This is a genomic window from Pseudomonas sp. HP_12 (genome assembly GCF_055283955.1).
Map to the genome: position 1 here is coordinate 346030 of NZ_JBTOQG010000012.1, position 56716 is coordinate 402745.

General features: G+C 59.4%; 55 protein-coding genes and 4 pseudogenes (2 of these 59 running past the window's edge). 30 read left to right on the plus strand and 29 right to left on the minus strand.

Features of this window, described 5'->3' with window-relative positions; all coding sequences use genetic code 11:
- The 4 genes from purM to ACYASU_RS11605 all read left to right on the plus strand — a co-directional run.
- Nucleotides 1–469, plus strand: partial view of a phosphoribosylformylglycinamidine cyclo-ligase gene (gene purM / locus ACYASU_RS11590; protein ID WP_463582874.1) — the end only. Its footprint begins 590 nt before the window's first position; 469 of the gene's 1059 nt are visible here — the last part of the coding sequence; the start codon falls outside the window, past its left edge; the stop codon is at nt 467–469.
- 8 nt (nt 470–477) lie between these two features.
- Nucleotides 478–1128, plus strand: a complete 651-nt coding sequence (gene purN, locus ACYASU_RS11595) for a phosphoribosylglycinamide formyltransferase (RefSeq protein WP_463582924.1) — start codon at nt 478–480, stop codon at nt 1126–1128.
- A gap of 8 nt (nt 1129–1136) precedes the next feature.
- A complete protein-coding gene (locus ACYASU_RS11600; protein ID WP_192172860.1) occupies nt 1137–1853 on the plus strand; it encodes a DUF3108 domain-containing protein in 717 nt (238 codons plus the stop codon).
- A gap of 282 nt (nt 1854–2135) precedes the next feature.
- Nucleotides 2136–2324: a hypothetical protein gene (locus ACYASU_RS11605; RefSeq protein WP_122535701.1), complete on the plus strand. Its 189-nt coding sequence runs from the start codon at nt 2136–2138 to the stop codon at nt 2322–2324.
- 73 nt (nt 2325–2397) lie between these two features.
- Here the strand turns inward: ACYASU_RS11605 and ACYASU_RS11610 are convergent, their stop codons facing one another.
- From ACYASU_RS11610 to ACYASU_RS11640, 7 genes are all read right to left on the minus strand, one after another.
- Nucleotides 2398–2940: a DUF2058 domain-containing protein gene (locus ACYASU_RS11610; protein WP_463582875.1), complete on the minus strand. Its 543-nt coding sequence runs from the start codon at nt 2938–2940 to the stop codon at nt 2398–2400.
- Nucleotides 2941–2966: 26 nt separating this feature from the next.
- On the minus strand, nt 2967–3800 hold the full coding sequence (gene mazG, locus ACYASU_RS11615) for a nucleoside triphosphate pyrophosphohydrolase (protein WP_463582876.1): 834 nt from the start codon (nt 3798–3800) through the stop codon (nt 2967–2969).
- A gap of 182 nt (nt 3801–3982) precedes the next feature.
- On the minus strand, nt 3983–6226 hold the full coding sequence (gene relA, locus ACYASU_RS11620; RefSeq protein ID WP_192172862.1) for a GTP diphosphokinase: 2244 nt from the start codon (nt 6224–6226) through the stop codon (nt 3983–3985).
- A gap of 156 nt (nt 6227–6382) precedes the next feature.
- A complete protein-coding gene (rlmD, locus tag ACYASU_RS11625) occupies nt 6383–7738 on the minus strand; it encodes a 23S rRNA (uracil(1939)-C(5))-methyltransferase RlmD (RefSeq protein ID WP_463582877.1) in 1356 nt (451 codons plus the stop codon).
- Nucleotides 7738–8640: a cysteine synthase CysM gene (cysM, locus tag ACYASU_RS11630; RefSeq protein ID WP_192172864.1), complete on the minus strand. Its 903-nt coding sequence runs from the start codon at nt 8638–8640 to the stop codon at nt 7738–7740. The genes rlmD and cysM overlap by 1 nt, the downstream gene beginning before the upstream one ends.
- A 227-nt stretch (nt 8641–8867) precedes the next feature.
- A complete protein-coding gene (locus ACYASU_RS11635) occupies nt 8868–10244 on the minus strand; it encodes a histidine kinase sensor domain-containing protein (RefSeq protein ID WP_463582878.1) in 1377 nt (458 codons plus the stop codon).
- Between the two features lie 8 nt (nt 10245–10252).
- Nucleotides 10253–10999 (minus strand): response regulator transcription factor, encoded by a 747-nt coding sequence (locus ACYASU_RS11640; protein WP_192172866.1) that lies wholly within the window; start codon nt 10997–10999, stop codon nt 10253–10255.
- 329 nt (nt 11000–11328) lie between these two features.
- Between ACYASU_RS11640 and ACYASU_RS11645 the strand changes: the two genes are divergently transcribed.
- The 5 genes from ACYASU_RS11645 (at nt 11329) to ACYASU_RS11665 (ending at nt 16983) form a co-directional block, all read left to right on the plus strand.
- Complete coding sequence (locus ACYASU_RS11645) at nt 11329–14082, plus strand: response regulator (RefSeq protein ID WP_192172955.1); 2754 nt, start codon at nt 11329–11331, stop codon at nt 14080–14082.
- A 179-nt stretch (nt 14083–14261) separates the two neighbouring features.
- Nucleotides 14262–15248: a 2-hydroxyacid dehydrogenase gene (locus ACYASU_RS11650; protein WP_463582879.1), complete on the plus strand. Its 987-nt coding sequence runs from the start codon at nt 14262–14264 to the stop codon at nt 15246–15248.
- An 85-nt stretch (nt 15249–15333) separates the two neighbouring features.
- Nucleotides 15334–15771, plus strand: a complete 438-nt coding sequence (locus tag ACYASU_RS11655; protein ID WP_065992852.1) for a hypothetical protein — start codon at nt 15334–15336, stop codon at nt 15769–15771.
- Nucleotides 15768–16172 (plus strand): META domain-containing protein, encoded by a 405-nt coding sequence (locus ACYASU_RS11660; RefSeq protein WP_463582880.1) that lies wholly within the window; start codon nt 15768–15770, stop codon nt 16170–16172. Before ACYASU_RS11655 ends, ACYASU_RS11660 begins: the two co-directional genes overlap by 4 nt.
- A gap of 289 nt (nt 16173–16461) precedes the next feature.
- The gene (locus ACYASU_RS11665) at nt 16462–16983 is read left to right on the plus strand and encodes a cysteine hydrolase family protein (RefSeq protein ID WP_463582881.1); all 522 of its coding nucleotides are present in this window, start codon (nt 16462–16464) and stop codon (nt 16981–16983) included.
- Between the two features lie 353 nt (nt 16984–17336).
- On the opposite strand, the gene ACYASU_RS11670 is transcribed toward ACYASU_RS11665, so the two are convergent.
- From ACYASU_RS11670 to ACYASU_RS11685, 4 genes are all read right to left on the minus strand, one after another.
- Complete coding sequence (locus ACYASU_RS11670) at nt 17337–17903, minus strand: ankyrin repeat domain-containing protein (RefSeq protein WP_463582882.1); 567 nt, start codon at nt 17901–17903, stop codon at nt 17337–17339.
- A gap of 53 nt (nt 17904–17956) precedes the next feature.
- Nucleotides 17957–19432, minus strand: a complete 1476-nt coding sequence (gene katB / locus ACYASU_RS11675; protein ID WP_463582925.1) for a catalase KatB — start codon at nt 19430–19432, stop codon at nt 17957–17959.
- 160 nt (nt 19433–19592) lie between these two features.
- A complete protein-coding gene (locus ACYASU_RS11680) occupies nt 19593–20720 on the minus strand; it encodes an acyltransferase family protein (protein ID WP_423572896.1) in 1128 nt (375 codons plus the stop codon).
- A 208-nt stretch (nt 20721–20928) separates the two neighbouring features.
- Nucleotides 20929–22179 (minus strand): MFS transporter, encoded by a 1251-nt coding sequence (locus ACYASU_RS11685; protein WP_463582883.1) that lies wholly within the window; start codon nt 22177–22179, stop codon nt 20929–20931.
- A 103-nt stretch (nt 22180–22282) separates the two neighbouring features.
- Here ACYASU_RS11685 and ACYASU_RS11690 point away from each other — a divergent pair, with 103 nt between their 5' ends.
- A complete protein-coding gene (locus ACYASU_RS11690) occupies nt 22283–23251 on the plus strand; it encodes an AraC family transcriptional regulator (RefSeq protein ID WP_463582884.1) in 969 nt (322 codons plus the stop codon).
- Between the two features lie 143 nt (nt 23252–23394).
- On the opposite strand, the gene ACYASU_RS11695 is transcribed toward ACYASU_RS11690, so the two are convergent.
- Together ACYASU_RS11695 and ACYASU_RS11700 are read right to left on the minus strand one after the other, a co-directional pair.
- Nucleotides 23395–24516: an alkene reductase gene (locus ACYASU_RS11695; RefSeq protein ID WP_463582885.1), complete on the minus strand. Its 1122-nt coding sequence runs from the start codon at nt 24514–24516 to the stop codon at nt 23395–23397.
- Between the two features lie 2 nt (nt 24517–24518).
- Nucleotides 24519–25562, minus strand: coding sequence for an MsnO8 family LLM class oxidoreductase (locus ACYASU_RS11700; protein WP_463582886.1), 1044 nt, complete (start codon nt 25560–25562; stop codon nt 24519–24521).
- A gap of 270 nt (nt 25563–25832) precedes the next feature.
- Between ACYASU_RS11700 and ACYASU_RS11705 the strand changes: the two genes are divergently transcribed.
- Nucleotides 25833–26219 (plus strand): tautomerase family protein, encoded by a 387-nt coding sequence (locus ACYASU_RS11705; RefSeq protein WP_423572927.1) that lies wholly within the window; start codon nt 25833–25835, stop codon nt 26217–26219.
- A gap of 100 nt (nt 26220–26319) precedes the next feature.
- On the opposite strand, the gene ACYASU_RS11710 is transcribed toward ACYASU_RS11705, so the two are convergent.
- Nucleotides 26320–28131 (minus strand): ABC transporter ATP-binding protein, encoded by a 1812-nt coding sequence (locus ACYASU_RS11710; protein ID WP_463582887.1) that lies wholly within the window; start codon nt 28129–28131, stop codon nt 26320–26322.
- Nucleotides 28132–28804: 673 nt separating this feature from the next.
- On the opposite strand from ACYASU_RS11710, the gene ACYASU_RS11715 reads away from it, so the two are divergent.
- On the plus strand, nt 28805–29953 hold the full coding sequence (locus ACYASU_RS11715; RefSeq protein WP_463582888.1) for a GmrSD restriction endonuclease domain-containing protein: 1149 nt from the start codon (nt 28805–28807) through the stop codon (nt 29951–29953).
- A gap of 2 nt (nt 29954–29955) precedes the next feature.
- Nucleotides 29956–30567, plus strand: coding sequence for a hypothetical protein (locus tag ACYASU_RS11720; protein WP_463582889.1), 612 nt, complete (start codon nt 29956–29958; stop codon nt 30565–30567).
- Between the two features lie 284 nt (nt 30568–30851).
- On the opposite strand, the pseudogene ACYASU_RS11725 reads toward ACYASU_RS11720, so the two are convergent.
- A pseudogene (locus ACYASU_RS11725) lies at nt 30852–31346 on the minus strand (ABC transporter ATP-binding protein); the annotation flags it as partial.
- Between the two features lie 241 nt (nt 31347–31587).
- Between ACYASU_RS11725 and ACYASU_RS11730 the strand changes: the two are divergent.
- On the plus strand, nt 31588–31971 hold the full coding sequence (locus ACYASU_RS11730) for a response regulator (protein ID WP_192172880.1): 384 nt from the start codon (nt 31588–31590) through the stop codon (nt 31969–31971).
- Nucleotides 31972–32083: 112 nt separating this feature from the next.
- Here ACYASU_RS11730 and ACYASU_RS11735 read toward each other — a convergent pair.
- From ACYASU_RS11735 to ACYASU_RS11770, 8 genes and pseudogenes are all read right to left on the minus strand, one after another.
- A pseudogene (locus tag ACYASU_RS11735) lies at nt 32084–32353 on the minus strand (methyl-accepting chemotaxis protein); the annotation flags it as partial.
- A 15-nt stretch (nt 32354–32368) separates the two neighbouring features.
- Nucleotides 32369–33430, minus strand: a pseudogene (locus ACYASU_RS11740) (PAS domain-containing protein); the annotation flags it as partial.
- Nucleotides 33431–33658: 228 nt separating this feature from the next.
- On the minus strand, nt 33659–34099 hold the full coding sequence (locus tag ACYASU_RS11745) for a DUF421 domain-containing protein (protein WP_346630636.1): 441 nt from the start codon (nt 34097–34099) through the stop codon (nt 33659–33661).
- A gap of 7 nt (nt 34100–34106) precedes the next feature.
- Nucleotides 34107–34619 carry a hypothetical protein gene (locus tag ACYASU_RS11750; RefSeq protein WP_463582890.1) on the minus strand — a complete coding sequence of 171 codons (513 nt, stop codon included), beginning with the start codon at nt 34617–34619 and terminating at the stop codon, nt 34107–34109.
- A 153-nt stretch (nt 34620–34772) separates the two neighbouring features.
- A pseudogene (locus ACYASU_RS11755) lies at nt 34773–35003 on the minus strand (hypothetical protein); the annotation flags it as partial.
- Entirely contained in the window at nt 34951–35562 is a 612-nt protein-coding gene (locus ACYASU_RS11760) for a glutathione S-transferase (RefSeq protein ID WP_463582891.1), read from the minus strand. The gene ACYASU_RS11760 and the pseudogene ACYASU_RS11755, both read right to left, overlap by 53 nt.
- Nucleotides 35563–35879: 317 nt before the next feature.
- Complete coding sequence (locus ACYASU_RS11765; protein WP_463582892.1) at nt 35880–36878, minus strand: NAD(P)H-quinone oxidoreductase; 999 nt, start codon at nt 36876–36878, stop codon at nt 35880–35882.
- 96 nt (nt 36879–36974) lie between these two features.
- On the minus strand, nt 36975–38150 hold the full coding sequence (locus tag ACYASU_RS11770; protein WP_463582893.1) for a saccharopine dehydrogenase family protein: 1176 nt from the start codon (nt 38148–38150) through the stop codon (nt 36975–36977).
- A 110-nt stretch (nt 38151–38260) separates the two neighbouring features.
- Between ACYASU_RS11770 and ACYASU_RS11775 the strand changes: the two genes are divergently transcribed.
- Nucleotides 38261–39160, plus strand: a complete 900-nt coding sequence (locus ACYASU_RS11775) for a LysR family transcriptional regulator (protein WP_463582926.1) — start codon at nt 38261–38263, stop codon at nt 39158–39160.
- Between the two features lie 81 nt (nt 39161–39241).
- Nucleotides 39242–39385 carry a type II toxin-antitoxin system prevent-host-death family antitoxin gene (locus tag ACYASU_RS11780; RefSeq protein ID WP_463582894.1) on the plus strand — a complete coding sequence of 48 codons (144 nt, stop codon included), beginning with the start codon at nt 39242–39244 and terminating at the stop codon, nt 39383–39385.
- A gap of 114 nt (nt 39386–39499) precedes the next feature.
- On the opposite strand, the gene ACYASU_RS11785 is transcribed toward ACYASU_RS11780, so the two are convergent.
- From ACYASU_RS11785 to ACYASU_RS11805, 5 genes are all read right to left on the minus strand, one after another.
- Complete coding sequence (locus tag ACYASU_RS11785) at nt 39500–40117, minus strand: C39 family peptidase (protein ID WP_463582895.1); 618 nt, start codon at nt 40115–40117, stop codon at nt 39500–39502.
- 144 nt (nt 40118–40261) lie between these two features.
- Nucleotides 40262–41383: a hypothetical protein gene (locus ACYASU_RS11790; protein WP_463582896.1), complete on the minus strand. Its 1122-nt coding sequence runs from the start codon at nt 41381–41383 to the stop codon at nt 40262–40264.
- Nucleotides 41380–42561 carry a hypothetical protein gene (locus ACYASU_RS11795; RefSeq protein ID WP_463582897.1) on the minus strand — a complete coding sequence of 394 codons (1182 nt, stop codon included), beginning with the start codon at nt 42559–42561 and terminating at the stop codon, nt 41380–41382. The genes ACYASU_RS11790 and ACYASU_RS11795 overlap by 4 nt, the downstream gene beginning before the upstream one ends.
- Before the next feature lie 325 nt (nt 42562–42886).
- Complete coding sequence (locus ACYASU_RS11800) at nt 42887–43201, minus strand: abortive infection family protein (RefSeq protein WP_463582927.1); 315 nt, start codon at nt 43199–43201, stop codon at nt 42887–42889.
- A gap of 39 nt (nt 43202–43240) precedes the next feature.
- The gene (locus ACYASU_RS11805; protein ID WP_463582898.1) at nt 43241–43594 is read right to left on the minus strand and encodes a hypothetical protein; all 354 of its coding nucleotides are present in this window, start codon (nt 43592–43594) and stop codon (nt 43241–43243) included.
- Between the two features lie 250 nt (nt 43595–43844).
- Between ACYASU_RS11805 and ACYASU_RS11810 the strand changes: the two genes are divergently transcribed.
- Nucleotides 43845–44357, plus strand: coding sequence for a GNAT family N-acetyltransferase (locus ACYASU_RS11810; RefSeq protein ID WP_463582899.1), 513 nt, complete (start codon nt 43845–43847; stop codon nt 44355–44357).
- Between the two features lie 50 nt (nt 44358–44407).
- On the opposite strand, the gene ACYASU_RS11815 is transcribed toward ACYASU_RS11810, so the two are convergent.
- On the minus strand, nt 44408–44875 hold the full coding sequence (locus ACYASU_RS11815) for a TlpA family protein disulfide reductase (protein ID WP_463582900.1): 468 nt from the start codon (nt 44873–44875) through the stop codon (nt 44408–44410).
- A 134-nt stretch (nt 44876–45009) separates the two neighbouring features.
- Here ACYASU_RS11815 and arsC point away from each other — a divergent pair, with 134 nt between their 5' ends.
- The 13 genes from arsC to ACYASU_RS11880 all read left to right on the plus strand — a co-directional run.
- A complete protein-coding gene (gene arsC / locus ACYASU_RS11820; RefSeq protein ID WP_463582901.1) occupies nt 45010–45363 on the plus strand; it encodes an arsenate reductase (glutaredoxin) in 354 nt (117 codons plus the stop codon).
- Nucleotides 45360–45965: an NAD(P)H:quinone oxidoreductase gene (gene wrbA / locus ACYASU_RS11825; protein WP_463582902.1), complete on the plus strand. Its 606-nt coding sequence runs from the start codon at nt 45360–45362 to the stop codon at nt 45963–45965. Before arsC ends, wrbA begins: the two co-directional genes overlap by 4 nt.
- Before the next feature lie 146 nt (nt 45966–46111).
- A complete protein-coding gene (locus tag ACYASU_RS11830) occupies nt 46112–46783 on the plus strand; it encodes a DNA-3-methyladenine glycosylase I (RefSeq protein ID WP_205487018.1) in 672 nt (223 codons plus the stop codon).
- 90 nt (nt 46784–46873) lie between these two features.
- Nucleotides 46874–47557 carry a GntR family transcriptional regulator gene (locus tag ACYASU_RS11835; protein WP_463582903.1) on the plus strand — a complete coding sequence of 228 codons (684 nt, stop codon included), beginning with the start codon at nt 46874–46876 and terminating at the stop codon, nt 47555–47557.
- Nucleotides 47558–48134: 577 nt separating this feature from the next.
- Nucleotides 48135–49085, plus strand: a complete 951-nt coding sequence (locus tag ACYASU_RS11840) for a 4-hydroxyproline epimerase (protein WP_463582904.1) — start codon at nt 48135–48137, stop codon at nt 49083–49085.
- Complete coding sequence (locus tag ACYASU_RS11845; RefSeq protein WP_463582905.1) at nt 49082–50218, plus strand: NAD(P)/FAD-dependent oxidoreductase; 1137 nt, start codon at nt 49082–49084, stop codon at nt 50216–50218. The genes ACYASU_RS11840 and ACYASU_RS11845 overlap by 4 nt, the downstream gene beginning before the upstream one ends.
- The gene (locus ACYASU_RS11850; protein WP_282371243.1) at nt 50211–50447 is read left to right on the plus strand and encodes a (2Fe-2S)-binding protein; all 237 of its coding nucleotides are present in this window, start codon (nt 50211–50213) and stop codon (nt 50445–50447) included. The genes ACYASU_RS11845 and ACYASU_RS11850 overlap by 8 nt, the downstream gene beginning before the upstream one ends.
- Nucleotides 50444–51700: an FAD-dependent oxidoreductase gene (locus tag ACYASU_RS11855; RefSeq protein ID WP_463582906.1), complete on the plus strand. Its 1257-nt coding sequence runs from the start codon at nt 50444–50446 to the stop codon at nt 51698–51700. Before ACYASU_RS11850 ends, ACYASU_RS11855 begins: the two co-directional genes overlap by 4 nt.
- Nucleotides 51701–51979: 279 nt before the next feature.
- On the plus strand, nt 51980–52732 hold the full coding sequence (locus ACYASU_RS11860) for a PAS domain-containing protein (protein ID WP_463582907.1): 753 nt from the start codon (nt 51980–51982) through the stop codon (nt 52730–52732).
- 378 nt (nt 52733–53110) lie between these two features.
- On the plus strand, nt 53111–53923 hold the full coding sequence (locus tag ACYASU_RS11865) for an ABC transporter substrate-binding protein (RefSeq protein WP_192172921.1): 813 nt from the start codon (nt 53111–53113) through the stop codon (nt 53921–53923).
- Between the two features lie 234 nt (nt 53924–54157).
- Entirely contained in the window at nt 54158–55930 is a 1773-nt protein-coding gene (gene lhpI / locus ACYASU_RS11870) for a cis-3-hydroxy-L-proline dehydratase (RefSeq protein ID WP_463582908.1), read from the plus strand.
- Entirely contained in the window at nt 55923–56588 is a 666-nt protein-coding gene (locus tag ACYASU_RS11875; protein WP_065992814.1) for an amino acid ABC transporter permease, read from the plus strand. The genes lhpI and ACYASU_RS11875 overlap by 8 nt, the downstream gene beginning before the upstream one ends.
- Before the next feature lie 10 nt (nt 56589–56598).
- On the plus strand, nt 56599–56716 hold the 5' portion of the coding sequence (locus tag ACYASU_RS11880; RefSeq protein ID WP_282371234.1) for an amino acid ABC transporter permease. The gene runs 533 nt beyond the window's last position; 118 of the gene's 651 nt are visible here — the first part of the coding sequence; it begins with the start codon at nt 56599–56601; its stop codon lies beyond the right edge, outside the window.

Sequence of the window (56716 nt, forward strand, 5' to 3'; positions counted from 1 at the left end):
CCGCAAGATCATCGAAGTGGCAGGTGCCGATATCGAAAACATCCAGCTCGACGGCAAGCCGCTGACCGAACTGCTGATGGCACCGACCCGCATTTACGTCAAGCAGCTGCTCAAGCTGATCAAAGACACCGGCGCGGTAAAAGCCATGGCCCACATCACCGGCGGCGGCCTGCTGGACAACATTCCGCGCGTGCTGCCCGAAGGCGCACAGGCCATCGTCGACGTGGCGAGCTGGACCCGTCCGGCAGTCTTCGACTGGCTGCAGGAAAAAGGCAACGTGGATGAGCACGAGATGCACCGCGTGCTGAACTGCGGCGTCGGCATGGTCATCTGCGTCGCCCAGGAACACGTTGAAGTCTCGCTGAACGCCCTGCGTGAAGCCGGCGAGCAGCCTTGGGTGATCGGCCAGATCGGCACGGCTGCCGAAGGCGCTGCGCAAGTCGAGCTGAAGAACGTCAAGGCTCATTAATGCCTGACGTGCCCCAATCCTGTGATGTGGTGGTGCTGCTGTCCGGCACTGGCGGTAACCTGCAGGCGATGATTGACAGCTTTCAGGACAGCGCGAGCCCTGCCCGCATCCGCGCGGTGATCTCCAACCGCGCCGATGCGTTTGGGCTCGAGCGGGCCGCCCGCGCAGGGATCGACACCCTGGTGCTCGATCACACCGGCTACGAAGGTCGCGAGGCCTTCGATGGGGCGCTGATCGAGGCCATTGATTCGTTTCAGCCGTCGCTGGTGGTGCTCGCCGGCTTCATGCGCATTCTCACGCCCGGGTTCGTCCGGCACTATCACGGGCGCCTGCTGAATATCCACCCTTCCCTGCTTCCGCTGTATAAAGGCCTGCACACCCATCAACGGGTGCTCGACGCCGGCGATGCCGAGCATGGCTGCAGCGTGCACTTTGTCACGGAGGAACTCGATGGGGGGCCTCTGGTCGTACAGGCAGTTGTTTCTGTAGAGTTGCACGACACGCCCGCCACGCTGGCACAGAGGGTTCACGCCCAGGAACACCTGATTTATCCCCTGGCCATTCGCTGGTTCGCCGAAGGACGTTTGACCCTCGACGAACATGGCGCCTCACTGGACGGCCAGCCCTTAGGGCCCAGCGGCCACTTGATCCGACCTTAGGAGATATTATGCGTCGCGCTTTGCTCTTCGCTTTCGCCCTTTTTGCACTTCCCGCAGTCAACGCGGCAGACCTTCAACCTTTCTCCGCCAGCTACACCGCTGACTGGAAACAGCTGCCCATGAGCGGTGGCAGCGCCAGCCGCAGCCTCGAGAAGAACGCCAACGGCACCTGGACCCTGAGTTTCAAGGCGTCGATGATGATCGCCAGCCTGACCGAAGTCAGTACCCTCAAGGTCGACAAGGATCAACTGCTGCCACAGACCTACCACTTCGAACGTGGCGGACTGGGTAAGAGCAAGACGGTCGATCTGGTGTTCGACTGGCCCACCAAATTCATCACCGGTTCGGACCGTGGCAACGCGGTGAAAATCCCGCTGAATGCCGGCATCCTCGACAAGTCCACCTACCAGCTCGCGCTGCAGCATGACGTGGCGGCGGGCAAAAAGAGCATGTCGTATCAGGTCGTCGACGGTGACGAAATCGACACCTATGACTTCCGCGTGCTGGGCACTGAAAAGGTCGACACCAAGGTCGGCTCGGTTGACGCCATCAAGGTCGAGCGCGTGCGTGATCCAACGCAGAACAAGCGCATCACCGTGATGTGGTTCGCCAAGGACTACGACTACCTGCTGGTTCGCCTGCAACAGGTCGAAACCGACGGCAAGGAATACAACATCATGCTGCAGGACGGCACGGTGAACGGTAAGTCAGTCAAAGGCAGCTAATGCACGCCTGACATCGAGCGTCATACGAAAAACCCCGCCTTCATGGCGGGGTTTTTTTTGGCGTCGGAAAGTGAGTCAGGCCTACATGAAAGATTCTTCATGGCCTTCAACCGGGTGTGACAAAACGCCACACACCCTTCGAATACAAGCGTTTAGCGCACTGTTACGAATTCGGTAAATAACTGTTGCCAGATGTGCACATTTACTTAGCCGGCTATCAAAAACTATAAAGAAGGCCTGCGACGTCCTGCCGCAGATATCCAAGAGTCAGGAGCTTGCACTATGACCGTAACTGTTACTGAACGCGACGACGCCCATATCTCCCACGAGACCATCGCCGATGGCATCCAGATCTGGGATGTACGCCAACAAGACCAGCTGGTAGGGATGTTTCATCACGAATCGGACGCACAGCGTTACGCAGCAGAGCTTGCCGAGCAAGAAGCCAAGCTACAGGCCAGTCACTCGTAATTTCGGAATCGCAGCAAAACAAAACCCGCCTGTTGGCGGGTTTTGTTGTTTTAGCGGAGTGCGCGACAGACGCTTACCACATCAGATCATCCGGGATCTTGTACGCGGCGTACGGATCGTCGCCTTCCGGCTCCTCGGTTGGGGCGCTGAGCATGACGATGCGGCGCGGGTCGCGCTCCTGCACCTTGAGGGCGGCTTCGCGGGGGATCACCTCGTAGGTGCCGCCGTGGTGCACGATGGCCAGCGCGCCGCTGCTCAGCTTGCTGCGCATCAGGGCGTTGACCGACAGGCGCTTGACCTTCTTGTCGTCGACGAAGTTGTAGTAATCCTCGGTGGTCAGCTTCGGCAGGCGCGTGGCTTCGATCAACTGCTTGACCTGGGCGGCACGGGCTTTCTGCTCGATCTTTTCCTGCTGCTGACGATTCAACTCCTGGTCGCGTTTGGCTTTCTCGGCCATCGCTTCCTGAGCCGCGCGCTGGCTGGTGTCGTCCGCCACTGCCTGGCCCTTGTGCACCAGACGCTGTTCCTTCTGCTTGTTCTTGCTGGCCTGCTTCGCCTGTTTTTCATTGACCAGGCCGGCTTTCAGCAACTGGTCACGAAGGGAAATACCCGCCATCTGTCATCTCTCTCTAAATAGTCAACTCAACCGCAGTTGGGCGTGATCTTTTCCTGACGCTTGGCTTCGCCCCAGAGCGCATCCATCTCTTCGAGGCTGCAATCTTCGATGGGGCGCCGGGTGTCGCGCAAGGCCTGTTCGATAAATCTAAAGCGCCGCTCGAATTTTGCGTTGGCGGCGCGCAGGGCATTTTCCGGATCGACCTTGAGGTGCCGGGCCAGATTGACGGCGGCAAACAGCAGATCGCCGACCTCTTCGGTGATGGCCGCGCTGTCGTTGTCGGCCATGGCTTCGAGGACTTCGTAGAGTTCCTCGCGCACGTTATCGACCACCGGCAATGTGTCCGGCCAATCGAACCCGACCTGGGCGGCGCGCTTCTGCAACTTCGCTGCCCGCGACAATGCCGGGAGTACACCCGGCACGTCGTCGAGCAGGGAAAGCTGCTCGGGGGCACTGGCCTTTTCGGCACGCTCCTCGGCCTTGATCTGTTCCCAGCGATGCTTGACCTGCTCTTCGCTGAGGCGCGGTGTTTCCAGCGGCGCGTACAGATCGCCGGTCGGGAACACGTGGGGATGACGGCGAATCAGTTTGCGGGTGATGCCGTCGACCACGCCGTCGAACTCGAAGCGCCCTTCTTCCCGCGCCAGCTGGCAGTAATACACCACTTGAAACAGCAGATCGCCGAGCTCACCGCGCAGGTCATCGAAGTCGCCACGCTCGATGGCGTCGGCCACTTCGTAGGCTTCTTCAAGGGTGTGCGGCACGATGCTCGCGTAATTCTGCTTCACGTCCCACGGGCAACCGAACTGCGGATCGCGCAAGCGGGCCATGAGCGTGAGCAGGTCTTGGAGGCTATACATGGGGGTCTCTCTTCGTTCGCAGCGGTAAGCGACAAGCCACAAGCTTCAAGTTATCCGCGTACGGCTTGAAGCTGATCGTTCCCACGCTCTGCGTGGGAATGCCCGCCTGGACGCTCTGCATCCCACGAGCGTCACGGACTGCGTTCCCACGCAGAGCGTGGGAACGATCAACCGCCGTAAAATCACGGCGTTCTATTACGCCGCGTTTCGATGATGTTCGGCAGTTGCGAGATGCGCCCCAGCAGTCGGCCCAGTGCGTCCAGGCCCGGGATCTCGATGGTCAGCGACATCAGCGCGGTGTTGTCTTCCTTGTTCGAGCGGGTGTTGACCGCCAGCACGTTGATGCGCTCGTTGAGCAGGATCTGCGAGACGTCGCGCAGCAGGCCGGACCGGTCGTAGGCGCGGATGATGATGTCCACCGGGTAGGTGAGCACCGGCACCGGGCCCCAGCTGACCTGGATGATCCGCTCGGGTTCGCGCCCGCCCAGTTGCAGCACCGAGGCGCAGTCCTGACGGTGAATGCTCACGCCGCGGCCCTGGGTGATGTAACCGACGATCGCATCGCCCGGCAGCGGCTGGCAGCAGCCGGCCATCTGCGTCATCAGGTTGCCGACGCCCTGGATCTGAATATCCCCGCGCTTGCCCGGCTTGTAACCCGTGGCCTTGCGCGGAATCAGCTCCAGTTGCTCGTTGCCGCGTTCCGGTTCGACCAACTGCTGGGCCAGATTGACCAACTGAGCAATGCGCAGGTCGCCAGCACCAAGGGCCGCGAACATGTCTTCGGCCATCTTCATGTTGGCCTTCTCGGCCAGCTTGTCGAAGTCCACCTGAGGCAGTGCCAGACGCGCCAGTTCACGCTCCAGCAATACCTTGCCGGCGGCGACGTTCTGGTCGCGCGCCTGCAGCTTGAACCAGTGCACGATCTTCGCCCGCGCCCGAGACGTGGTGATGTAACCCAGGTTCGAGTTCAGCCAGTCGCGGCTCGGCGTACCGTGCTTGCTGGTGATGATCTCCACCTGCTCGCCGGTCTGCAGGCTGTAGTTGAGCGGGACGATGCGGCCGTTGATCTTCGCGCCACGGCAGTTGTGGCCGATCTCGGTGTGCACGCGATAGGCAAAGTCCAGCGGCGTCGCACCCTTGGGCAGGTCGATGGCGTGACCGTCCGGGGTGAACACGTAGACGCGGTCGGGCTCGATGTCGACGCGCAGCTGTTCGGCCAGCCCGCCGATGTCGCCCAGCTCTTCATGCCACTCGAGCACCTGACGCAGCCAGGAGATTTTCTCTTCGTAGTGATTGGAACCGGATTTGACGTCGGTGCCCTTGTACTTCCAGTGCGCGCAGACGCCCAGTTCGGCCTCTTCGTGCATGGCGTGGGTGCGGATCTGCACTTCCAGCACCTTGCCTTCCGGGCCGATCACCGCCGTGTGCAGCGAGCGATAGCCGTTTTCCTTGGGGTTGGCGATGTAGTCGTCGAATTCCTTGGGAATGTGCCGCCACAGGGTGTGGACGATGCCGAGCGCGGTGTAGCAATCACGCATCTCCGGCACCAGCACGCGAACGGCGCGAACGTCGTAGATCTGGCTGAATTCCAGGCCTTTGCGCTGCATTTTTCGCCAGATCGAGTAGATGTGCTTGGCACGGCCGCTGATGTCGGCCTTGACGCCGGTGGCCAGCAATTCGTTCGACAGCTGCGACATCACGTCGGTGATGAAGCGCTCGCGATCGAGCCGACGCTCGTGCAGCAGCTTGGCGATCTGCTTGTACTGCTCGGGCTCCAGGTAGCGGAAGGACAGGTCCTCCAGCTCCCACTTGATGTGACCGATGCCCAAGCGGTGGGCCAGTGGCGCGTAGATGTCGAAGACTTCCCGGGCCACGCGATTGCGCTTTTCATCGTCGGTGTTCTTCACCGCGCGGATGGCGCAGGTGCGTTCAGCCAGCTTGATCAGCGCCACGCGCACGTCATCGACCATGGCCACCAGCATCTTGCGCAGGTTTTCGACCTGGGCCTGAGTGCCGAGCACCAGGGACTGGCGCGGGCTGAGACTGGCGCTGATCGCCGCCATGCGCAGCACGCCGTCGATGAGTTTGGCGACCGTGGGGCCGAAGCGCTGGTTGACGTCGGGCAGCGAGATTTTGCCTTCGCGCACGCCGCGGTAAATCACGGCGGCGACGAGTGAATCCTGATCGAGCTTGAGATCGGCCAGGATTTCAGCGATTTCCAGGCCCGTCTGAAAACTCGACGTGCCCTCCGCCCAGAGGTTCTTGGCGGCGTTGTCCTGTTGCTCGGCGTGCCGGGCAAATTCACAGGCCTCTTTCAAGGCCTGTCGGTCCACTGCGAGGTCGACGCTGACCACGTGATCCAGCCACGCGTCGAGGTTGATACTGCCGTCTGTGTTGATCGGCTGGTGGGGTCTCACCTGTACCATGTTGCTTACCTTCCCTACGGCGCGATGAAATGCGCCTTCAGTCGCCGGCCTTCTTGAGCGCGTGCGCCTTGCGGGCCATGCAAGGTCGCGTACGCGCGGGCCAGTCGGATTAAACGAGACTCCGTGTAAGGCATCGGCATTTCCTGAGCCGCCGCCTCACTTGCTCGCTTCAAATAACGCCATCGCCTCGACATGCGCTGTCTGCGGGAACATATCGAGGATTCCGGCACGTTTTAAACGGTAGCCCTGCTTGATCAATTCAACGGTGTCGCGGGCCAGCGTAGCCGGGTTGCACGACACATAAAGGACGCGCCGAGCGCCCAGTGACTTGAGCTTGCCCACTGCTTCGAACGCACCGTCACGCGGCGGATCGAGCAGCACTGCGGCGAAACCTTCCGCCACCCAGGCCGCCTTGTCCAGTGGCTGCGACAGATCGGCCTGATAAAACTTCACGTTGTTCAAACCGTTGCTGGCGGCATTGGCCGTCGCCCGCTGAACCATGGCGTCGACGCCCTCCACGGCCACCACGTCGCGCGTCATTTGCGCCAGCGGTAGAGCGAAGTTACCAAGCCCGCAGAACAAGTCCAGCACTCGTTCGTCCTTGCCGGGAGCGAGCCAGTCCAGGGCCTGTTCGATCATCGCGGTATTGACCTGAGCGTTGACCTGCACGAAGTCGCCGGGGCGATAGGCCAGGGACAGATTCCACGGTTCCAGGCGGTAGCCCAGTTGCGCCGAAGGGTCGACCGGGTGCGGCTCGCCTTCGCCGTGCAACCACAGCTGCGCGTCATGGGTTTCGCAAAATGCCGTGAGGATTGCCAGATCGCTTTCAGGCAGCGGCGCGGTGTGGCGCAGCAGCACGGCGTTGGCCGACCCGCTGAACAGCTCGACATGCCCCAGCGCCTGAGGTTTGCTCAGGCTGCGAAGCATGGGCGCCAGCGCCGTCATGATCGGTTGCAAGGCCTGTACCAGCACCGGGCATTGCTCGATGGCGATGATGTCCTGACTTGCCGCGGCGCGGAATCCGACGTCCAGGCGTTTGGCGCGGACGTCCCAGCGCACGGCGACGCGGGCACGGCGACGGTAGGCATATTCATCGCCCGTCAGCGGCGCGGCCCATTGCTCCGGCTCGACCCCGGCGATGCGGCTCAATTGCTCGGCGAGCATGCTCTGTTTCAGGGCGAGCTGTTCGGCGTGGGGCATGTGCTGGGTGCTGCAACCGCCGCAACGGCCGAAATGCGGACACGCTGCGGGGCGCCGTATCGGGCTGGCCTGGAACACCCGCTCAGTGCGGGCTTCGACGACTTTGCCGTGGGCATTGAGCACGCGGGCCTCGACCTCTTCGCCGGCCAGACTACCCATGACAAACCAGGTGCGACCTTCGACGAAACCGATGCCGCGACCGTCGTTGGCCAGCCGCTCGATGGTCAGGCGTTGTTTTTTACCGGCAGGAACCTGCGTGGTCCGGGTGCCGCCGCTGGGCTGGAAACGCAGGCCTGCATCACGCTTGGCCATCAGTTGGGCGCATCGTAGACGCCGGTCGACAGGTAACGGTCGCCGCGGTCACAAATAATCGCGACCATCACCGCGTTCTCGACTTCCTGGGACAGCCGGAGCATCCCGGCCACCGAGCCGCCCGACGACACGCCGCAGAAAATACCTTCTTCCCGCGCCAGACGACGCATGACGTCCTCGGCTTCGGCCTGGCCCATGTCCATGATCCGGTCGACACGGTCGGCCTGATAAATGCTCGGCAGGTATTCGGTCGGCCAGCGGCGAATGCCCGGAATCGACGCGCCGTCCATAGGCTGGAGGCCGACGATCTGGATGTTCGGGTTCTGTTCCTTGAGGAAACGCGAGGTGCCCATGATGGTGCCGGTGGTGCCCATGGAGCTGACGAAATGGGTGACGGTGCCGCCGGTCTGCTGCCAGATTTCCGGGCCGGTGCCGACGTAATGCGCCTGCGGGTTGTCGCCATTGGCGAACTGGTCGAGCACCTTGCCGCGGCCTTCCGCCTGCATGCGCTCAGCCAAGTCGCGGGCGCCTTCCATGCCCTCTTCCTTGCTGACCAGAATCAGTTCGGCGCCATAGGCGGTCATGGCGGCCTTGCGCTCGGCGCTGGAGTTGTCGGGCATGATCAGAATCATGCGATAGCCCTTGATCGCCGCGGCCATGGCCAGGGCGATGCCGGTGTTGCCGGAGGTGGCTTCGATCAGGGTATCGCCGGGGTGGATCTGCCCGCGCAATTCGGCACGGGTAATCATCGATAGCGCCGGGCGGTCCTTCACGGAACCGGCCGGGTTATTGCCTTCGAGCTTGAGCAGCAACGTGTTGCTGGTGTTCCCGGCCATGCGTTGCAGACGCACCAGCGGGGTGTTGCCGACGCAATCGGCGATGGTTGGATACTGCAGGGTCATGGCGTTTTCGCGATCCAGACGTGCGGGGGTCGCCTATCATACCGGCAATCGTTGCCAGCCCATATCACGCAAAGTGAGGGGGTTATCGCTGAATGGAATAAGGCAGAGGATTTCTGCACAGGCGAACCGGAGATATCCGGGATAACACGCCATCGCCCTGCCGCTGCAAAACCTGTGGGACCGCGTTATTCGCCCGATACAGCGGCGCCTGGACCTCGAGGCGCTTCCTAAAAAGGTCGCGTCCCTCGGGCCGGCAAACGCATGATCATTCTCAAGCCCTGCCCCGTGTTTTCGGCCCACAAATCCCCGCCCTGCAGGCGCAGCGAATTGCGCGCGATGCTCAGCCCCAGCCCGAATCCACCGTCGCCGGGGCGAGCGCCGTCCAGACGGATGAACGGCGCAAAAATACGCTCGAGATCGCCCTCGTCGATCCCGCCGCCCTGATCTTCCAGCCACAATAGCCAGTCATCCCCATCGCGGCGGCCGTCGAGGCGCACGATGCCCTCGGGCGGAGAATGGCGGATGGCGTTGCGCAGAATGTTTTCCAGGGCCTGGGCCAGGGTGTTGAGATGGCCACTGACCCAGCACTCGCTGTCCAGATCGCAGCGCAACTGACGGGACGGCCAGCAGGTTTCGAAACAGGCGTCGTCCACCAGCATCTCCCACAGCGCCACGACCTGAATGTCTTCGCCGGGAAGTTTTTCGCGCTCGGTGTCGAGCCACGCCAGTTGCAGGGTGTCGTCGACCAAGCGGCGCATGCCATCCACTTCCCGGCTAAGGCGCTCGCGCAATTCGGGCAGGGTTTGCTCGCTGTCGCAGGCCACGCGCAGGCGGCTCAGGGGCGTGCGCAGTTCGTGGGAGAGGTCACGCAATAACTGCTGCTGAACCTGCACCGTCGAGTGCAGGCGCGCGGCCATGTGATCGAAGGCGCGGTTCAGCTCGCCCAACTCGTCGCGTCGCTCGGTCATTTGCGGCGACAGTCGGCTCGACAATCGGTCGGCGCGCCACGCGTTGGCCTGTTCGCGCAGTTGGTTTAGCGGACGAATCAGCAGGCGATACAACCCGATGCACAGCAGCAAGGTGAACAGCGCGGGAATCAGCACATTGGTCAGGATTTGCCCGACCCACGCATACCGACCCGGTTTGAAGCGCTCGGGCAGTTCGATCACCAGACTCCCCGCGCCCGGGTTGCCGGGAAACGCGATCTTCAGCCAGGGCACGGTCTTCTGCCGCGTGCTCATGGGCCAGTCGATGCCGCGCATGAACGTCAGCCGTTGCGACTGCTCGCGGGTCAGTGGCGTGCTGGCCAGTGACTGCAAGTCGCTGCCGATGACCCCGACCCAGCCGGCTTCCTGCAGACGGACCTGTTTCAGCCATTCGTCGATGCCGGGCTGACCGCCGCTGTTCCACGCCCTTTCGGCCTGCGCCGCATAGTCGTTGAGCACCTGATGGGCCTCGGCATTCAGATACGCGTTGCGGGTCTCGATGTAGCGGCCCCAATACCAGCTGAGCCAGATCATCAGCAGGCAGAAGCCGACCAGCAGAACCGCCAGTTTCCAGAACAGCGAATGCCGGCCGGGCATCCGTTTGCGCGGCTCAATCATTCGACACCTCAGGCATCCTGCACCGCCGCCGTCAGCACGTAGCCCTTGCCCCACACGGTGCGCAGTTGCCGCGCTTGATAGCCGACGGCCTTGAGCTTGCGACGAATCTGGCTGATGTGCATGTCCAGGCTGCGGTCGTGCTGTGAATAGCCGCGCTGCAGGACGTGCTGATAAAGGAAGGCTTTGCTGAGGACGTCTTCCTGATTGCGCCAAAGGGTATCAAGCAGGCGGTACTCGCTGCCCGTCAATTGCGCGGGGCTACCGGCGAAGAAGACATCGCAGCGCCCGTCGTCGAAGGTCAGGCCGTCTTCTTCAGGTTTCTCCACGCCGGCGTCGGGCTCGTGGGCGGTCAGGGCATGGAAACGTCGTTCCAGCTCGACCCGGCGCAGGATCGCCTCGATACGCACGCGCAATTCATCGACGCTGAAAGGTTTGGGCAGGTAATCGTCGGCGCCGTTCTGGAAGCCGGTGATGCGGTCGGCCTCGGCGCCGAGGGCGGACATGAGGATGATCGGCACGGTGTGGCGGCGGCGTAGATGGGTGAGGATGTCGAGGCCGTTCATGCCTGGCAGCAGGATGTCCATCAGCACCACATCAAAGGGTTCGCGTTGCGCACAGGCCAGTCCTTCGGCGCCGTTCTGGCACCAGGTCACCTGAAACCCGCAGCGATCCAGCTGGTCGTGGACAAAAGCACCGAGCACGACATCGTCCTCGATGGCGAGTATGTGGGGGCGGTGGATGCTGGCGGGAGTCATTGGCGTCTGCGACTGATTCTCAAGACGCGGATTATTCAAGATTGCGCGCGACGGGGCAATGCTGGCCTGCCGGTGATCCGTTCTTTAGTAGGACGGGCTTCAGCCGGGAAAGGCCAGTTTGGGCGCCATCAAATCTGCGGCGTGATGACTGCCGCTTTCCCGGCTAAAGCCGGTCCTACAAGGGAAGTGTCCACTTCCATGAGGTGCGCGCGCGCCAGTCCCACTGTGTGCATGAAGCGCAAATGACTACACTGCGCAGTGATTGTGCGTCACACGCTGCATTGGCGCAGCAATTGCCTGAATTCGTGCCGGGTTGGTGGAGAAGAAGTGTGCTGAGAAAAGTGGGCATCAAAGGCCGCGTCATGCTGCTGACCCTGCTCCCGGCCTGCCTGATGGCGGCGTTGTTGGGGGGTTATTTCACCTGGATGCAACTGACCGAGTTGCAGACCCAGTTGCTCAAGCGTGGCGAAATGATTGCCAACGAGCTGGCGCCGCTGTCCGCCGGCGCGCTGGCCAGCGGCGATCAGGCCATGCTCGAACGCATCGCCGGGCAGGTGCTGGAACAGGCCGACGTGCGCGCGGTGTCGTTCCTTGACGCCGACCGCGCGATGCTGGCCCATGCCGGCCCGAGCATGATCAACCAGGCCCCCATCGGTAACAGCACGCACATGCTGCAGCGCTCGGAAAATGATGCCACCCGCTACCTGATGCCGGTGTTCGGGCGCAGCCGTCATCTGACCGGCGATGTCGTGCCCGCCGAAGCCGACCGTCTGCTGGGCTGGGTCGAGCTGGAACTGTCCCACAACGGCACCCTGCTGCGCGGTTATCGCAGCCTGTTTGCCAGCCTGATCCTGATTGTCATCGGCCTCGGCCTGACCGCCATGCTCTCCCTGCGCATGAGCCGCACCATCAACGGCCCGATCACTCAGATCAAACACGTCGTCGCTCAACTGAAGGATGGCAATCTGGAAGCGCGATTGCCGCCCATGGGCAGTTACGAGCTGGACGAACTCGGTTCGGGCATCAATCGCATGGCGGCGACGTTGCAGAACGCCCAGGAAGAATTGCAGCACAGCATCGAGCAGGCCACCGAAGACGTGCGCCAGAACCTGGAAACCATCGAGATTCAGAACATCGAGCTGGACCTGGCGCGCAAGGAAGCCCTGGAAGCCAGCCGGATCAAGTCCGAGTTTCTGGCGAACATGAGTCATGAAATCCGCACGCCGCTCAACGGCATTCTCGGTTTCACCCACCTGTTGCAGAAAAGCGAACTGACGCCGCGCCAGTACGATTACCTGGGCACCATTGAAAAATCCGCCGACAACCTGCTGAGCATCATCAACGAGATTCTGGATTTCTCGAAGATCGAGGCCGGCAAGCTGGTCCTCGACGCGATTCCGTTCAACCTGCGCGACCTGTTGCAGGACACCCTGACCATCCTCGCCCCCGCCGCCCACGCCAAACAGCTGGAGCTGGTGAGTCTGGTTTATCGCGACACACCGCTGTCGCTAGTGGGCGATCCGCTGCGCCTGCGGCAGATCCTGACCAACCTCGTCAGCAACGCGATCAAGTTCACCCGCGAGGGCACTATCGTGGCGCGGGCGATGCTGGAGGAGGAGCACGACACCACCGTGCAACTGCGCATCAGCGTGCAGGACACCGGCATCGGCCTCTCCAGTCAGGACGTGCGCGCACTGTTTCAGGCGTTCAGTCAGGCGGACAATTCGCTGTCGCGGCACTCCGGCGGCACTGGGCTGGGGCTGGTGATTTCCAAGCGGCTGGTCGAGCAGATGGGCGGCGAGATTGGCGTCGAGAGCACGCCCGGCGAAGGTTCGGAATTCTGGATCAGCCTGACGCTGCCGAAAACCCGCGACGACCTCGAAGACCTGCCCGCCCCGCCGCTGCTGGGCCGGCGCGTGGCGGTGCTGGAGCATCACGACCTGTCGCGGCAGGCCCTTGAACATCAACTGGAAGACTGCGGCCTGCAGCCGATGGTCTTCAACAATCTGGAGAACCTCATCAATGGCGTGACCGTGGTGCACCAGACGCCCCACGCCATCGACATGGCCGTGCTCGGCGTGACTGCCCACGAGCTGCCGCCCGAGCGCCTGCGCCAGCAGATCTGGGACCTGGAAAACCTCAATTGCAAAGTGCTGGTGCTGTGCCCCACCACCGAACAGGCGCTGTATCAATTTTCCGTGCCTGACGCCTACAACCAGTTGCAGGCCAAGCCGGCGTGTACGCGCAAGTTGCGCCGCGCGCTGTCGGAATTGATTCAGCCCAAGCAACTGCGCAACGAGGTGCCGGAGCCGCTGTCGAGCCGGCCGCCGCGCATTCTCTGTGTGGACGACAACCCGGCGAACCTGTTGCTGGTGCAGACCTTGCTCGAAGACATGGGCGCCAGAGTCAAGGCCGTCGACAGTGGTTATGCGGCGGTGCAAGCGGTGCAGGATGAACCCTTCGATCTGGTGCTGATGGACGTGCAGATGCCGGGCATGGACGGGCGTCAGGCCACCGAAGAAATCCGCAGCTGGGAGAGCGAACGTCAGGCCTCGTCGCTGCCGATCGTCGCCCTTACCGCCCACGCCATGGCCAACGAAAAGCGCGCGCTGTTGCAGAGCGGCATGGACGACTACCTGACCAAGCCGATCAGCGAGCGTCAACTGGCGCAGGTGGTGCTGAAGTGGACCGGGCTGGCGCTGCGCAATCAGGCGCCGGAGCGGCACGTCGAAATCGCCCAGGGCGGTATTAATTTGCAGGTGCTCGATCACGAGGAGGGGCTTCGGCTGGCGGCGGGGAAAGCCGACCTGGCGGCGGACATGCTGGCGATGCTGCTGGCCTCCCTCGCCACCGACCGCGAAGCCATCCTCACTGCCCGCGAGGCCAGGGACAACGTCGCACTGATCGAACGCGTCCACCGCCTTCACGGCGCGACCCGTTACTGCGGCGTCCCGCAATTGCGCGCGGCCTGTCAACGCAGCGAGACCCTGCTGAAGCAGGAATCGGCGGACAGCGACAAGGCACTGGATGAATTGGAGAAGGCCATCAACCGCCTGGAAACCGAGGCCCGTGTGAGTGCTTGATCTGGGTCACTGGTTTTTTGTTCTGTGAGGGATAGGCTGCAGGGTTCGGGGTGGGTCAGGTCAAATGAGGGCACTGACAGAACGCCTTCGCGAGCAAGCTCACTCCTACAGTGGATATGCGGGGTGCCTAAATCCTACGTTCGACGCGACATTGCAGGCCCATCTATAAAGGAACAACCATGCGCACGCTTGTTTACAGCAGCCAGACTTACGACCGCGAGAGCTTTCTCGGCGCGCAGATCGCGCCGGACATCGAACTGCATTTCCAGCCCGCGCGGTTGACCCTGGACACCGTGGCGCTGGCCGATCAATACGAAGTGGTTTGTGCCTTCATCAACGACGACCTGAGCGCGCCGGTTCTTGAGCAACTGGCCGCAGGCGGCACCAAGCTGATCGCCCTGCGCTCGGCCGGTTTCAATCACGTCGACCTGGTCGTGGCCAAGCGCCTGGGCCTGAGCGTCGTGCGGGTTCCGGCCTACTCGCCCCATGCCGTGGCCGAACATGCCGTTGCGTTGATTCTTTCGCTGAACCGCCATCTGCACCGTGCTTACAACCGCACCCGAGACGGCGATTTCAGCCTGCACGGCCTGACCGGGTTCGATCTGGTGGGCAAGACCGTCGGCGTGGTCGGCACCGGGCAGATCGGGGCGACGTTCGCGCGGATCATGGCCGGCTTCGGCTGCCAACTGCTGGCCTACGATCCGTACCCGAACCCGCTGGTCGAGGCACTGGGCGCCCGCTATCTGCCCCTCGACGAATTGCTCGCCGAAGCGCAGATCATCAGCCTGCACTGCCCGCTCAACGAGCACACCCGGCACCTGATCAACCCGGATTCGTTGTCGCGCATGCAGCACGGCGCGATGCTGATCAATACTGGGCGCGGCGCGCTGGTGAACACGCCGGCGCTGATCGACGCGCTCAAAAGCGGTCAGCTGGGTTACCTCGGGCTGGACGTCTATGAAGAGGAAGCGCAGCTGTTTTTCGAAGACCGCTCGGACCTGCCGCTGCAGGACGATGTGCTGGCGCGCCTGCTGACATTCCCCAACGTGGTGATCACCGCCCATCAGGCGTTTCTGACCAAAGAAGCCCTCGGCGCCATCGCCCAGACTACGCTGGATAACGTCACCGGTTGGGCGGCGGGCAGCCCGCAGAATCTGGTGCAGTGAACGCGTTCTCTTCCGATCCCGGGCCGGTCGGCAGCGAGAATCCCCTCTCTAAAGTGTTAGCATGCGCGCCTATTTGGAGACCCCCATGGCCGAACACGATTTCCGTTACAGCATGCTCACCCCGCAACACACCCTGATCGAATGCCGCAGCCTGGCGGTCGGTCGCTACCAGGTCACCGGCAACGGCGGCTCGATCAAGCCCGACGACGTGCTGCTGGTCACCGTCAAAGGCAGCAAAGAGCTGTTCATGCGCTTGAACGTGGAAAAAGTCCGCCACCTGATCAACCCGACCGGTCAGTGGGTGGCCGTTGCCAATGGCCCGGCGTTCACCGAGTTGGCGATCCATCAGTGGAAAGTCAACTGCAACGACTGCGGCAAAGAGCGCGACATCGAATTCATGGTCGACGGCAAAGACGGCAAAAAAGCCCTCAAGCCTGCCGCCACCGCACGCATCGAGGAACTGGGCTGGAAGGTCGTCGGCGAGAACCACCTCTGCCCTGCCTGCGCGAAGAAAGCCGCATGAAACCGCTTTTGCTGACACTGCTGGCGGCCACGCTGCTGGCAGGATGCGCCACCAAACCCCCTGCCCTCAAGCAGGACCACGGTTACGTGCTGGAATGGATCGGTGAACGGCCGTTGATCGACAACAGCCACCTGACCATGACCCTGGGCAACGACGGCCGCGCCTACGGCAACGCCGGCTGCAACCACTGGTTCGCGTCGTACCAGTTGCAGGGTGATGCGATCAGCTTCGGCCCGGTCGGCAGCACCCGCAAACTGTGTGCGCCAGCGTTGATGGAGCAGGAACACCGATTCCTTGAAGCGATGGGTAAGGTGCAGCGGTGGGATATTTCGCCCGTTGAGCAATTGCGGTTGTGGCCGGCGCAGGGCAAACCTTTGCGGTTTTGGCTGGAAGAGGACTGAGGCTGACTGGCATTTGCGGGAGCGTGGCTTGCCCCGCGACATGGCGTGAAACGGCAGTAGAAATGGCATTCATCCTGACCATGTTCACTTGCAACACCGTCCCGACAACGTCAACTTCGGGCTCATGACTACGCCACGCTTCGAATCGACCACAACCTTCACGACCGCCACTGGCGGGTCGTGGGAGGTTGTGTGAATTAAACCAGCACACAATCCCAAAGACCCGCCAGCAATGGATCGGGTCTTTTTTTTGCCCCGGTTTTGCTGGCACCCACGTAAGGAAACGCACATGTATGCACTTCTGATTCTCGACATGCAGGTAGGGCTTGTTCATGGCCCGGACAAACCTAGGGAAGTCCGGGCGCTTATCAATACATTGAATGAACTCATGAGGAGTGCCCGAGCAACAGGAGCCCCCATCTTTCTTGCCCGCCATATAGGTCCAGCAGGGTCTCCAATTGAGCCGGGCAGCCCGCTCACCGAGCTTGTCCAGGAGTTGCAGCTAATAGGTAACGAAGTCATTTTCGAGAAAAAACGCCCCAACGCCTTCGCTCAGACTGACCTGGCAACTCTGCTACGTGAGCGCGAGTGTGACGGCGTCGTCGTTACAGGCATGAAAACTCAATACTGCGTAGACAGTACCTGCCGCGCCGCCCGCGATTGCGGATTTGATGCTGTCCTCATCGCAGACGGACACACCTGTTCCGATACTCCAGGACTCACAGCAGAGGCCATCGTTGCCCACCATAATGCGACGTTAGGTGGACCATTCTGCCGAGTGGTCCAGGCTGAGGAATGGAGTTTTAGTTAACTCCCCTGATCGGCCCTGCCAGCGTCAACCTGCCCTTGGCGCTGTCCTTGCCACAACCCGTTAGCGGTCATAAACAGCCAATCGAGCGCCGATAGGAACGGCACTTGCACGGAATGTTGATAAGCGGTGTGACGGGCCAAATGCGGAATGTCTTCTCAGTGTTGATCAACTATGGTCGCGCGCCCTGGCGAAGCTGTTCCCAACTGGATGAGCGCGGTATCCAATATTTCTTTGAGCTCACACTCCTTGGCATCTTCGCGAGCAAGCTCGCTCCCACAATTTCGTGCATCGGCAGAGCCATCTGGGTGTTGTTTGATGAGGCTGGCTGGGCTGACGGATGCGTTTTGCATCCGTCACCTGTTCGACGACAACGGCTGGAATTCGCCGCGCTCCAGGTTTTGCACCTTGTTGCCCATGGCGTCAGTGGCATTGAGATCCGCGCCTTTGGCTGCCAGTGCGTCAAGAACATCCTTGCGATGGAACAGCGCCGCGTACATGACGGCGGTCTGACCCGCGTTATTGCGTTGATCGGGCGCGCAATTGGCGTCGACCAGTTGGCGAGCGATGCTGAGTTCGCCTTTGAAGATCGCCCCCATCAACGCCGTGTTGCCCCTCAGATCTTTGGCGCAGGGATCAGCGCCCGCATTGAGCAGTTGGGTGACAGTCGATTGTTGGCCGTGGTACGCGGCGAGAATCAGGGCGGTGTAGCCTTTTTCGTCCTGTACGTTCAGGTCGAACTTTGCGTTGATGAATTCGTTGAGCATGTCTTGGCGGCCGTCTCGGGCAGCCTGGAAAAACAGCTCCCGAAGTTGCGCCTGGGTGTCGCCGGCAGTGTCGGCAGCGGTGCCGCTATCGGATGGGCTGGCCTGGGCCACGCCCGCCGCCAGACACAGCAGCAACACATAAAGGGTTCTGCGCATTTGATGTCCTCCAGAAACCCCGACCCGCCGTGCAAACGGGTCGGGGTGATCGGTCAGTCCTGCAGTGCAGCGGCCAGTTGCTTGACCTTGGTCAGATCGCCATTGGCAACCTTGGTCACGCCGGTGCCGTATTCCGGATCTGCCTTGTAGAGGAACGACAGCATGATGTTCTTGCTCTCGGTATCGGTGGTCGCCAGGGATTCACCAAAGCTCTGGATCAGGTCCTTGCGGTCCTTCTCGCTGTAGGAACGATACAAGTCGCCCGCCTGCTTGAAGTTTTGCTCTTTCTGGATCTTCGCTTGCTGTGTGCTGCCGGACAGTGGCAGTTGGCTGTAGCGCGCCTCTTCAGCCGCTGGACGCGGATTGAGTCGGCTTGGCTCGTAGTTCACGCCAGTCGTAGTGTGACCGGTGTTGAGCGGGCCGTCCTGGTTGCCGTTGTTGACCTTGACCCGTGGCGCGTTGATCGGGAGGCTCAACACGTTAGGCCCCACGCGATAGAGCTGGGTGTCCGCGTAGGAAAATACCCGGCCTTGCAGCAGGCGATCTTCCGAAGGCTCGATACCCGGCACGACGTTGGCGGGCGCCATGGCGACCTGCTCGGTCTCCTGGAAGAAGTTATCCACGTTCTTGTTCAAGACCATCTGGCCGATTTTACGCTCGGGGATATTCGGCCAGATTTTGGTAGCGTCCAGAGGGTCGAAGTCGAACTTCGCCAGGTCCTCAGGCTTGACGACCTGGACGTACAGGTCCCACTTCGGAAAATCGCCTTTGTTGATGGCGCCCACCAGATCATGGGTCAGGTGGCTGTAGTCCTTGGACTGCACTTCAGCAACCTGCTTGGGATCGAGGTTTTTCAGGCCCTGCAGGCTTTTCCAGTGAAACTTCACATAGTTGACTTCGCCCTTGGCGTTCACCAGTTTGTAGGCATGCACGCCGTTGCCGTCCATAGTGCGATAGCTGGCCGGTGTGCCTTCGTTGGAGTACAGCAAGGTCAACGTGCGCGTGGCTTCCGGGACGTGGGAGAAGAAATCGAAACGTCGCGAGTCGTCATCCAGGTTGGTGCGCGGGTCAGGCTTGAAGGCGTGGACCATGTCCGGGAACTTGATCGCGTCGCGGATGAAAAACGTAGGGAAGTTATTACCGACCAAGTCCCAATTGCCGTCGGCCGTGTAGAACTTGGTGGCGAAGCCGCGCGGGTCACGCAGGGTTTCAGGGGAGTGATTGCCGTGGACAACGGCGGAGAACCGCACGAACACCGGGGTGTGCTCGCCTTTGCGGAAGACCGTGGCCTTGCTCAGATCGGAGGCGTCGTCGGATGCAACGAATTCGCCATGCACGCCAGTACCGCGAGCATGCACGACACGCTCCGGAATGCGTTCACGATCAAAGCGCTGGAGTTTTTGCAGCAACTGCACATCTTGCAGCAGGACCGGACCGTTTGGGCCGGCAGTCTGGGAGTTCTGGTTATCGCCAACGGCGGCGCCGTTGTCGCGGGTCAGGGTGTCAGCGTACGCTGCAGAACTGACCATCAGGCTCGCGCCAATCAGGCTGGCGGCAATATGGGAGCGGGGTAAGTACATCGCGGACTCTCTCTTTCTGGTTGTTCTGAGAGTCAAAGCCTACGGCTAGAGCCCGCGATTGCTGAATTAGTTCTGGCTATGCGTTTGATAGGTTTAAAAATATTGACGGTCAACCGACGGGCATCACCATCCTGCGCCGCAACAGCTGCTTGCCCAGCGCTTGCCCTCTGAGCTCGACATAGTGATAAGTCGCGCTGGAAATCGTCACGACTACCGCCAGAATCAGCAGCACCATCAGGTTATTCAACCAGCCGTGCCCGGTGTCCAGGTAGCGGATGTCATCCAGCATCGGCGCGGCAGCAAAACCGGTTTTTTTCTGCACCACCATAAAAGCCGAAATCACGAAGAACAGCACGGCCAGATGGGTCAGGTAGATGGAGTAGGACCACCGCCCCAGACGGGCGAAGCATTCGTGCTTGAGCACCCGCGACAGCGCCCCGCCATCAAAGGCAAACAGCACGATGGTGACGCAAAACACCGCGCTCGCCGCCAATACCTTTTGCGGCAACTCACTGGTCAGCACCCACCAGATGCAGATGGCTGCCAGGGCTTCCAGCACGCTAAGCAGCGCAAAGCCCGGCGCAATCCAGCGTCTGAGGCGGTTGAAAAAGCCGTAGGCCAAGGCCCCGGCAAAGAAACAGCCCAGGCCTTTTTGCGCGTAGACGGTCAGTACATCAATCTGGCTGTACAGCAGCGCAAATCCGCCGAGGGCGATGACGGTCCACAGCAGGTATCGGCGAGTGGACGCCATGAACAGGGTTGCGGCGAAGACCATGTAGGTCCAGTACTCGATGCTGATGCTCCAGGACGCGGTGTTGAATGACAGGTTTTCCGTCAGGTGCGTCCAGCTTTGCAGCAGCAGGAGATTGGGCAGGATCTCCGACGGTGCATAGATACCGGTAAACGGCGGCTGGTTAAAGGAAAAACCTTTTTTGTAGGCGGCGTATTTGAGAAATTCCAGGCCAATGAATACCGCCAGCATGAAGACATGCAGGGGTAGCAGGCGAAAGGTGCGGGAAACCAGGAAGTGGCTGACGTCCAGATGAGGCTTGCTGCCGTAGGCGTGAGCCATCACGAAGCCACTGAGGACAAAGAAGAACTCGACGAACAGGTCGGCGTTGGAGAAGAACGTCCACTCCGTGATGCTGCCGACGACATGGGTGTGATAAAGGACGACCGCTATTGCGCAGAGACCGCGCAGGCTGTCCAGCGCGTGAAATCGTGTCACTTCTTGCATGTAAACCCCCGATTGGTTGCCATCGCTCGAAAGCGCCTAAAGCAACCCATCGGGTTCGGTCGCGTACTACCTCAGGCAGAACCATAGTGCAGGGATGGGTTTGTGCAAGGACGTTGGTCGAAGATGTAACCGAGTTGAATCCCGGGGCCGCAGGTATCTAGGCAGAGATAAGCCGCTAGGGCCGATCGGCGCCCCTTGGAGCGCCAAATCACAAATGCAGTGCTGGCCCTTTAAGCACAGCGCCATCTGCCGAAGGAACTCGTACACGCAGTGCAATCAGCAACGCGGCCAGCAGCATCAGCACGGCCGCCGCCAGAAAAACGCCTGCGCTGCCACCGACGCTGAACATGGCACCACCCGCAGCTGCGCCTGTGGCGATGGCCGATTGTACAGACGCCACCACCATGCCCCCGGCGCTTTCCGCCTGGTCAGGGACCGCGCTGGCGACCCAGTTCGACCACGCCACCGGCACACCGCCAAACGCCAAGCCCCAGACCGCCAGCAGGACGGCCTGCCCTGGCACAGAGGCTGGCAACAGGACCAACGCCAGTGCCGCAACGCCTACCAGCGCGGGCATCAACACCAGGGTGGCCAGCGGGTGACGAGTCAGCAACCACCCCGCCACCAACGTGCCGACAAAGTTCGCCACACCAAAACCCAGCAGCATCAGCGACAGCCCCTGCGGGCCAACCCCAGTCGTGCCTTCGAGGAATGGCCGGATATACGTGAACATCGCAAAGTGGCCGCTGTGCACCAGCACGCAACCGAACATCCCCATGGCGATGCCCGGGCGCAGCAGCACTTCAAGTACCGTGCGCAGACGGGCCGGACGGCGTGGCGCGAGACTCGGCAGCGTGAACGACTGGAATGCCAGGGTCACCACCCCCACCGCTGCCGCTGCAAAGAACGCGCTGCGCCAGCCATATAGCCCGCCCAGATAACTGCCCAGCGGGACTGCAACCACTGTCCCGATGGCGATGCCGCTGAAAATGATCGAGAGCGCTCGCGGCAACAAGGCCCCCGGCACCAAGCGCATCGCCACCGCCGCCGCCATGCTCCAGAAGCCGCCAAGCGCGATGCCCAGCAGGATACGCATCGCCAAAAGCACCGCGAAACTGGAGGAAACCGCGACCAACAGATTGGAAGCGATCATCAACGTGGAAAAACCCAGTAGCACCCAGCGGCGATCAATGCTGCGAGTCAGGCCGGGCATCAACAGGCCCGCGAACAGTGCCACCACAGCGGTTACCGTTACCGCTTGGCCAGCCAGCGCTTCGGACACCGCCAGCTCCTTCGCCATTGGCGTCAACAGGCTGGCCGGGAGGTACTCGGCAGTCAGCAAACCGAATACGCCCATGGCCAACGAGAACACGGCCATCCACGCGGGGGTTGCAGGTTCTACATCCGGCCCGGTGCCGGAACGGCTGTCGGGTACGGCATTGCATGTAAGGTCGGTCATTGCACAGATCTCCCAATCTTCAATTGCGACCCGCAGTCTAGGCGGGTGAATCCGGATGATCTATGATCGAAAAACCCGTTTTTTTAACTGAAACTCCTGAACAATGCTACCAGATCAATTTGCTCTTTCTTCCGATCTCATCAACGAGCTGTTGCGCGGCATGCGCCTGCGCGGTGTCGAGTACCGGCGCATCCAGGCGGGCCCGACCTTCGGCCTGGGCTTCGATGCCAAACCCGGACATGCCTGGTTCCACTTCCTGGCGGTCGGCAATGCGGTGCTGCGCATGGATGACGGGACGACCTATGCGCTGTCCGCCGGTAACGCCGTGTTCATCTCCCACGGCGCAGCCCATCAGTTGCTCTCGCATGCGCACGCGCCCGTGCAGGACATCGACCTTCTGAACGGCGAGCCCCTCGGCGACACCGTCAGCGCCGTAGATACCGGAACCGATGCCGGCTCCACGCCGACCACGCTGGTGTTCAGTGGCTGCATGGAATTCGAGTTGGGTAGCCTGCATGGCCTTGGGAAGCTGATGCCGGGCCTCATGCTGATCGATGCCGGCGGCCAGCGTTATCCCGGGCTGGTGCCTATTCTCGCCACCATGGAGCGCGAGGTCAGCGCCGCACGCGTCGGCTTCGCCGGCATCCTTGCGCGACTGGCCGACGTGGTCGCCGCCATGGTCGTTCGCGGTTGGGTCGAGTGCGCTTGCGGCAACGCTTCCGGCCTGGTCGCCGCTCTGCGCGATCCGCGGCTGGCAGGTGCCCTTCTGGCGCTGCATCAGCAACCGGGCCGCGACTGGACCGTCGAGCAACTGGCGGCGCACTGCAATACGTCCCGCTCGGTCTTTGCAGAGCGTTTTCAACTGACGATTGGCATGACCCCGCTGCGCTACGTCACTGAAGTGCGAATGCGGCTTGCCAGCCAGTGGCTGACGCTGGAAAGGGTACCGATTGAAGAGGTCGCGCAGCGTTTGGGCTATACGTCTCAAGCGGCGTTCAGTCGGGCGTTCAAGCGTGTTACGGGTAAAACGCCCGGGTTGAGCCGTAGGTTGAGGCAGGCGGCTGCGACCTGACGCTGGATGAAGGTAGCGTTACTACCTACGTCCACCTGATGGAACATTGACAATCGGTAGACGGCACGCTGGCTGAAGCGTGCCTTCAGCATCCCACCGCAGCCTTCGCGCTGGACATTTACAGGCACGCATCGCTTCTTCAATCAGCCCATGTAGGGCGGATAGTCGACATAGCCTTTTGCATCGCCGCCGTAGTAGGTGTCGCGATCCGGCTCGGTCAACGTCCAGCCGTTTTTCAGCCGGGCGACCAGATCAGGATTTGCAATGAAGGGCTGCCCGAATGCCGCCAGATCGATCAGGCCGGCGTGGAGCAGCTCTTCAGCGCGTTCACGGGTCATGTCCCCGGCAAGAATCAATGCGGTCTTACCCAGCTGTGTTTTGCAGTCTTTGAGCAGGTCACGAAGCGCTTGCTCCTGCGCAGCCGAGCCTTCCTCTGCCATGAAGAAGTGGGTCTGATCCATTACGTGAACGTAAGCGATGCCGCGCTGGCTCATGCCCGCACAGAGCGCTGAGTAGGTTTCGTCGATCTGCGGATACAGCGGCATATCGAACAACTGGCCGTATGGCGAAATCCGGATACCCACTCGATCAGCGCCGATTCTGGCGGCTGCCGCATCGACGACCTCGAATACGAAACGCAAACGATTTTCCAGCGTGTCTGCTGAGTAGCGATCGGTTCGGTCATTCACCAGCGGATTCAGGAATTGCTCAAGCAGATAGCCGTTGGCGCCATGAATTTCCACCCCGTCGAACCCGGCCGCGATAGCGTTTTCAGCAGCCTGGGCGAAATCTTCAACCACGCGTGCTACCTCTTCGGTGGTCAACGGTCGTGGCGTGGATGTGGCCACAAAACCCGGCTCCCCGTCTTCCGTGTAACCAAAGGCAACTGCGCCTTGGGCTTGTTTGCTGGTAGCGCTGACGGGCGCTTTGCCGTCGATCTGAATGGAAGTGTGGGACACGCGGCCAACGTGCCACAGCTGGGCGAACATCTTCCCGCCGACGCTGTGGACCGAGTCGATGACCAGCTTCCATCCTTTGATCTGCTCTTCGGTATAGATGCCCGGGTTGAAGAGATAACCCTGGCCCTCACGAGAGATCGGCGTGCCTTCCGAAACAATTAAACCGGCGGTGCCGCGTTGGGTGTAGTGCAGGGCGATTTGCTCCGTCGCAATGTCGTCAGGGGCGCGCGACCGGGTCATCGGTGCCATGACGATGCGGTTGCCAAGCGTTGTGCCGCCGAGTTCGTATGCTTCAAATAAGGTCATGATTAGTTCTCCTGAAGTGCCCGCTGTGGGGCGCGAAGGTTGGATTCGTTGTTGGCGCGAGCGAGCAGCTCGATAGCACGCTGTCGGTTTGCTTCGCCGGGGATCATGGGGATGACCATCATCTGATCGGTCTGATACTGCGACGCGATGCGCTGCAGTTGCTGAATCGCCAACGGACCGTCGCCAACAACCACGCGCATGCGGTTGAGCGCGACTCGATCGCGTGCTTCAGCGCTGTATTGCGTAGGGTCGACCGCCTCGGGCAGCGCCAACGCCTCGGCTGGGGCAACAGACTCTGCCCGCAGCAACCAGTCATCAAAGCTGGTCGCCAGCCGCTCGGCCTGCTCGACGGTGTCGGCCACTACTGCGAATACAGCAACGATGACACTGGGCGCGGCATGCAGTTTTGATGGACGAAAGTTGGCGCGATAATGCTCGGCGGCCAGCACACCTTGCTGATGATGGGGGTTGATGAAGTGCGCAAACGTGAAGCCCATCCCTTCCAGAGCGGCCAGTTCAGCGGTACTGCCGCTGGCACCCAGTATGTGCAACTCAGGGAGGGTCGTGATCCGAGGTGCAGCGTAGATCGGCTGCGGCTGATCGCCTGCCCCCTCTTTGTCATCAAGGAGCAGAGCCTTGAGGTCCTTGAGCTTGGCCGGGAAAGGAATCTGGTGTGTCTTCTCATCATTGAGGGCACGGGTGACGCGTTGGTCCGCTCCGGGCGCCCTCCCTACTCCCAGGTCTATCCGCCCCGGGTACAACGCCTCCAGCACACGCGCTGTCTCGGCAACTTTGTACGCGCTGTAATGCGGCAGCATGATGCCACCCGAGCCAACCCTGATCGTCTCCGTATGGGCGGCAATCTGCATCATCAACAGCTCGGGGCTGCTTCCCGCCTGAACCCTGGATTGATGGTGCTCCGCCACCCAGTAGCGTTCGTAGCCCAAAGACTCGGCTGCTTGCGCCAGCCGCGTAGTGGCCCATAGCGCATCGCCGGCGGTAAAGCCGTCGTCTACTGGGGAATGGTCAAGAATGCTAAGTCTCACTGCGCCCTCCGGACAAAGAACACAGCCTATTGGAGAAACGATGCGAGATTTCGGCTCGTTTTTACCGAATAACATGAATTCAATTCACCAATGAGCTTTTCTACCCGGCTAGAGGACCTTCACAGTGGTATCACCGCAACTGGCGAACCTGCTCGTCTACAAAAACGCATCAAGAAGACAGGACATGGGGCAATTGGAGGCGTGGGTCAGGCTCCATTTCCCTTTAGTATTACGTCCGTCACTTCATCACTGCCTGAAGAGGAATACGCTATGCCGCTTGTACGGATTGATATCTCCGCCGACACACCCGATGAGACAGTTGCCGCAATCGGTGACGTGATTTATGAAGCAATGATCAGCACGGCGAACGTGCCCGAACATGACCGATTTCAGATCATTCACCGCCATGCCAGCGATGAACTGGTGTACCCGGCTGAGGGCTATCTGGGCATTACCTACACAAAGAACATCGTGTTCATTCAGGTGGCCTGGAACGAAGGGCGAACCATTGACGTGAAGAAGGCGTTTTATAAGGCTATCGCCCAAGGCATTCATGACAGGACCGGGCACAGACAGGAAGACATCTGGATCAGTCTGATTGATAACAAGAAGGAGAACTGGTCCTTCGGAAACGGGGAAATGCAGTACGCGCCCTGAAATAAACAAGTAGACGTGCGGACGGGCCGCTAATGGGCCGATAGCCGGCAGCTATGGCCGGCTTCATCCAGTCGCCCGCAGGAACTATGCGGGTCGGCGACTACCGATACCCACGCGCCTGGATGTCGAACAGGCTGGCATAGCGCCCGCCGCCCGCCATCAGCTGCGCGTGGGTCCCCTGCTCCAGAATCCGGCCCTGATCCAGCACGATGATGTGGTCAGCGTTGCGCACGCTGGAGAATCGGTGAGAAATGAGCAACGTCATGCGCCCCTTCGCGTACTCGCGGAAGTGCTCGAACACGGCGGCCTCGGCGGCAGCGTCGAGGGCGGCCGTCGGTTCGTCCAGAATCAGCAGATCGGCATCACGGCGCATATACGCCCGCGACAGCGCCAGCTTTTGCCATTGCCCACCGGACAGTTCCTGCCCACCGGCGAACCAGCGCCCCAACTGCGTGTGATAGCCGTTGCTCAAGCGTTCGATGAACTCGGCGGCGATCCCTTGAGTGGCCGCATCGCGCCAACGTTCCTGGTCATCGAACGCGTCGACGTCACCCACCCCAAGGTTTTCGCCGACGGTCATCTGGTAACGGATGTAGTCCTGAAAGATCACCCCGATGCGCTGGTGCAAGGCCTGTTCGTCCCAGTCCTGCAAATCGCTGCCGTCCAGCAGGATCCGGCCTTCGCCAGGCGTATAGAGCCGCGTCAGCAGTTTGATCAAGGTGGTTTTACCCGAGCCGTTTTCGCCCACCAGGGCCAAGCTCATGCCAGGCGTCAGGTGCAGGCTGATGTCGCTGAGCGTGGGCTGCGCGGCACCCGGGTAGCGGAAACCCAAGCCCTCGCAGCGCAGGCCGTCGCCCGGGCGAGCACCGGCCTTCAGCGTGCCGCGTGCAGCTGCCACCGGCACCTCAAGGTATTCGTAGAGGTCAGACAGGTAGAGGCCATCCTCGTACAAACCGGCAATCGCGCTGAGGCTGGCCGTGATAGCGACCTGGCCTTGCTTGAACAGCACCAGGTACATCGTCATCTGCCCCAGTGTGGTCTGGCCGCGCACGGTGTCCATGACCACCCAGGCGTAGGCCACGTAGAACGCGGCTGTGCCCAATAGCCCGAGGGCAAAGCCCCAAGTGTCGCGTCGCACGGTGAGTCGGCGGTCTTCGGCGTACAGGCGCGTGAAATTGTCGCGATAGCGTTGCAGCAACAACGGCGCCATGCCGAACAGCTTCACTTCCTTGGTATGCGCCTCCTGGGACAGCAAGGCCTCCAGGTAATTTTGCTGGCGGGTTTCCGGGGCGCGACGCTGAAACAGGCGGAAGGCATTACCGGAGAAATGCGTCTCGGCGAAGAACACCGGCAGCGCACCGAGCACCAGGATCAGCAGCGCCCAAGGGGAAAAATGCACCAGCAGCACCGCAAAGCTGACCAGCGAGATCAGGTTTTGCGTCAGCCCCAGGCCTTTGGTGACAAGGCCCAGTGGCCGTGTCGATGCATCGCGGCGCACGCGCACCAACTTGTCGTAAAAGGTCGAGTCCTCGAACTGCAGCAGCGAAAGGGTCTGGGCCTTTTCCAGGATCATCAGATTGACCTTCTGCCCCAACTGCACCCGCAGCAGCGCCTGTTGCATTGAAAGCGCCCGTTGCGCCGCGGCCAGCAACGCCAATACGCCCGCCTCGGCCAGTACGTAACGCAGGACAGGCCATACCGGCGCCTGGCTGCCATTGGCGTGGATCTGCATCGCCTGAACCACCGCATCGACGATCCGCTGGCCGATCCAGGCAGCCAGCGCGGGCAAAATGCCGGCGATCAGCGTCGCCACGATCAAGCCGGCGAACAAGGGGCGGGAAGTCGCCCAAACAAGGCCGACCGCCCTGCCGCTCTGGGTTGAAAATGCAGTCAAACGATTGAACAACGACATCAAAGGCGCAGGCTCCGGATTGGCGGTGACGGGGGATTGTAGCGGCTAGTTCGGCACGCTTCGCCGGTCTTGTTGATGGCTATAGCGCGCTCTGCGGATCAGCCCGCTCCGTCTGGAGGGATGAGCGATGCGGTTTTGGTGAATAGGTTAAGGCTATCGATCCTTGAGCAGCCCACAGCGCCGACCGTTCGGGCTTCCAGCGAGGATTTCTGTTTCTCAACACTTGAGGGCAGACTGATTGAGTTCCCCGTCTGGAGGTCAGGTCGCCTTGGACACACCGGGCACCGATAGCTTCTCTCAACGAGCTTCTTCCCGAACAGGTGCCCGCGCTCAGTCACATAATCTGGCCTCCCACTTAATATCGCATGCTGTTTTGCTGTTGCGTCGAGTGCACTCCAATCCCTGTCAAAATAGGCTTTGACGGAGCTTTGCTTCTCCTTACTTCGGCCCACTGCAACCCTTACAGACCGGGAGAAATCGGCGTAAACCGGGCGTTGATATAAAGCAGCAGGACCTAGCGGTGCTTCGGCAGCACTAATGCTGGCCGGGCTTCAGTGCTTGCAGCAAAATTGAAGCTTGACTGTCTAGCAATCTAGGCTACCTTTTTCTTCACCTCTGAGTTACCAGTGTGACATCATCAGAGTTATCCTTTACTCAATCATGGATGGACATAATGCAAGCTTCGAATGTAGATCTGCTGGACGAACTAATCCCCGATGACCAGCAGGAAGACGAAAGTGACTTGATGAATAAGGACATATCATTCAAAGATGCTGTCGTCATGAATGCTGACTGGACTATCGAGACGATTAACGGTCAAGTTACTAAGGGAAATATAGATCTTGATCCGGGCTTTCAGCGAAGATCTGCATGGGACAGTATTAGACAGAGCAGACTCATAGAGTCCTTGATTGTTAGCTTGCCTATTCCCAATATCGTATTGGCAGAAAACAAAACCAGCCGTGGACGTTTTCTAGTTATTGATGGCAAGCAGCGCCTATTAACAATTAATAGCTTTATGGCTGACAATCTCGTCCTCAAAGGACTTGATCTCCGAAAAGATCTGAATGGGAGGATCTTCTCGACACTTGATATCGAAGATCGGGAATTTCTTGAAAATAGCACCCTGCGCTCCACTGTGATAAAAAACTGGAACGATGAGAATTTTCTCTTTATCATGTTTTTCAGGTTAAACAGTGGAAGCTTACCTCTCTCACCTCAAGAACTTAGAAAAGCGCTTATCGGCGGGAAAGTTTTAAATGCTATTGAAGCTTACATCAGCCAGAGTAAAAGTTTTCACAAGATCTTTGGCGAGGTGCCCGATAAAAGGATGCGAGACTCCGAGTTGGTTCTGCGCTTCGTTGCTTTTGACATGTCGTATGCAGCTTATAACGGAAACCTGAAAGAGTTCCTTGATAAGGCCACTAAATTATTTGAAGGGGACTGGGACAATCAAAAATCCCTTTTGGACTCTACATTCGCTCGCTTGGATTTGGCACTAAATGTAAGCTTCGATATTTTTGGTCCAAACTCTTTTAAAAAGTGGCTTGGCAACAACTACGAACGTCGGATCAACCGCGCAATATTTGACTGTATAACGCGATACTTTGCAGATGCGAATGTGTCAAAAACGGCGTTAACAAACGTCGTAGCGGTTACTCAAGCATTTCAGAACACTTGCCTTAATGATCGTTTCAAAGAATCGGTTGAAAAAACAACCAAAAGCGTTGGAGCGACAAACATTAGACTCTGTATATGGGGTCAGGAGCTTGCCGATACATTAGGTTTAAAGTTTGACAATGCCAGTTTCAGGATCGTGTGAGAATGAACAATCCAAGCCCTCTATTTATAAGTTTGCAACAGAGACTTGTGAAGCTTGAGTCTACTTTTCTCGGCGCTCAATTACAGGCTGAGTCAAACGAGCCCCTTACGTTTACAGTTGATCCAGATCAACTTGCTGCGTTCAGAGTTTTAGTTCATGCAGAAATTGAGGACTACCTTGAACGTAAAGCTCGCGAATCCATCGCACACCTTAAAGCAAAAATTCTGCCTCAAACCTTTACAATAAAATCTAATATAGAGCTTTTTTTACTAGCAAGTGTGTTTGGTGTAGATCTTCAAATAAAGCTTCCCTATGACGCTAACAGCTTGCACGGTTCGGTGCAGAAGCTTATTAGAGATATAGAGAGTTTTATAGGCGATAATAACGGAATAAAGGAGGGCTCTTTTGTAAAGCTGTCTTTGATATGCGGCAAAATGGCAGATGAGATTGATATAAATCTTATCAACATGCTAAATGTGTACGGTAAGGAAAGAGGGGACGTGGCGCACCAAAGTGCCTCACGTGTAAGGACACTTCAAGCGCCATCGACTGAAAGAACCAACGCTTTAGTTCTGATAAACGCCCTCGGAGATTTCTTTTATCCTGCTATTTAGTGCTAGATAAAAGCAGGCTTAGTCAAGCCTGCTTTTGGCAGCTGTCAGCTCCGCATTCAGCCGACCAACCTACCTATCTACAATAAATCCGCAGCATTTCCTGACGTTAAACTGCACCGTAAAACCGTACATCGAGCCGCACGTATCTTTCATCTTATATAACGCGATGTCTGCTACTGGCCGTTAGCGCCCGATCTAGGAGCCCACGAGGTCCGCAATTGTCTTCCAAACAACAGAGATAAGGAGACGCCCATTTATTTGACCTGGAAAATAAATCCGTCCCTTATTTGCGAGATCAGGTTTTGCGTCAGCCCCAGGCCTTTGGTGACAAGGCCCAGTGGCCGTGTCGATGCATCGCGGCGCACGCGCACCAACTTGTCGTAAAAGGTCGAGTCCTCGAACTGCAGCAGCGAAAGGGTCTGGGCCTTTTCCAGGATCATCAGATTGACCTTCTGCCCCAACTGCACCCGCAGCAGCGCCTGTTGCATTGAAAGCGCCCGTTGCGCCGCGGCCAGCAACGCCAATACGCCCGCCTCGGCCAGTACGTAACGCAGGACAGGCCATACCGGCGCCTGGCTGCCATTGGCGTGGATCTGCATCGCCTGAACCACCGCATCGACGATCCGCTGGCCGATCCAGGCAGCCAGCGCGGGCAAAATGCCGGCGATCAGCGTCGCCACGATCAAGCCGGCGAACAAGGGGCGGGAAGTCGCCCAAACAAGGCCGACCGCCCTGCCGCTCTGGGTTGAAAATGCAGTCAAACGATTGAACAACGACATCAAAGGCGCAGGCTCCGGATTGGCGGTGACGGGGAATTGTAGCGGCTAGTTCGGCACGCTTCCCCGGTCTTGTGGGTAGCCATCTGGATAATCAGGGGCGATTCAGGCTTTGCATAGAACTGCAGGCCACTCCGTCAGGGCGGTATAACCGTGCAGAGAGACTTGAGCTACGGATGTAACGGAAATGGGAACCCGCAGACAGCGGCCCAGTCCAAAACGCACAACAAACCAGGATGGGCAAATGACAGTGTTATCAACCGTTTTAGTGGTGGAAGATGACTGGCTCATTCGCAGTTTGATCCATGAAATTTTAGAGACGGAAGGCTTCGAGGTCGTCACAGCAGAGACAGGCGACGACGCTTGGGACTGGTTGTGCAAGACCTCGGGAGGGGCGGATCTCATCCTGTCCGACATCCATATGCCGGGTGGGCTGAGCGGTATTGGCTTGGCAAACCGGGTGCAAGCTCAATGGCCCCGCATCCCGGTGATCTTGTCCTCGGGAGGACGAGGGCAACAAATCCTGGAGTCTGGATATGCTCCCCTTTTCATTCCCAAACCTTGGCATTCCCTGGATATCGGCACCATTTGCCGGCGCGCCTTGGCTCTGGCAATAAACCGAGAGTGATGCTGCCGATCCCAGAGCGGTCACGTTGGAGAGTCTTTTTCCGAACCACTTCTTTTCAGACCTCGACCTGGTTCAAGAAACCAGGGGGCGAAGCAAGTAAGGCCTAGCGAGCAATCATGCCGGCAGCCTGCTCAGTGGCTTCAGTGGTACGCGTCGCCAACTTGCGAACCTCGTCGGCAACCACTGCGAAGCCACGACCCGCCTCACCCGCACGTGCAGCCTCAATGGCCGCATTGAGGGCCAAAAGGTTGGTCTGGCTGGCGATGCTCTGAATCGTCCCCACGATCTGGGACAATTGCTCGATATTGTGCTCAAGCGTTTGCTGGTGCTTGACCTCTGTTTCCCTCAGCATCTCCTGCTCGTGCTGCAGGTTGACGTCCACAAGCGCACCGACTACTCGCAGAGGCAGGCCTGCTGGGTCACGCTTGGTCTGGCCTCGCGCACGGAACCACCGATATTCGCCGCTTTTCATCCTCAGCCGGTACTCGATATCGAAGGGTGTCTTGCCTGATCTGTCACTCAGATGAGCCCCGAAGGCGCTGAGGCTTCTGTCCTTGTCATCCGGGTGTAACCTGGATGCCCAGCTGTCCAACACATCTGGAAACTCCTCAACCGTTTCGAAACCCAGCAACCGGCGGAACTGAGGTGACCACCAGAACGGGTTTTTGGGGTTTACAGGGTCTCCGGCAATGACCTCCATATCCCAAAGCCCATCCGAGAGCATTTCCCGAGCCAGCTCGAATCTGGTGATGATGACGTCGTGCTCCTGGTCCCGCTCCAGCTGGTCATGGATATCCCGGAGCGAGCCAGCGACCCGGATGGGCGTGCCTCGCTCGTCGCGGAGTGTCTCACCCTGTGCGTGGAACCAGCGATATGAACCGTCTTTCATGGCGAGCCGGTTATTGACTTTGTATGGGGTCATTCCGGACTCGTCGTTGAGATGGCGAGCGAAGGCGGCGAGTGTTGTCTGCTTGTCCTGCGGATGGAGCCGATCGGCCCAACTGGCGAGCACATTTGGAAAGTCTCTTTCGTCCTTGAAGCCCAGCAGGCTGCGGAATTGCTGCGACCACCAAAAGCGATTTCCGGGGTTGACCGGGTCGCCGGCCACGACCTCCATGTCCCAAAGACCTTCACTGGACGCGCGATTGACCAAATCGAATCTGATCTCGTGAGCTGACGCGGAGGCTGCTGATTCGCGAAGCAACTCGCGGGCATCCTCAAGCTCCTTTTCGAGTTGGGCTATGCGGGATTGGTATTGATCATTGGAGGACTGGATCAGGCGCCAGGCATCCAGCACTGCTGGACCTTCTTTGCACTGGGCGACCTCAGGATGTTCGCCGCTCATGATCGACGTCAGCAATTGCGTCAGGGCGCGACGATCGCGGCGAAGAAGGAAAAAATTGGGCATGGTGTAAAAGCTCGAAATGCGTGACGGGCCTCCTCCATGGCACCTTGCCATTCTTATCGTCTTGAGCGACAGAAACTTTATCGGTCTGGCTGAATAAATGGCCGTCAACCCGCTGAAATTCCTCAGTAATAGAGGATCTGCTTACGAGGTGTGTGTCTAACGAGCCACGCAGAGGGAACCATGGTCAGATCTGTTTTCCTGGCTTTGGCATGCCCCGCCTGACCAAGCCGTTCGCGATGCTGGATAGCGCTTCTTATCAGGCCGTAACGGGGCAGAGAGTCAGGCAGGAATGATCGAGATCTTGCCGTTCCGCTCCAGGATCGCGTACTTGATCTGCTCCACTCGTTCGAAACCCTGCTCTATTCGTGCGGCCTCCAGGATGTCGTCTTCCTGAATGCGGGCCTCGTGCATGCGATGCCGAAGGAACGCGCCGTTTTCAACGATGATCGTCGGCCCCCCATCGATCAGCTTGGCCAAGCGTTTGGAGCGCCGCTTGACGAGGGAAAGCCCGATGTCGATCACCATCAACGTCACGATGACAAGAATCGCATTGGTCACGGAGAAGTCATCGCCCAGCAGTGCTTGCTGGGTGGCTTCGCCAATGACCATCAGCAGCACGAAATCAAACGACGTCAACTCCCCCAATGATCGTCGGCCAGAAATCTTGAAGAGCACCATCAGTGCCAGATAAATCGCGCCCGCGCGTAGTACGGCATCCATTGAGCACCTATGGGTAAATGAACTGAGTGACTGGAATGTGGCCGCCGCCCACGACACTGATCTGACTTTTGAAAAGCCCGATGCCGTCGCTGCGCCATGAGATGAAGAGCGTGACGTGCCCGCTCTTGTCGGTGGGGAAAGTAAGGCTCAAACCCTCGGGACTGCCCATAGAGCTGACCGGCTGCGGCTGGATAGACTCGATGCTGAAGCCATCCAGCATTGGCTTGCCAATCGACAGCGTGACCTCTTTGCCCGGTTGCCCCGTGGCCTGAACGATCATTGGATTGGTCCCGCCCGCTCGGTGGAAACGCTCGTACTGCACCGTCAGGTCACCCTGCTCGCTCACCGATTCGAGCGTGCTGAGCGGGCCTCTGGAAAACAAGCCGAGCAATGTCAGGACGACCACCGCCGTCAGCACATACCAGCCAACCCTCTGGAACTTCCAGACCTTGCGCTGCAGCGCAATGTCCTCGGCCACGGGGTGTTCACGGTCCTGCATTTCCTGCTCTAAGAGGCTCATACGCATCACTCGTCGGGACTAGCGATGTGACTGCTTTGGTCTGTGGGAAGTTCTGGTGGGGTAAGCGGGTGCTGCTGATTTCGTGGGGGCGTTTGAGACGCTGAGCTCGTCTTTGGATTTAGCGCTTCGATCAGGCTAGGGGCTGCCATGGCCATGGATCTGCATGGCCTGAACCACCGCATCGACGATCCGATGGCCGATCCAGGCGGCAAGCGCGGGCAATACGCCGGCGATCAGCGTCGCCACGATCAAGTTGCTGAACAAGCCGTTGAACAAGGGGCGGGAAGTCGCCCAGACAAGGCCGACCGCCCTTCCGCTCTGGATTGGGCAATCAACTTTGAGGGTAGCGTTTAAATAGCTCGGTAGCTTCCCAGCGTGTCGCATGTGCCTGCAAGGATGGGAAAGCATTCGCCCTGACCACATCAGCGACCATCAACTGAATGAACGACCAGGCGACGGCGCTGGTGATGTCGACCTGTCCCGGCCTATCTGGCGCAACCGGTTGCGGTCCCGACATTAGGGCATCCCATGCGCGACAAGCAGCCAACAACTGCTGGGTTACCCGGTCCAGCCAAGGCTGATGGCGTTTTTCCTCCGGTCGCAGTTTGTATTCGTAAACGATCTGCACTGCCTTTTCACAGGCAGCCAACGCCAGCCCCAAGATCCGCAGCGATGCGGCCAGAGGCAAAGCCTGGTGTGGCATCAATTTTTGCTCAGCCGGGCTCAGCGCCTCGAAGTAGTCGATGATCAGCGTCGAATCCATCAACACGCTACCGTCATCCAGCACCAAACTCGGTGCCTTCACCACCGGGTTGATCGCACCGAATGCTTCGTAATCGCGGAATACCGAAAGCGTCGCGTGCTCGAACGACACACCCATGACATCCAGCGAAATAGCCACACGGCGAACATAGGGGGAATCCAGCATCCCAATCAGTTTCATAAAGCGCACTCCTTTCTGGTGGGATCAATCCTATTTCTTGGCTTTGCGGCAGAGAAGCGGAATTTGGTGTTTCCAGGGAGTACAGGCGATGTCGTCAGGCTAAGAGCGTTGGTTGACGGTGGCGAAGGTACGCCAGACGGCCGGGGTAGATACCCCGAATATCACGCAGTCGGCCGCAGTCGACCCAGAGCGGCCGCTCAGCATGTGACTAAAACGGGACACAAGCAGCCGCTCGCCACCTACAAAACCATGAACACCTCAAACCAAAAATGATCAACGCCCGGCAACAGTCAATGACACGCACCGGGCGATTCAATTCACACCACCTTCAGCACGATTTTGCCGATATGGTCGCCCTGCTCCATTCGCTGATGCGCTTGTGCTGCGTCGGCGAGAGGGAAAACACGGTCAATGATCGGCAGGCATTCGCCTTGACTGAGCAGCGGCCAGACATTGGCCAGTACGGCGCGAGCAATCTCGGCTTTTTCCTCCGCGCTGCGCGAACGCATCATCGACCCGGTCACCGAGCCTTGCTTTTCCATCAGCGCCAGCAGATTGAAGTCCTTGACGGAGTTGCCGCCCAGAAAACCGATAATGACCAGTCGACCGCGTCGTGCGAGTGACGCCACGTTGCTCTCGAAATAGCTCCCGCCCATGATGTCGAGAATCACGTCCACGCCCTTCTCGTGGGTTTGCCGGGCGATCTCCTGAGCGAAGTCCACCTCGCGGTAATTGATCGCTTCGCCACCCAGCGCGCGGATTCGGTCGCACTTTTCCTGGCTGCCGGCCGTTGCAAAAGCCTTGATCCCCAAGGCCTTGCACAGCATGAGCGCGGTCGTGCCGATGCCGCTGGTGCCGCCATGGATCAATACGGTGCAGCCCTCTTGGGCACGGCCCAGCTCGAAAAGGTTGGCCCACACGGTAAAGAATGTTTCCGGAATGGCCGCGGCCTGAATCATGTCCACGCCGTCGGGGACCGGTAATGATTGGGTGGCCGCCACAACGCAGTATTCGGCGTAACCACCGCCATTGGTCAGCGCACATACCTTGTCGCCCAGCTTGAAGTCGGCCACCTTTGCGCCAACCCCAACGACCTCACCGGCCACTTCCAACCCGGGCACAGGGGTCATGCCGGGTTTCATCGGGTATTTGCCCGAACGCTGTATGACATCGGGACGATTGATGCCGGCGGCGTGAACCCTGATCAGCAGCTCGTGATCACCGGGCGTCGGCACATCGGCCTGCATTAGCTTTAAAACTTCGGGGCCACCGGGTTCGGTGATCTCGATGTAGTTCATACGGTTTGGCAGATTCATGGTTCACCTTTTGTTGAGAGGGCTAATTGTTGAGAGGGCTGAAGACTCTGAAAGCTGAACGTCAAAGACATTCAGCTTTTTTAGCGGCCCATAGAATCAACCGTCGACTGTGAACCTCAGTCCGGCTTTTTCAGTCAGTCGCTTGAGCAGCGCCTCATTCAACGCCGCCGCGGGCGTCCAGCAACCGCCCGGGGTCTCCTCACGTGTCACATCGAACGCCAGCGCCATCGCTGACTCGGCCAACATTTTGGAGGTCGACAGGTAGCCCGGATCCTCGTCGCAACTCACGGATGCCTTGAGCACCTGACCGTCTGCCAGTTCTGCGATGAACAACACATCATAAAAGCCTGCATCAAGCTCCTTCTGTGTCGGCCCTTGCCCCGGTTGCGGATGACCGCCCTCATTGAAAGAGAAGCCTGCCAGACCAAGCTCATCGTCTTCGCTCGGTTGCGCACTGAGCATGAGCATTTCGTCGTATTGAAACGACGTGCCCCACAGGTGCCCTTCCAGCAAGTTTGTGCGATGCACCGCCTTGGAATTGATGCCAGACATTATGAAAGGGCCGACCCAGCTCTGAGCCAGTTCATCCCGGTAGGGGGTCTGATCATCAGGTTGCTCGACGCCTCTGAATCCCGGTGTGTAGGCAAACGGATCGGCCACCAGTGCGCCAAGCGCAGGATCCTGCGCCGCCGCTGCCACCACAGCATCGACACTCAGGAACGTGCCACCGGACAGCACGCCTTGCATGCTGCGTACGCGACCCCGGATCCGAGGCGCGTAGCGAGCAAACTTCTTCATGACCTGCTGCTGGGTGAACCATACGCCGAGGTCGAACGGCACCGAATCGAAACCACAGGAGAACACCAGTCGCGCGCCCGATGCCTGGGCTTGGGCCTGATGGCTGCCGATCATTTGGGCAATCCAGGGAATCTCTCCCGAGAGGTCGACGTAGTCCGTTCCCGTCTCGGCGCAGGCTGCCACCAGGTCCGAGCCGTAAACCGAAAACGGCCCTGCGGTGGTAATCACGACCCGGGTCGCGGCAACCATCTCGCGCACGGACGCGCGGTCTTGGGCATCGGCCACGATCAGCGGCAGCGCTGCGGCGTCTGCCCAACTGTCCCGAATGGCTTCCAGCTTGCTCAAGCTGCGACCGGCGATGGCCCATTTAACAGGGCCGTCGACGCCGTATTGAGCGAAGAGGTATTCAGCGACCAGCCGACCGGTGTAGCCCGTAGCGCCAAAAATGATCACATCGAATGTTTGTTTGCTCATGGAAAAGATGATTCCTGAAAGTGCCGCGAAGCGAAGGCGACACTCTAGCCATCCTGCCTACAAATGATTAGATGGTATGGTTGGAATAGACCTATAACCGCAGAGCATCAATCGTGCGCGACAATGTCACCGACCTCCTGGCCCTCCTGCGGGTCGCCCGTGAAGGCAGTTTTACCAAAGCGGCGGCGCAGCTTGGCGTTTCCCAGCCTGCGCTGAGCCGCACCATCACCAAACTGGAATCGCGCCTGGGTGTGCAATTGCTGACCCGCAGTACCCGCAGCGTCGCACCGACCGAAGCTGGCGCGCGCCTGATCGACAGCATCGGGCCGCATTTTGACGGGATCGAGTCAGGCCTCAACGAGCTGAGCGAACTCAGCGGCATGCCGGCGGGTAGCCTGCGCATCACCTCCATGGAGCACGCAACCCATCTCGTCCTTGCCCCGGCTGCGCTGCAATTGATGATCGACTATCCGGGCATCAAGGTTGAAATCAACGACAGCTACGCATTGGTCGACATCGTTGCAGAGCGCTTCGATGCCGGTATCCGCCTGGGGGCGCAGCTGGCTCAGGACATGATCAGCATGCCCATCGGCCGGGATTTTCGCCTGGCACTAGTGGCCGCCCCCGCCTATCTGGAACACCGCGCTAAACCACTGACGCCACAGGATCTGACCGAGCACGCCTGTATCAACCTGCGCCAGCCCACCTCGGGAGGACTGTGGGCTTGGCCTTTCGCAAAAAACGGGAGAGAAATCAAAGTACGCGCCGACGGGCATCTGGTGAGTAACAACATCTGGCTCATGCGTGATTTTGTCAGGGCGGGCGCCGGACTGGGCTACTTCCCGGAGCATCTGGTCGAGCAGGATCTGGCACAAGGTCGCCTGGTGCGGCTGATGGAGGACTGGACTGGCACCGTCACCGGGTATCACCTTTACTACCCAAGCCGGCGCCAACACAAACCGGCTTTTCGTCTGCTTCTGGATGCGCTGCGTGAGCAGTCAGGGCGCTGAATGTCTTCTTTTGGCCGAAAGCAGACGGTCGCAGATGCGTCAGCGTAGGATAGCGGGATAAATACAGCGGGGGCGCGAACCATGCGCACTACTTTCACATGTAGCCAGGCTCGTCGAAGACTCCGTCGTCTGATCGCTTTGACCGCTAAGGGCCACACCTTTGTCATCACCAAGAATGGTCGACCGGTGTGTAGGCTCTCAGGCATCAAGAATGAAGGTTGCTGAATACCATTAGAGTTAGCTCAGGCTGTGAGTCGCCATCCGCGAGCGACGGCGATCGGCTCAAAGCAGCCAGGTGTTAGGCCACTTCCGATTTTTTAAAAGCTCGGTTGGAACAGATCACTTGCTGACATTGATCAACCAAGCATTGGTTACGCTGTCTCTAAATTTAGTGGCTAGCATGCCTCGCTTACCGGAAATTGGATCAAAATAATTTATAAACGTGAGTTTTGGAGGGCTCGTATTCCAGTTCATGAGCGCACCATAGAGCACCACCGCGTGCTCCATGTTATCACCAGTCTTGAATGTAAAAATGACTGGCCGACCCTCGTCCAATGATTTGAGAATCTTCGATATAGGCGGCATGCTTTTATAATGATCCGATTGGACCGTCCAATAGCTCCCGTCCGCTGAAAAATGCCAAGAATTTAGAAAGCTGGTCATTTGCCCTGCGTCTGCCGTCGCTGCCTCTAGGCTTCCTTTTGTGGCATTTACGACGTCAAATTGGTTCCAGTCTACACCCTGCGCCTTGATTGCCATGGCTATTGACGCCGCCCAACACCAGAAGGGCGTCTGCTGTTCCTCGGTGACTTGATAAAATGCCACCGAATCAACTACATAGAAGTCTTTAGCTGATGCATGGAGGGGAGCCAATGCCAGTAGGAGAGATACCATCCATGGGATAAGAGGTGACTGCTTCGTGCCAACGGCGGCTTTGATATCCTTATCGCGCTGCAATTATTAGTACTCTAACTTGGGGCTGGGATTCAAAATTACTCCTCCTCATATCTCTTGGCCAGCGGGATTTCATGGTGGTGATCACTAAGATGGCGTCGGTTGGATGACCGCCTGCTAGGGAACCGGCCGAGGGATCGCAAAAACCTAAGCAGTTTTCTTTAAATGCTCGTTGTAAAAATATGATATACAGCCTAGAGTAAATTCAATTAAAGCCTGCCAGTCCTCGTCGTTACATTCTAACATTTCATCAGGCCAAAACTGGTGAGCAACCTGGTTGCGTAATACATAGTACTTTTCTACGGTCCGACTAACAAAATCAGATTTCGTCATGTCACTATCATTAGTTTCAGGCTTTGTCTCGGCTGTGAAAGGCCTGCAATTTTCATAAAGAATTATAAAGGCAGAATAGTTGTGATTAGAGTACTCTTTAAATAACCGAGAAATTGAATCTCGCTCAACTCTTTTCCATCCAAGCTCTTTGTGGCAAAGTCGTGCAAAATCGAGTGCCTTTACGTCCAGGATACCCCCGGCCGTCCGTAGCCTATCAAGCAAAGCGTTTGCTCGCGGCAATACAAAAACGAACTCTAGCGTTCTGTAAACTTCTAAAAAAGCATGCTTCAAGAGCGGAGTGGCCATTGCCTCGAAAAAATTACTTTCGATCAGGCGGTCTTTTTCCTGAAGAAAAATTTCTCGAATTATAGATAATGACGCGGGCGATAAAAAATTTCGACCTCTTAAGTCCGAATCAAATGTTAGCAAGTAATTTGCAACATATTGCCCAGAAGTGTGCTTTTCGAAAACGGACGCTTCGCTCAGCTGAAAGACTGTAATCATCTCCAATGATTCAATTACTACGTCTATCTCAACTCCATCCGGCCCGCCAGCTGGCCCTACTATAAACTCGTCGATCCATTGAGGATCAAGGTTTTTTGCTCGAAGCTCCAGTTGATCGGCTAAAAAAAGATATATAGAGCCGGGAACATCAATAGTACTAATGGTTGAGTCGCTTTGCTCCTCTAGCGATTCAAGGTCTTCTTCAGAAACCCGAATTTTTAAGGCTATGCAATAATAGCCTTCATGTAAAAATTCAATTGCCTTAGAGCCGTTATAGCACTCCCAGCGATCCCCAGGAATCAAATCTCTTAGTGCTGCAATTTCCCCGCCAAGGTCTTTTGGTTTGGTTAACCTCCCTCTCACGGGATCACCATTACGGTCCGAAAATTTTGCCAACACCTCACCAGACAATTCGATCACATTTTTGCTCATCTATAGGCTGACCAGCAAGGCGTGAGGGTTTCCAGAGTTTCGGCATAAGCAAACATATGTTCAAAAGCTCTAAAGAAAAACTCCCTTTCATACTCCCCGATACGACCGGATCGAGCAGAGATTTTTTGGTTCAATGTCAAGTAGTCAATGAACTCTTCCTTGTTAGGAACTCTCAATATCTTATCGGTAATATTGGAGACACTGCTACTCAGACTCGCCAACCGTTGAGGGAGGTTGATGAAGTCAAATGGATAGCCAGGCTTTCCTAACAAATGTTGCGCGGCAGCGGCAGCAAATCCAATGCTAGCTGGAGCACTTGTAAAAATGTCTCGCCCCTCTTTAAATCTAGTACTTGAATCCAAGTGTTCAGGCGCGGTGGCGGTGGTTGAAAGTGCAACATCCAAAGCAGCTAATAGCTTCATAGTTTCTATGAAGGTGGGTAGCGCTTGTTCGTTTGCTGTTGCCTCTGTAGCCTCCATTCGTGCAAAGTCTTCAGCAACCTTTTCCTTTACTTCAATATGAGGCTTTCTTGAACTGAATGCCAAAAATAATTCTACAATTCTAGTGGATCGGTATTGGCCAGCACCACTTCTCCGTTCTTTTTCGTCGATATTAAAAACGTCAATACTTGGTACGTGCTTCTCAATCTCAATTAATACTTGTTTGTAAATTGTCTCCAACTGGCGCTTGATATCCCATGGAACTTGACCTGTATTCAGTACCAGCATTCGATATACCAAACTATCGATATTTTTTGCCAGCCAAAGATCAATTCTGATAGATTGGGAGTAATTACCTTCCTCGCAATCGTTGATAGCTGAATTCAGTGCAGTTGTTCGCTGCATCCCATCAATAATTGAAAGGCTCGCCGTCTCTATCGACCTTAGTAACTCTGAAAATTGCTCATTGGTTCTACATTTTGTCGCTTGCTCAAAGGTCTCGTCAGAAACGACAGCCCCAATAACAATTGGTGGAAGGATCGCTCCAGCCAATATGTCATCAATCATGCGTTTTCGGATATTAATACCGGTTTTCGTTTTTAGAGGAGCTCTTTGCCCAGGTATACCGCCATTTTCAGCATAGACCTCCTCAACGAGAGTCAAATACTCTCTAACATTCAAGAGGCCTAAACCCGACACACATTTAACTCGTTTATCTTCTAAAAAAATAGATTCCATGATTTTCCTTAGACCCTTAAGTCGTCACCGGATCGTTGGCCTGTGGAGAATTGCATATGCACAGCAAGTAAATGATGCCCACCATACACGAGAGCCTTACTCAAGGCCTCCATATTTGTCAACGGGGGCAGACCTCAGAATGATCATTTTGGTACCTTACAGGGAGCGCTTTTTGGTCAAGGATAGCCGGTTCAGGATTCGTCGTCAGACACGAAATACGAATGTCCGAAAGATACGGCCCAATTATTGCTGGTTGCGTTCGAGCTTTCTCTGTGGCGAAACGTCTCCGCCACAAAATCGATGAAGGCGACTGCCGACGCTACGGCTAGTCGGCGTGCCGAGGCTGAAGTCCACGATGCTGTCCATCCCGCCCGTGGCCTGTACCATATAGGCCGCGCAACTTAGCCACATTCTTGGTCAGTTGACCCGGGTTACGAAGGACCATGCGAATATTTTCCGCTCCTTTCGTCGCATCAGTGATGCTGTCAGGTACTAGCTCCCAATCGTTGTTGTTGTTGTAGCGGTGCTGGCAGATTTCCCCGGCTGCGTCCTTAAACCGACTGTCTGTCGATGGAATCTGCTGGAGATCGAACAGACGACTCAAAAACTCAACGTCATCCAACTGCCCATTCCAAGCCACATTCTCCAATCGGAGTCCATCTATGATTTTGACACAGACTTACCGCGGAAGATCTGACGCATCCAGCCGCCAATCAGCACGCTGCTCTTTGGCGGGCCCAATCTTGGCTGAGTACCAGTCTTGGGTCTCGTACTCGATGGCCGTTTTTAGCCTTGCGGTAATCTGCTCTTCCGGCTGGCTACGTTTTGCGCCGAGGCGGGCATAGTCTTGTGCAGGAAGTTTGAACTGTAGCTGCAAAATATTTGTGCCATCGTTCCATTTATCGCATCCCGTCAACTCAACCTTAGCGGGGTAATCACGCACGATAGAAGCTACGTCACTCATACCCTCTGCGCGTAGAAGCCCGTGGACGGTCGCAAATGTTTGTTCAATCTCGTCAATCTGCTCCATCATTCTGTCCCCATCCATAGTCGTTACGAAGCCTATCTTAGCTAGCGTGGCGGTGTCCGCTTTTGGCCGGTAGCGGACGCTGGTGACAACCCACTATTGGCCGCCAGCTCACACCAACGCTCTAGTCTGATTGGACTCAGTGCGGTTTCGTCATCATCATGAAATCGCAGGTTGGCAGGACACATCGTCCCGGGAAATATAGACGTCAGTGATCCGAATAAGCCATCGGGAAAGCAGTTAACGAGAAGAGGCTATGGAAATGTCAGACGTCACGCTCGCCCGGGTAACGCGCACCGATCTCGACGAGCTCCTACACGCGAATCGGGAAAGCCGGGACTACCACGGCCGCTGGGTACAGCCCTTCACAACCACTGCAGGATTCGAGGAGTGGTACTCCGCTCAAATCACAGGCGCGAGCGTTGGCCTACTGGCTCGCGATACAGAATCGGGTCAGATCGTTGGAGTGACCAACCTAAGCCAGATTTTCTATAAAGGATTTCAGAACGCGTATCTCAGCTATTGGGGCATGGTCTCGTTTGCCGGGACGGGAAGGATGTCCCAGGCGGTGGAACTGACGACGAGGTATGCCTTTGAAGAGCTGGGTCTTCACCGTATCGAGGCCAATATTCAACCTGAAAATGTGCGTTCAATCGCGCTGGTCAAGCGTCTCGGATTTCGGAAAGAGGGGTTCTCCCCGAAATACCTGCAGATCGCCGGGGTCTGGTGCGATCACGAGCGCTGGGCGCTTCTGGCCGATGAGCGTTAATCAGCGAGCAGTGCCGTTGCACATCCAAGCTCACTGCCCAATGATCTGCTTCAGCCCTTCCCCTTCAACTCCGTCAGCTTCTGCATTACCCCCGCCGCCGTCTGTTCGCCCATCAACTGCCCACGCACTTTGCCCTTGTCGTCGATGATGTAGGTTACCGGCAGGGCTTCGCTTTTCGGCAGGTCGAATTGTTCGGCCGGGTCTTGGGCCACCACGGTGAAGGTGATGCCCAGCGCCTTGCTGGCGCTCTTCAGGTCTTCGCCCTGGAGGTTGTCGAAATTGACGCCGAATACGCTGACGTTCTGGCCTTTGATCTGCTCGGACAGTGTGTTCAGTTCGGGGATTTCGGTCCGGCAAGGGCCGCACCATTCGGCCCAGTAATTGACCACCAGCCAGTGCTTGTCGACGCGGCTGCTGGCGACTTTCTCGCCATTCTGATCCGTGCCCAGGTCCACGCCGCACCCGCTGAGCAACAGACTTCCAATCAGTGCTGCTGCCGCTGCCAATCGCCTTGCCATGATGCTGTTTCCTTCTAGGTGCTCTTTTTTCCAGATGCACGCCACGCCGATTCTGCATCGCTCGCCGCGTGTTACCGGTCGTTACCGTGACGCAGGTAGAATAGCCGCCACCTCAGGCAAGATGCGACCCGCAAATGACCGATCTCACGCTTTATCACAACCCGCGTTGCACCAAATCCCGCGGCACGCTGGAATTGCTTGATGCCCGCGGCCTGACGCCAACCATCATTCATTACCTCGAAACCCCGCCCGACGCCGCGCAACTGCGGGACCTGCTGGGCAAGCTCGGCATCGGTGCTCGCGGGCTGCTGCGCACCGGTGAAGACGAGTACAAAACCCTGAACCTGGCTGACGCCAGCCTGAGCGACGAGCAGCTGATCGCCGCCATGGCGGCCCATCCCAAGTTGATCGAGCGCCCCATTCTCGTCGTTGGCGACAAGGCGGTGATTGGCCGTCCGCCGGAAAACATTCTGGAGATCCTGCCGTGAGCGCGCCCTATATTCTGGTTCTGTTTTACAGCCGTAACGGCGCAACCGCGGAGATGGCGCGGCAGATCGCCCGTGGTGTCGAGATGACCGGCATGGAAGCGCGTCTGCGCACGGTGCCGGCAGTGTCCACTGACTGCGAAGCGGTGGCGCCGAGCATTCCGGAGGCCGGCGCCTTGTACGCCACCCTCGACGACCTGAAAAACTGCGTAGGCTTGGCCCTCGGCAGCCCGACCCGCTTCGGCAACATGGCCGCGCCGCTCAAGTACTTTCTCGACGGCACCAGCAACCTGTGGCTGACCGGCGCACTGGTGGGCAAACCTGCCAGCGTGTTCACCTCCACCGCCAGCCTGCACGGCGGCCAGGAAACCACGCTGTTGTCGATGCTGCTGCCCCTGCTGCACCACGGCATGCTGATCAGCGGCCTGCCCTACAGCGAAGCGGCGTTGATCGAAACCCGTGGCGGCGGCACGCCTTATGGCGCCAGTCATCACGCCGGTGCCGACGGCAAGCGCGCGCTGGATGAGCACGAAACCACGCTGTGCCGTTCGCTGGGTCAGCGGCTGGCGAAAACCGCGCTGTTGCTCAACCCGCCGCAGGCCTAGACAGCTCAAGGCGTTGCTCGCGCTCGATTGCTGGAACGCCTTGCTCAAACCGGGTCAAACACAGAGCCCCTGCCGGGGTTCTGCGTCAGCGCTCGGAAATGCGCTAAGTCACCGATCGCGCACATGAATTTTGTTTTGGAGAGGGCATGCAAGACTACAAATGGCTCCACGAATACTGTCTCAACCGCTTTGGTTCCGTCGCCGCCCTCGAGGCGCATCTGCCGACCCCCGCTACGACTAAAAAACTCAAAGCCCTCAGCGACGACCGTTACCTGTCGACCATGGCGCTGCGGGTCTTTCGTGCCGGCCTCAAACACAGCCTGGTGGACGCCAAATGGCCGGCCTTCGAGCAGGCCTTCTTCGGCTTCGATCCGGAAAAGGTCACGCTGATGGGCGGCGATCACCTGGAACGCCTGATGCAGGACGCGCGGATCATCCGTCATCTGGGCAAGCTCAAGAGCGTGCCGCGCAACGCCCAGTTGATCCTCGACATCGCCCACGAACACGGCAGCTTCGGCAATTTCATCGCGGAATGGCCGGTCACCGATATCGTCGGGCTGTGGCGTTACCTGTTCAAGCACGGCAATCAGATGGGCGGGCTGTCGTCGCCGCGCTTCCTGCGCATGGTCGGCAAGGACACCTTCATCCCCAGCCATGACGTGGTCGCGGCGCTCAACGCGCAGAAGATCGTCGACCGCGTGCCCAGCAGTCAGCGTGATCAGGCGGCGGTGCAAGCGGCGTTCAATCAGTGGCATGCCGAGAGCGGACGGCCGATGTGTCAGCTGTCGATGATGCTGTCTTACACCGCCAACCATTGATCGTTTCTCCGGCGGAGTGAAAAGACACAGCGCGTAACAAATCGGACGTCGTATACAATATTCGCCGTCCCCTACTGCTGAGTCATTCGCGTGCCCTTCCTTCTTCCTGACGCCCCCAACCTCGGTGTCGCGCCCTCCGCGTCCGAGGTGATTGCCAAGTACCTGCGCGAGTCAATCATCTCCGGCCAGTTCGCCGAGGACGAGCCGATTCGTCAGGACGACATCGCCCGCGTGTTCAACGTCAGCAAGATCCCCGTGCGTGAAGCGCTCAAACGTCTGGAAGCTGAAGGGCTGGTGCAGTTCCAGCGCAACAAGGGTGCCGTGGTCACGCGGATTTCCGAGCCGGAGCTGGCGCAGATTTTTGAAGTACGGGTGCTGCTGGAAGTGCAAGCCATCCGCCTCGCCGTGCCGCGAATGACCACCGCTCAGCTGGATCGGGCCCGGGCCATCTGTGACGAATTCATGCGCGATGACGACATCGGACGCTGGGCCGAGCTGAACTGGGCGTTCCACACCTGCCTGTATGAGGCGGCGCAACGGCCGTTTTTGCTGAACATGATTCGCTCGATCCACGACAAGGTTGAACGCTACCTCCGCGTGCAAATGAGTTTCGACGAAGGCAAAGCGCGCGCCGACCTGGAACACCGCGAGATCCTCAAGGCCTGTGCCGATCGTGACGTGGACAAAGCCGCCGAACTGATCGAGCACCACATCATCGGCGTCTGCCGAACCCTCTACGCCCACCTCCCCCACGCGGTGCTCAGCGAGATCTGAACGACTGGCGACTGTGCCGATTTCGTCATTGGCGAGGGTGAAATCGGTCAAGACCCTGGGCGACGTACGCGCCACTCTATTGGCAATAGTGATGACGCCTTCCCGGCTGAAGCCGGTCCCACTAGGGATCGTCGTAGCCAGTTCCATCGGGTGCACGCGTTGCTTTTAGAGGGACCGGCTTTAGCCGGGAAGAGGTCAGTGTGAACACCATAAATCTCGGGTGCGACGACCGGCGCCTTCCCGGCTGAAGCCGGTCCCACAAGGGATCGTTGTAGCCAGTTACATCGGATGTACGCAGCGCTTTTAGTGGGACCGGCTTTAGCCGGGAAGAGGCCAGTGTGAACACCATAAATCTCCGATGTGGCGACCGACGCTTTCCCGGCTGAAGCCGGTCCTACAAGGGATCGTCGAAGCCAGTTCCATTGGGTGTACGCAGTCCCACCAGGGATCGTCGAAGCCAGTTCCATTGGGTGTACGCAGTCCCACAAGGGATCGTCGAAGCCAGTTACATTGGGTGTACGCAGTCCCAGCAGGGATCGTCGTAGCCAGTTCCAGACTCAGTCCAACAGGGGAATACATGAAACGCATCCAGATCCTCGATTCTCATACCGGCGGCGAGCCGACGCGGCTGGTACTCGACGGGTTCCCCGATCTTGGGCGGGGCAGCATGGCCGAGCGGCGTCAGTTGCTGGCTGAGCGGTTCGATGACTGGCGGGCGGCGACGGTGCTCGAACCGCGGGGCAGCGATGTGCTGGTCGGGGCGCTGCTGTGTGAGCCGGTGGATCCCGAATCCTGCGCCGGGGTGATCTTTTTCAACAACAGCGGCTACCTGGGCATGTGCGGCCACGGCACCATCGGGCTGGTGGTGTCGCTGGCGCATCTGGGCAAGATCGGCCCCGGCGTGCACCGCATCGAAACCCCGGTCGGCACAGTTCAGGCCACGCTGCACGACGACCGCTCGGTCAGCGTCGACAACGTGCCCTCCTACCGCTACCGCAAGGATTTCGTCATCGAGGTGCCCGAACTGGGCAGCGTGACCGGTGACATCGCCTGGGGCGGCAACTGGTTTTTCCTGATCGCCGACCACGGCCTGAGCGTCGCCGCCGACAACCTCGACGCCCTTACCGATTACACCTGGAAGGTCCGTCAGGCGCTGGAAAGCCAGGGCATTCGCGGTGAAGACGGCGGCGTCATCGACCACATCGAGCTGTTCGCCGACGACGACCACGCCGACAGCCGCAACTTCGTCCTCTGCCCCGGCAAAGCCTACGACCGCTCGCCCTGCGGCACCGGCACCAGCGCCAAACTGGCGTGCCTGGCGGCAGACGGCACACTTCAGCCCGGCACCCTTTGGCAGCAGGCCAGCGTGATCGGCAGTCAGTTCGAAGGCCATTTCGTCTGGGAGCACGGCGAGCGGCAGACGGGCGACCGCATCGTGCCGACGATTCGTGGCCGCGCTTACATCAGCGCCGAAGCCACTTTGTTGCTGGACGACGAAGACCCGTTCGCCTGGGGCATTCGCTCGTGACCGATGCGCCCACGCTGCAAGGCCATGCTGCTGATGTGATCGTCATCGGCGGCGGCATCGTCGGTGCGGCGTGTGCGGATGAGCTGGCATCCCAGGGTTTGCACGTGCTGGTGCTGGATTGTCAGCGCCCGGCCGCGACCGCTGCGGGGATGGGTCACTTGGTTGTTCTCGATCACAGTGCTGCCGAGTTGGCGCTGGGGGAATATTCGGTCAGGGCCTGGCGCGAGCTGGCGCCGCAGATGCCGGACGACTGCGCCATGCGCACCAACGGCACCCTGTGGCTGGCCTGCAACGAAGAAGAAATGCAAGAAGCCGAGCGCAAACAAACCGCGCTGAGCGAATACGGTCTGGCCTGCGAGTTGCTGTCCGGCGCCGAACTGGCAAAAGCCGAGCCGTCGTTGCGATCCGGCCTGCTCGGCGCCTTGAAGGTCAGCGGCGACGGCATTCTGTACGCGCCTAATGCCGCGCGCTGGCTGTTGCACCGTCAACCCGAACGGGTTGTCCAGCGTCAGGCCGAAGTCGTGGAAGTCCAGGGCAACCGTGTTCGGCTGGCGAATGGTGAATGGCTGCAAGCCCCCGCCGTTGTGCTGGCCAGCGGCATCTACGCCCGCGAGCTGTGCCCTGACCTGCCGTTGCAAGCGAAGAAAGGCCACCTGTTGATCACCGACCGTTACCCCGCGCAGATCACCCATACGCTGGTCGAATTGGGGTACGTCACCAGCGCCCACAAGGGCAACGGCCCGTCGGTGGCGTTCAATGTGCAGCAGCGCCCGACTGGCCAATTGTTCATCGGCTCATCGCGGCAGTTCGACACCCATGATCCGCAGGTCGATGCGGCCATGCTCGGGCAGATGCTGCGCCGGGCCATGGATTTCCTCCCAGGCCTCGGCGACATGAACGGCCTTCGCAGCTGGACCGGCTTTCGTTCCGCCAGCCCCGACGGTCAGCCGCTGATCGGCCAGCACCCGCATCAGCCCGGCCTGTGGCTGGCGGTCGGGCACGAAGGCCTCGGCGTCACCACGGCAACCGGCACCGCCCGCCTGCTCGCCGCGCAAATGCTGCGCACACCGCCGCCCCTCGCCGTTGAACCGTATTTGCCCCATCGTTTTATCGGAGCCCGCGCCCATGCCTGAGTTGAGCATCGACGGTCAGCCTTTTTGCTTCGCCCAAGGCACCACGGTGGCCGCCGCGCTGATGTCCAGCGGTGATCGTTGCAGCCGCACGTCGGTCAGCGGCCAGCGTCGCGCGCCCTTGTGCGGCATGGGGATTTGCCAGGAATGCCGGGTGAGCATCGACGGCCTGCGCCGATTGGCCTGCCAGACGATCTGCCGCGACGGCATGCGCGTCGAGACTCAGCCATGACTGAGCATGTCGATCTGCTGATCATCGGCGCAGGTCCGGCCGGCATGGCGGCGGCCCTGGCTGCGGCGCCTTACGGGCTGAGCATCGCCCTGCTCGACGACAACCCGCTGCCGGGCGGGCAGATCTGGCGCGACGGCCCGAACGCTGAGGTGCCGAAACAGGCTCACGATATGCGCGGGCAGTTGCAGGGTTTCAGCAACGTTCGCCTGCACAGCGGCTGCAAGGTGGTCGCGCTGGCGGGGCCGAAGCGCTTGTTGCTGGAAGACGCCGAGCGCGGCTGGGTGTTGAATTACGACAAACTGATTCTGTGCACCGGCGCGCGGGAGCTGTTGCTGCCCTTCCCCGGCTGGACCCTGCCGGAGGTCACCGGCGCCGGCGGCTTGCAGGCGCTGATCAAAGGCGGCCTGCAGGTGACAGACGAACGCATCGTGATTGCCGGGACTGGCCCGCTGTTGCTGGCATCGTCGGCGACCGCGCAAAAGCATGGCGCCGAGGTTGTGCGCGTTGCCGAGCAGGCGCCTTTGAGCGCCGTCGCCGGTTTCGGCGCCGGGCTGTGGCGCTGGCCGAACAAGGCGATTCAGGCGATTACCCTGGCGAGTGCCGCCTATCGAACGTCGGCCCATGTGCTGGCGGCGCTGGGCACGGATCGGCTCGAAGGCGTGCGCGTTCGGGTGGGTGAGAAGATTGAAGAGCTGGCCTGCGAGCGGCTGGCCTGTGGCTTCGGTCTGGTGCCCAACGTCGAGATCGGCCGGGCGCTCGGCTGTACTGTTCAGGATCAGGCCATCATAGTGGATGAGTGGCAGGCGACGCGTCTGGCCGATCACTTCGCAGCGGGTGAATGCACCGGTTTCGGTGGCAGTGAACTGGCATTGGTCGAAGGGCGGATTGCCGGGCTGGTGGCGGTCGGTGAACGGGAAAAGGCGCGAGGCTTGTGGGCTGAGCGGCAGCGCTGGCAGGGTTTTGCGGATCGGTTGAACACAGCGTTCCGCCTCAATCCCGCGCTGAAACACTTGGCGATGCCGGAAACGCTGGTCTGCCGCTGCGAAGACGTGCGTTACGCGGACCTGGCGGATCATGGCAGTTGGACCGGGGCCAAACTCGCCACCCGTTGCGGGATGGGCGCGTGTCAGGGGCGGATCTGTGGGACGGCGGCGCAGACGTTGTTCGGCTGGGAACCTCCGTTGTTGCGCCCGCCGTTCAGCCCGGCGCGGATCTCGACGCTGGCGTGTCTGGACGAGGGTGCCCCTGTTTAAAGCGCCTGATTTATTAAATTGCGTGAGTGAACGGGGTGGCGCTCCGCATTGCTCACAAAGACGGTGTTTCGAACGCGTAATATCCAGCGGATGTCTCGGCCCCTTCGCGAGCAAGCTCGCTCCCACAGTTTCTTCGTCTGCCGGGATCTCGGCGCTCAGAGCGCTGTTCCTAGAGGACTGATTTATTGATACGGCGGCTCCAGTCGCCCCTCGACTAGCCGCCGCATCGAACATCCCGCATCATCGACCCATCCCCGCCCGGCCCTCCTGCCCGTGAACATGATCGACCTCTTCCCCACCGAGCCTCTGCACGATCTCGAACAACTGCTCGCCAGCCTGGCATTGGTCGCGCCGTTGTTCGATGCGATTCCGGGTGTGGTCTTCTTCGTCAAGGACGCCCAGGCGCGCTATGCGCTGGTCAATCAGACGCTGGTGCAGCGCTGCGGTTTCAAGAATAAAAGCCAGATCGTCGGGCTGACCGCCGAAGAGGTATTCCCCGCCCGCTTCGGCCCGCTGTACACCGCCCAGGACCGCCGCGTGCTGGCCGATGGCAGGCAACTGAGCGATCAACTGGAGCTGCACCTGTATTACGGCAATCAGCCGATCTGGTGCCTGACCCACAAGATCGCTGTGCGGGATCGTCAGGGCGCGATCATCGGACTGGCGGGTATCTCCCGGGATCTGCAGATCCTGCAGACGACCCACCCGGCGTATCAGAAGCTGGTCGAGGTCGACGCGTACATTCGCGAGCACTTCGCGCGGCCCATCACCCTTGAGCAACTGACGGCCATTGCCGGGCTGTCCATTGCCCAGCTGGAGCGGCACTGCAAACGCATCTTCCAGCTGACGCCCCGGCAGATGATCCACAAGGCGCGGCTGGGTGAGGCGTCGCGGTTGTTGCAGGAAGACCTGTCGATCACCGAGATCGCCCTGCGCTGCGGGTACACCGATCACAGCGCGTTCAGCCGCCAGTTTAAGGCGCTGACCGGGGCGTCGCCGAGTGAGTATCGGGATTCGCAACGGCGCATATGAATCCACCGCCATCCTCCCTGAATGATCGCGGTGCTTCTGTAGGACTGGCATTAGCCGGGAAGAGGCCAGTGGGAACACCATAAATCTCGGGTGTGACGACCGACGCCTTCCCGGCTAAAGCCGGTCCTACGGTGATTGCAGTGCGGCGCAATCTGCATCTTTGCCGCACGGCAACGTGCATCAATGAAGCACGCCGCGCATTCCTGCTCCTTTATGTAACACCGCCCCGCGCGTTTAAAACACTCATCAAAACCCCGGCCCGCTGATCCAGAGCCCTGCACGCCGTACTGGCAAAACAGGCACGCTGCGTGCATATCAAATATCGTATACGAAATTACTTATCCGGCCGTTTCCCCCTTTGCACGCACCGAGGCTTCTATGAAAAACCAAGCTGTCGCCGTCGCCCTCCTCGCCGTCATGAGCTCTTCATTTATCAACACCGCGCTGGCCGATAAGCTCGATGACATCATCGACTCCGGAAAACTGCGCTGCGCCGTGACTCTGGACTTCCCGCCGATGGGGTCCCGTGATGACAAGAACAACCCGGTCGGGTTTGACGTCGATTACTGCAACGACCTGGCGAAGGTGCTGGGCGTGACTGCCGAGGTGGTGGAAACGCCGTTTCCGGACCGCATTCCTGCACTGGTTTCAGGGCGAGCTGACGTGATCGTGGCGTCGACTTCGGACACCCTGGAACGGGCGAAAACGGTGGCGATGACCATCCCGTATTTCGCCTTCCAGATGGTGGTGCTGACCCGCGACGACGCCGGCATCAACAGCTACGACGACCTCAAGGGCAAGGATGTCGGCAACACCAGCGGCACGTTCGAAGCGATCGCGCTGGAGAAGGATCAGAAGAAATGGGGCAGCGGCAGTTTCCGCGCGTACCAGACCCAGAACGACACCATCCTCGCCGTCGCCCAGGGCCACATCAAAGCGTCCGTGGTCACCAACACCGTCGCCGCCGCCTCGATCAAATCCGGCAAATACAAAGGCCTGAAGATTGCCGGTAACGCGCCCTACACCATCGACTACGTTTCTCTTGCGGCCAAGCGTAACGAGTACGGGCTGATCCATTACCTGAACCTGTTCGTGAACCAGCAAGTGCGCTCGGGACGCTATGCCGAGCTGTATGAAAAGTGGGTGGGCGGCAAGCCGGTCGACCTGACCGTGCCGGGCGTCTATTACTGAGTTGACGCACGCAAGTGATCGCTCCCTGCGGCCTGATCGTTCCCTCGCTCCGCGTGGGAATGCAGCCCCTGACGCTGATCGTTCCCTCGCTCCGCGTGGGAATGCAGCCCCAGACGCTCTGCGTCAGAAAAGCGCAACGCGGAGCGTCGCAAGCGGCGTTACCACGCGGAGCATGGGAACGATCACCGGAAACGATCGAATCCCGGAACCGGGTCATTCATTCAGGAGCCCACGATGTCTGAAGTCTCGTTGAACGGGCGCTGTCTCGTTTCCGGCAGCGCTCAGGGCGAATTGCTGTACGCCGACGTGGGCCTGAGTTTCTGGGGTGGGGTCGAGCCGTTTACCGGTGAAGTGATCGACCGTCATCACCCCCTCAGCGGCCAGTTCATCAACGGTCGGGTGCTGGCCATTCCCAGCGGACGCGGCTCGTGCACCGGCAGCAGCGTGTTGCTGGAACTGATCCTCAACGGCCACGCCCCCGCCGCACTGGTCTTCGAGCGCGTCGAAGACATCCTCACCCTCGGCGTGTTGATCGCCGAGCAGATGTTTGGCCATTCGATTCCGGTGATCAGCCTCGGCGAAGCGGGTTTTGCGGCGCTGCGGGACATCGCTTTCGTGCGGGTCGAAGATGACCGCGTGAGCGGCTTTTCCAGCCCTCCGCCTCCACTTTTTCGCGATCACCCACTTCAGGCGAACCGCCGCGCCATCAGCACCATCGCCCTGACCGAAACCGACCAAGGCTTTCTCGACGGCGCTTACGGCAAAGCCGCGCAGGTGGCGATGGGCATCATCCTGCGCATGGCCGAGCTGCAAGGCGCGACCGAACTGCTGGACATCACCCAGGCGCACATCGACGGCTGCATCTACACCGGCCCGGCCAGCCTGCGTTTCGCCCGGCAACTGGTGGCATGGGGCGCCAAGGTCCGTGTGCCCACCACCCTCAATTCCATCTCCGTGGACAAGCGCCGCTGGCGGGAACTGGGCGTCGACCCGGCCCTCGGCGAGCCGGCCAGTCAGCTGGGCGATGCCTATCTGGAGATGGGCGCGCGGGTGAGTTTTACCTGCGCGCCGTACCTGCTGGACAGCGCACCGGAGCTGGGCGAGCAAATCGTCTGGGCCGAGTCCAACGCCGTGGTCTACGCCAACAGCGTGATCGGCGCGCGCACCCTGAAATACCCGGATTACCTCGACATCTGCATCGCCCTCACCGGCCGCGCGCCGAAGATCGGCTGCCACCTGACCCAACAACGGTTGGCGACCCTGCGCATCGACGTCCCTGCACTGGACGGCCTCGACGACAGTTTCTACCCGCTGCTCGGCTATCACGTCGGGCTGCTGTGCGGCGCCACCATCCCGGTAATCTGCGGCCTCGAACACAAGGCGCCCACGCTGGATGACCTCAAGGCCTTCGGCGCGGGGTTCGCCACCACGTCCGCTGCGCCGATGTTTCATATCGCCGGCGTGACACCCGAAGCCACCACCGCCGAACTGGCGCTGGACGGGCATGCGCCGGAGAAAACCCTGAGCGTCAGCCCCGCGGATCTGCTGCACAGCTGGCGCGAGTTGAACAGCGCGCCAACGCCGGAAGTGGACGCCGTGACGCTGGGCAATCCGCATTTTTCCCTGAGCGAATGCGCGACGCTGGCGCACCTGTGTGGCAGCCGGCGCAAGCATGACAACGTGGCGATCGTGATCACCTGCGGCCGCGCCACCCTGGAACGCGCGCAACAGGCCGGCTATGTCGAGACGCTCGAAAACTTCGGCGTGCAGTTCGTCACCGACACCTGCTGGTGCATGCTCGGCGAGCCGGTGATACCGCCGACCGCGCGCAACCTGATGACCAACTCTGGCAAATACGCGCACTACGCTCCAGGGCTGGTGGGGCGTCGCGTGCATTTCGCCAGCCTGGCCGAGTGCGTCGACAGCGCGATCACCGGTGTCGCCAGCGGGCGCCTGCCAGCCTGGTTGATGGCGGCGCACCAGGCGGAGGTCAGCGCAGATGTTTGATTACAACTTCCACTGGCGCGCGGCGTTCAAGGCCCTGCCCGACATGCTCAACGGCGCGTGGGTCACCTTCGAAACCGCCGCGCTGTCGATGATCCTCGGCGTCACCATCGCGCTGTTTCTGGTGTTCATGCGCCAGGGCAAAAACCGCCTGTTCCGGGGCTTCGCCGCCACCTGGATTTCCATCGCGCGCAACACGCCGTCGCTGTTCCAGGTGTACATCCTGTATTTCGGCCTGGGCTCGTTCGGCCTGCACATCAGTTCGTGGGCCGCGTTGCTCGCCGGCATCACCATCAACAACGCGGGCTATCTGGCGGAGAACTTCCGTGGCGGTCTTAAGGCCGTGCCCGACACGCAATTGCGCGCCGCCCGTTCGCTGGGCATGAGCGCACCCCAGGCGTACCGGCTGATCGTCATTCCGCAGTTGCTGCGCATCGTTTTCTATCCGCTGACCAACCAGATGGTGTGGGCCGTGCTGATGACCTCGATGGGGGTGATCGTCGGCCTCAACAACGACCTCACCGGCGTGACCCAGGACTACAACGTCAAGACCTTCCGCACCTTCGAATTCTTCGCCATTGCGGCGGTGCTCTATTACCTGATCGCCAAGCTGATCGTGGCTGTTGCACGGCTGCTGTCCTGGCGGCTGTTCCGGTACTGAGGAGATGAGCATGTTCGAGAGCACGTTCACCTGGAACGACCTGCAATTCATGCTTCAGGGCGCCTGGGTCACGATTTTGCTGACCGTGGTGTCGATGATCATCGGCACGCTGGCGGGGGTGGTCTGCG

Bases quoted from the DNA above. Each gene is read 5' to 3' on its own strand.
- ACYASU_RS11795 (WP_463582897.1), bottom strand. From the start codon at position 42,561: ATGGAATCTATTTTTTTAGAAGATAAACGAGTTAAATGTGTGTCGGGT.
- ACYASU_RS11680 (WP_423572896.1), bottom strand. From the start codon at position 20,720: ATGCAAGAAGTGACACGATTTCACGCGCTGGACAGCCTGCGCGGTCTC.
- ACYASU_RS11875 (WP_065992814.1), top strand. From the start codon at position 55,923: ATGTTTGATTACAACTTCCACTGGCGCGCGGCGTTCAAGGCCCTGCCC.
- ACYASU_RS11840 (WP_463582904.1), top strand. From the start codon at position 48,135: ATGAAACGCATCCAGATCCTCGATTCTCATACCGGCGGCGAGCCGACG.
- ACYASU_RS11750 (WP_463582890.1), bottom strand. From the start codon at position 34,619: ATGAGCCTCTTAGAGCAGGAAATGCAGGACCGTGAACACCCCGTGGCC.
- ACYASU_RS11770 (WP_463582893.1), bottom strand. From the start codon at position 38,150: ATGAGCAAACAAACATTCGATGTGATCATTTTTGGCGCTACGGGCTAC.
- ACYASU_RS11600 (WP_192172860.1), top strand. From the start codon at position 1,137: ATGCGTCGCGCTTTGCTCTTCGCTTTCGCCCTTTTTGCACTTCCCGCA.
- ACYASU_RS11860 (WP_463582907.1), top strand. From the start codon at position 51,980: ATGATCGACCTCTTCCCCACCGAGCCTCTGCACGATCTCGAACAACTG.
- ACYASU_RS11610 (WP_463582875.1), bottom strand. From the start codon at position 2,940: ATGGCGGGTATTTCCCTTCGTGACCAGTTGCTGAAAGCCGGCCTGGTC.
- ACYASU_RS11760 (WP_463582891.1), bottom strand. From the start codon at position 35,562: ATGAAACTGATTGGGATGCTGGATTCCCCCTATGTTCGCCGTGTGGCT.
- ACYASU_RS11710 (WP_463582887.1), bottom strand. From the start codon at position 28,131: ATGTCGTTGTTCAATCGTTTGACTGCATTTTCAACCCAGAGCGGCAGG.
- ACYASU_RS11865 (WP_192172921.1), top strand. From the start codon at position 53,111: ATGAAAAACCAAGCTGTCGCCGTCGCCCTCCTCGCCGTCATGAGCTCT.
- ACYASU_RS11805 (WP_463582898.1), bottom strand. From the start codon at position 43,594: ATGATGGAGCAGATTGACGAGATTGAACAAACATTTGCGACCGTCCAC.
- ACYASU_RS11780 (WP_463582894.1), top strand. From the start codon at position 39,242: ATGCGCACTACTTTCACATGTAGCCAGGCTCGTCGAAGACTCCGTCGT.
- ACYASU_RS11695 (WP_463582885.1), bottom strand. From the start codon at position 24,516: ATGACCTTATTTGAAGCATACGAACTCGGCGGCACAACGCTTGGCAAC.
- mazG (WP_463582876.1), bottom strand. From the start codon at position 3,800: ATGTATAGCCTCCAAGACCTGCTCACGCTCATGGCCCGCTTGCGCGAT.
- ACYASU_RS11635 (WP_463582878.1), bottom strand. From the start codon at position 10,244: ATGATTGAGCCGCGCAAACGGATGCCCGGCCGGCATTCGCTGTTCTGG.
- ACYASU_RS11745 (WP_346630636.1), bottom strand. From the start codon at position 34,099: ATGGATGCCGTACTACGCGCGGGCGCGATTTATCTGGCACTGATGGTG.
- relA (WP_192172862.1), bottom strand. From the start codon at position 6,226: ATGGTACAGGTGAGACCCCACCAGCCGATCAACACAGACGGCAGTATC.
- ACYASU_RS11660 (WP_463582880.1), top strand. From the start codon at position 15,768: ATGAAACCGCTTTTGCTGACACTGCTGGCGGCCACGCTGCTGGCAGGA.
- ACYASU_RS11720 (WP_463582889.1), top strand. From the start codon at position 29,956: ATGAACAATCCAAGCCCTCTATTTATAAGTTTGCAACAGAGACTTGTG.
- ACYASU_RS11730 (WP_192172880.1), top strand. From the start codon at position 31,588: ATGACAGTGTTATCAACCGTTTTAGTGGTGGAAGATGACTGGCTCATT.
- ACYASU_RS11855 (WP_463582906.1), top strand. From the start codon at position 50,444: ATGACTGAGCATGTCGATCTGCTGATCATCGGCGCAGGTCCGGCCGGC.
- ACYASU_RS11655 (WP_065992852.1), top strand. From the start codon at position 15,334: ATGGCCGAACACGATTTCCGTTACAGCATGCTCACCCCGCAACACACC.
- katB (WP_463582925.1), bottom strand. From the start codon at position 19,432: ATGGTCAGTTCTGCAGCGTACGCTGACACCCTGACCCGCGACAACGGC.
- cysM (WP_192172864.1), bottom strand. From the start codon at position 8,640: ATGACCCTGCAGTATCCAACCATCGCCGATTGCGTCGGCAACACCCCG.
- ACYASU_RS11790 (WP_463582896.1), bottom strand. From the start codon at position 41,383: ATGAGCAAAAATGTGATCGAATTGTCTGGTGAGGTGTTGGCAAAATTT.
- ACYASU_RS11605 (WP_122535701.1), top strand. From the start codon at position 2,136: ATGACCGTAACTGTTACTGAACGCGACGACGCCCATATCTCCCACGAG.
- ACYASU_RS11815 (WP_463582900.1), bottom strand. From the start codon at position 44,875: ATGGCAAGGCGATTGGCAGCGGCAGCAGCACTGATTGGAAGTCTGTTG.
- ACYASU_RS11715 (WP_463582888.1), top strand. From the start codon at position 28,805: ATGCAAGCTTCGAATGTAGATCTGCTGGACGAACTAATCCCCGATGAC.
- ACYASU_RS11765 (WP_463582892.1), bottom strand. From the start codon at position 36,878: ATGAATCTGCCAAACCGTATGAACTACATCGAGATCACCGAACCCGGT.
- ACYASU_RS11650 (WP_463582879.1), top strand. From the start codon at position 14,262: ATGCGCACGCTTGTTTACAGCAGCCAGACTTACGACCGCGAGAGCTTT.
- lhpI (WP_463582908.1), top strand. From the start codon at position 54,158: ATGTCTGAAGTCTCGTTGAACGGGCGCTGTCTCGTTTCCGGCAGCGCT.
- ACYASU_RS11690 (WP_463582884.1), top strand. From the start codon at position 22,283: ATGCTACCAGATCAATTTGCTCTTTCTTCCGATCTCATCAACGAGCTG.
- ACYASU_RS11810 (WP_463582899.1), top strand. From the start codon at position 43,845: ATGGAAATGTCAGACGTCACGCTCGCCCGGGTAACGCGCACCGATCTC.
- ACYASU_RS11665 (WP_463582881.1), top strand. From the start codon at position 16,462: ATGTATGCACTTCTGATTCTCGACATGCAGGTAGGGCTTGTTCATGGC.
- ACYASU_RS11830 (WP_205487018.1), top strand. From the start codon at position 46,112: ATGCAAGACTACAAATGGCTCCACGAATACTGTCTCAACCGCTTTGGT.
- ACYASU_RS11670 (WP_463582882.1), bottom strand. From the start codon at position 17,903: ATGCGCAGAACCCTTTATGTGTTGCTGCTGTGTCTGGCGGCGGGCGTG.
- ACYASU_RS11705 (WP_423572927.1), top strand. From the start codon at position 25,833: ATGCCGCTTGTACGGATTGATATCTCCGCCGACACACCCGATGAGACA.
- ACYASU_RS11640 (WP_192172866.1), bottom strand. From the start codon at position 10,999: ATGACTCCCGCCAGCATCCACCGCCCCCACATACTCGCCATCGAGGAC.
- ACYASU_RS11850 (WP_282371243.1), top strand. From the start codon at position 50,211: ATGCCTGAGTTGAGCATCGACGGTCAGCCTTTTTGCTTCGCCCAAGGC.
- rlmD (WP_463582877.1), bottom strand. From the start codon at position 7,738: ATGGCCAAGCGTGATGCAGGCCTGCGTTTCCAGCCCAGCGGCGGCACC.
- arsC (WP_463582901.1), top strand. From the start codon at position 45,010: ATGACCGATCTCACGCTTTATCACAACCCGCGTTGCACCAAATCCCGC.
- ACYASU_RS11685 (WP_463582883.1), bottom strand. From the start codon at position 22,179: ATGACCGACCTTACATGCAATGCCGTACCCGACAGCCGTTCCGGCACC.